31 protein-coding genes and 3 pseudogenes are annotated in these 41514 nt (G+C 57.2%); 12 read left to right on the top strand and 22 right to left on the bottom strand.

What is annotated here, in order from left to right:
* Positions 1–1215: 1215 nt before the first annotated feature.
* The 5 genes from GGD63_RS38590 (at position 1216) to GGD63_RS38575 (ending at position 2947) form a co-directional block, all read left to right on the top strand.
* Positions 1216–1407, top strand: a complete 192-nt coding sequence (locus GGD63_RS38590) for an MBL fold metallo-hydrolase (protein ID WP_183250396.1) — start codon at positions 1216–1218, stop codon at positions 1405–1407.
* On the top strand, positions 1374–1925 hold the full coding sequence (locus GGD63_RS38585) for an MBL fold metallo-hydrolase (protein WP_183250394.1): 552 nt from the start codon (positions 1374–1376) through the stop codon (positions 1923–1925). The genes GGD63_RS38590 and GGD63_RS38585 overlap by 34 nt, the downstream gene beginning before the upstream one ends.
* Positions 1856–2488, top strand: a complete 633-nt coding sequence (locus GGD63_RS38580; RefSeq protein ID WP_409334117.1) for an MBL fold metallo-hydrolase — start codon at positions 1856–1858, stop codon at positions 2486–2488. Before GGD63_RS38585 ends, GGD63_RS38580 begins: the two co-directional genes overlap by 70 nt.
* Positions 2488–2613, top strand: coding sequence for a hypothetical protein (locus tag GGD63_RS40700; RefSeq protein ID WP_283812025.1), 126 nt, complete (start codon positions 2488–2490; stop codon positions 2611–2613). The genes GGD63_RS38580 and GGD63_RS40700 overlap by 1 nt, the downstream gene beginning before the upstream one ends.
* Positions 2614–2689: 76 nt before the next feature.
* Positions 2690–2947 carry a hypothetical protein gene (locus GGD63_RS38575; RefSeq protein WP_183250390.1) on the top strand — a complete coding sequence of 86 codons (258 nt, stop codon included), beginning with the start codon at positions 2690–2692 and terminating at the stop codon, positions 2945–2947.
* A gap of 815 nt (positions 2948–3762) precedes the next feature.
* Here GGD63_RS38575 and bioB read toward each other — a convergent pair.
* From bioB to GGD63_RS38560, 3 genes and pseudogenes are all read right to left on the bottom strand, one after another.
* Positions 3763–4758: a biotin synthase BioB gene (bioB, locus tag GGD63_RS38570; RefSeq protein WP_183250388.1), complete on the bottom strand. Its 996-nt coding sequence runs from the start codon at positions 4756–4758 to the stop codon at positions 3763–3765.
* 448 nt (positions 4759–5206) lie between these two features.
* Positions 5207–7606: a CoA transferase gene (locus GGD63_RS38565; RefSeq protein WP_183250386.1), complete on the bottom strand. Its 2400-nt coding sequence runs from the start codon at positions 7604–7606 to the stop codon at positions 5207–5209.
* A 1012-nt stretch (positions 7607–8618) separates the two neighbouring features.
* A pseudogene (locus GGD63_RS38560) lies at positions 8619–8811 on the bottom strand (transposase domain-containing protein); the annotation flags it as partial.
* Positions 8812–9885: 1074 nt separating this feature from the next.
* Between GGD63_RS38560 and GGD63_RS38555 the strand changes: the two are divergent.
* Positions 9886–11568: an MFS transporter gene (locus GGD63_RS38555; protein ID WP_183250384.1), complete on the top strand. Its 1683-nt coding sequence runs from the start codon at positions 9886–9888 to the stop codon at positions 11566–11568.
* Positions 11569–11740: 172 nt separating this feature from the next.
* On the opposite strand, the gene GGD63_RS38550 is transcribed toward GGD63_RS38555, so the two are convergent.
* The 3 genes from GGD63_RS38550 to GGD63_RS38540 form a co-directional block, all read right to left on the bottom strand.
* Positions 11741–12523, bottom strand: coding sequence for a carnitinyl-CoA dehydratase (locus GGD63_RS38550; protein ID WP_183250382.1), 783 nt, complete (start codon positions 12521–12523; stop codon positions 11741–11743).
* Between the two features lie 462 nt (positions 12524–12985).
* Entirely contained in the window at positions 12986–14452 is a 1467-nt protein-coding gene (locus tag GGD63_RS38545) for a 3-hydroxyacyl-CoA dehydrogenase NAD-binding domain-containing protein (RefSeq protein ID WP_183250380.1), read from the bottom strand.
* 13 nt (positions 14453–14465) lie between these two features.
* Positions 14466–15356 (bottom strand): 3-keto-5-aminohexanoate cleavage protein, encoded by an 891-nt coding sequence (locus tag GGD63_RS38540; protein WP_183250378.1) that lies wholly within the window; start codon positions 15354–15356, stop codon positions 14466–14468.
* A gap of 505 nt (positions 15357–15861) precedes the next feature.
* Between GGD63_RS38540 and GGD63_RS38535 the strand changes: the two genes are divergently transcribed.
* Positions 15862–16914 carry an extracellular solute-binding protein gene (locus GGD63_RS38535; RefSeq protein WP_183250376.1) on the top strand — a complete coding sequence of 351 codons (1053 nt, stop codon included), beginning with the start codon at positions 15862–15864 and terminating at the stop codon, positions 16912–16914.
* A gap of 488 nt (positions 16915–17402) precedes the next feature.
* Here GGD63_RS38535 and GGD63_RS38530 read toward each other — a convergent pair whose 3' ends face one another.
* The 9 genes from GGD63_RS38530 to GGD63_RS38490 form a co-directional block, all read right to left on the bottom strand.
* Positions 17403–18590 carry an acetyl-CoA C-acyltransferase gene (locus GGD63_RS38530; RefSeq protein ID WP_183250374.1) on the bottom strand — a complete coding sequence of 396 codons (1188 nt, stop codon included), beginning with the start codon at positions 18588–18590 and terminating at the stop codon, positions 17403–17405.
* Positions 18591–19116: 526 nt separating this feature from the next.
* Positions 19117–20259, bottom strand: a complete 1143-nt coding sequence (locus GGD63_RS38525; RefSeq protein ID WP_183250372.1) for a CaiB/BaiF CoA-transferase family protein — start codon at positions 20257–20259, stop codon at positions 19117–19119.
* 151 nt (positions 20260–20410) lie between these two features.
* Complete coding sequence (locus GGD63_RS38520) at positions 20411–21088, bottom strand: aspartate/glutamate racemase family protein (RefSeq protein WP_183250370.1); 678 nt, start codon at positions 21086–21088, stop codon at positions 20411–20413.
* A gap of 26 nt (positions 21089–21114) precedes the next feature.
* Positions 21115–22539: a M20 family metallopeptidase gene (locus GGD63_RS38515; RefSeq protein WP_183250368.1), complete on the bottom strand. Its 1425-nt coding sequence runs from the start codon at positions 22537–22539 to the stop codon at positions 21115–21117.
* Positions 22540–22923: 384 nt separating this feature from the next.
* Complete coding sequence (locus tag GGD63_RS38510) at positions 22924–24018, bottom strand: ABC transporter ATP-binding protein (RefSeq protein ID WP_183250366.1); 1095 nt, start codon at positions 24016–24018, stop codon at positions 22924–22926.
* 11 nt (positions 24019–24029) lie between these two features.
* Positions 24030–24830 (bottom strand): ABC transporter permease, encoded by an 801-nt coding sequence (locus GGD63_RS38505; protein ID WP_183250364.1) that lies wholly within the window; start codon positions 24828–24830, stop codon positions 24030–24032.
* Positions 24820–25701: an ABC transporter permease gene (locus GGD63_RS38500; RefSeq protein ID WP_183250362.1), complete on the bottom strand. Its 882-nt coding sequence runs from the start codon at positions 25699–25701 to the stop codon at positions 24820–24822. Before GGD63_RS38500 ends, GGD63_RS38505 begins: the two co-directional genes overlap by 11 nt.
* A gap of 91 nt (positions 25702–25792) precedes the next feature.
* The gene (locus GGD63_RS38495; protein WP_183250360.1) at positions 25793–26845 is read right to left on the bottom strand and encodes an extracellular solute-binding protein; all 1053 of its coding nucleotides are present in this window, start codon (positions 26843–26845) and stop codon (positions 25793–25795) included.
* A gap of 780 nt (positions 26846–27625) precedes the next feature.
* Positions 27626–28804, bottom strand: coding sequence for a Xaa-Pro peptidase family protein (locus GGD63_RS38490; RefSeq protein ID WP_183250358.1), 1179 nt, complete (start codon positions 28802–28804; stop codon positions 27626–27628).
* A gap of 1247 nt (positions 28805–30051) precedes the next feature.
* On the opposite strand from GGD63_RS38490, the gene GGD63_RS38485 reads away from it, so the two are divergent.
* Positions 30052–30528, top strand: a complete 477-nt coding sequence (locus GGD63_RS38485; RefSeq protein ID WP_183250356.1) for an Lrp/AsnC family transcriptional regulator — start codon at positions 30052–30054, stop codon at positions 30526–30528.
* Positions 30529–30775: 247 nt separating this feature from the next.
* Here the strand turns inward: GGD63_RS38485 and GGD63_RS38480 are convergent, their stop codons facing one another.
* On the bottom strand, positions 30776–31633 hold the full coding sequence (locus tag GGD63_RS38480; protein WP_183250354.1) for an acyl-CoA thioesterase II: 858 nt from the start codon (positions 31631–31633) through the stop codon (positions 30776–30778).
* Between the two features lie 1152 nt (positions 31634–32785).
* On the opposite strand from GGD63_RS38480, the gene GGD63_RS38475 reads away from it, so the two are divergent.
* A complete protein-coding gene (locus GGD63_RS38475) occupies positions 32786–32968 on the top strand; it encodes a hypothetical protein (RefSeq protein ID WP_183250400.1) in 183 nt (60 codons plus the stop codon).
* Between the two features lie 31 nt (positions 32969–32999).
* Here the strand turns inward: GGD63_RS38475 and GGD63_RS38470 are convergent.
* The 5 genes and pseudogenes from GGD63_RS38470 to GGD63_RS41050 form a co-directional block, all read right to left on the bottom strand.
* Positions 33000–33917, bottom strand: a pseudogene (locus tag GGD63_RS38470) (IS630 family transposase); the annotation flags it as partial.
* Positions 33918–34754: 837 nt separating this feature from the next.
* Positions 34755–34901, bottom strand: a complete 147-nt coding sequence (locus GGD63_RS38465; RefSeq protein ID WP_409334116.1) for a transposase — start codon at positions 34899–34901, stop codon at positions 34755–34757.
* Between the two features lie 64 nt (positions 34902–34965).
* Positions 34966–35253 carry a hypothetical protein gene (locus GGD63_RS38460; RefSeq protein ID WP_183250352.1) on the bottom strand — a complete coding sequence of 96 codons (288 nt, stop codon included), beginning with the start codon at positions 35251–35253 and terminating at the stop codon, positions 34966–34968.
* A gap of 72 nt (positions 35254–35325) precedes the next feature.
* The gene (locus GGD63_RS38455) at positions 35326–35469 is read right to left on the bottom strand and encodes a hypothetical protein (protein WP_183250350.1); all 144 of its coding nucleotides are present in this window, start codon (positions 35467–35469) and stop codon (positions 35326–35328) included.
* A gap of 139 nt (positions 35470–35608) precedes the next feature.
* Complete coding sequence (locus GGD63_RS41050; protein WP_409334118.1) at positions 35609–35890, bottom strand: extracellular solute-binding protein; 282 nt, start codon at positions 35888–35890, stop codon at positions 35609–35611.
* A gap of 1253 nt (positions 35891–37143) precedes the next feature.
* On the opposite strand from GGD63_RS41050, the gene GGD63_RS38445 reads away from it, so the two are divergent.
* The 3 genes from GGD63_RS38445 (at position 37144) to GGD63_RS41045 (ending at position 40394) form a co-directional block, all read left to right on the top strand.
* Positions 37144–38079 (top strand): NAD(P)-dependent oxidoreductase, encoded by a 936-nt coding sequence (locus tag GGD63_RS38445; protein WP_183250347.1) that lies wholly within the window; start codon positions 37144–37146, stop codon positions 38077–38079.
* 11 nt (positions 38080–38090) lie between these two features.
* Positions 38091–39428, top strand: a complete 1338-nt coding sequence (locus GGD63_RS38440) for an NAD(P)/FAD-dependent oxidoreductase (RefSeq protein WP_183250345.1) — start codon at positions 38091–38093, stop codon at positions 39426–39428.
* 573 nt (positions 39429–40001) lie between these two features.
* The gene (locus GGD63_RS41045; RefSeq protein ID WP_183250342.1) at positions 40002–40394 is read left to right on the top strand and encodes a GtrA family protein; all 393 of its coding nucleotides are present in this window, start codon (positions 40002–40004) and stop codon (positions 40392–40394) included.
* 580 nt (positions 40395–40974) lie between these two features.
* Here the strand turns inward: GGD63_RS41045 and GGD63_RS38430 are convergent.
* Positions 40975–41439, bottom strand: a pseudogene (locus tag GGD63_RS38430) (transposase); the annotation flags it as partial.
* Between the last annotated feature and the right edge of the window lie 75 nt (positions 41440–41514).

The raw sequence follows: 41514 nt of genomic DNA, 5'->3' as shown, positions 1-41514 counted from the left end.
GCGGACCGTGTCGGATCGATGACAGTCGCCTCGGCAGCGAGCGCCGCAACGAGCGTGCCCTTGGTTTGGGCCGAGACCGTTACATTGAGCGCGAGCAGGCCAAATGCAGCCGCAAGAACACGCAGGACGACCATGCTTTCCTCCTTGATTGTCTTACAACCGTAAAGGGCTCCTCAAGTCTAAAGCCGCTAAAAACGCGCTGACAATTAGATAAATTGCGCAGGAACCAACATTCGCCGCAGCTTAAATGCGGAGCAGAAGGTCGCGAACCTCGGTCGCGGGCTGGCGCCATGCAGTCGAGACGGTGCGTCGGTGCTGCGACACCGACGCCGCTCCCGTCCTATCACCTCAATGGCCGTGCGCGGGCCAGATGAGATAATCGCATCATAGCTAGTCAAATGACTGCTCGACTCCCCAGCGGGCGGTCGGTAACAGGATGGGCACCATCCAAGGCCGCGAGTTGTGGCAAGTTGAAATAAAGGTTCTGTCTCCGCAAGGAGACCGAGCCTAGGCAACATCGCCGGCCATTTGCGTACCGTGTCCGCGGCGACCGCGAGCCGAACAGATCAGTTGCCATGGCATTTCTCTCCCGCGGGCCGGCATCCAGCCGGGCGGAACGTGGAGCGCCTTGGTCCTCGCCGACTGCCGGCAGATCTGGAGCCGGCGGGGTCTCATCGTCATAGCTGATCTACGGGTGGCTTGGTCATCTTCTCGCTGGTGATCTGCGCATCGAGGCGACGTGAGTGCACCGAAGCCGCAATCCGGCGTCATCGCCGGATTTTTTTGCACCAAATCGACATCTGGTCAGCATACGAATATCGAGCACTAAGCTCCTTTTGCTATCGACCTTTTGGGCCAACAAAAAGCGATGACGCGTTTAAATCAACGTGGAGAGCCATTTCCGCCGCTCCTCCGCTTGGGCACGGATACTGCTGCGCGAGAGTTTCCCGGTCCGAAAGCGCCGCCCGCGTCGCCCAGAAAATTTAGCATTCGTGACCAGAGTGGAGACGCGCGACGGCTTCACTTGGATTGGCCCGAATCGCCGCCTGGGCAAGCGCGACAAGGCTGGGAAGTAGAGCACACGTCAGGATAAGGAAATGAAATGGCTCTGATCCAGAGCTCCGAACACCTCTGGTATTTTCGGGATACTTGTAACGTTTACGTTCTGAAAAGCGGCACCGAGTGCCTGCTGATCGATACGGATCCGGCGGCGTCATGCAGCATCTTGCCGCTTTAGGTATCGAGCGGGTGGACTGGGTTCTGCATACGCATCACCACAGGGATCAGTGCTGGGGTACGCCTATTGTTCAGAATGCGGGCGCAAAGATTGCCGTGCCGGAATACGAACGCCACCTGTTCGATAACGTCGAGGCTTGCTGGCAGGCTCGGGGCATCTACGACAACTAAACAACACCTTTTTCTCGCTAGGGGAAAATCTTCCGGTAGACGCTGTACTTGAAGACTATGGCACCTTCGTCTGGAAGGAGTACAAGTTCCGCGTACTGCCGGCCAAGGGGCACACTTACGGCATGATCTGTTTGATCGCGGAAGTGGACGGCAGAAACGTTGCCTTTACCGGCGATTTGATGACGACCGGCGGGAAGCTCTATCAACTGCATGCCATGGAATACAGCTACGGCGATCTGGTGGGTATCGAGTTTACAATGCAGTCGATCCTGGCGCTCAAAAAGGAAAATATTGAAGCCGCCTTTCCCTCGCATGGCGAGCCCATCAACGAGGTCAACGCCGATATTGGCAGACTTGAATCGCGCCTCGAGAAACTGGCCGGCATAGGACGGCTCTCGACTTCAGGCCGCAACGCTTTCCCGGAGGTGGAGACCCTTCGTGAGAGCAGTTGCAGAGAATTACCGAACATCTGCTATGGGCAGGACCGTATACCTGCTCCAATTTCTATATTGTTCTGAGCGGAAGCGGCCACGCCATGCTGATCGACTATGGGTTGGTTTCTCCCGGTCATCTGCATTTCGGCAACGATCACGATGGCATGCGGGCGCTGCGTTTCGTCGAACATCATATCGATCAACTACGCGACGATTACGGGGTTCGGGATATCGAACTCGCCGTTCCCACCCACATTCATGACGATCATGTCTGCGGAATACCGTTCCTGCAAAAGCATTTCGGTACGCAGTGCTGGGCTCTCGATTGCATTGCGCCAGTGATTTTCGATCCTGCGGCATGGGCCAGCACGCCGTGCTGCTTTCACAAGCCGATCGAAGTGCACCGGATTCTGTACGATGGCGAGGCATTTCAGTGCAGAGGGTTCGACTTCGAGATTTATTACGCCCCGGGCCAGACGGAATACCACGCGTTCATACTCGGTAAAATCGACGGCAAGCGGATCGTTTTCGGGGGAGACAATCTGCTCAATCCTCAGGCCGGGGGAATTGCCAGCGTAATAGCGATCCACTCGACCGTCATGCGCAACAGCTTCCATTTGGAGATGCACGCCGCCGCGCGAAGGTGATGCAGGCGATCAAGCCCGATCTCGTGTGCCCCGGACACGGCGAGCTGATCCCCATGGATGCGTTGCGAATTGCCGAATATACGGATTACATCCAACGTAAGGAAGCGGCCTTCCGTTGTCGATGAACCCGCGAACCATTTCATTGATCTGTTCTGGGTTAGAATGCTGCCATATTTGTCGGAAAGCCGTCCGAACAGTGAAATGACGTTCACGATGAAGGTTCGCAACAATTTGGAACGCACAGCCGTCTACAGCGCGCGTCTGCTCCCATCGTTTGGCTGGGCTTCGCAGGGAAAGGCCGAAGGAGTCACGCTTCAGCCGGGACAGCAAGGCGAGATATCGCTAAAGGCGCTCGCGCCGTCCGAAGTTGACCGCCGGCGACGGCTGATGACCGCCGAAATTCTGATCGACGGTGTATCGCAGGGACCGATCTGCGAAGCGCTAGTCTCAACTTGTTAGCTTGAGAGACCGATTGGAACGGGAAGCGGTCGACGTTCACAGAGGTCCTGAGCGCGATGACTTCAGGTTGAATCATCATCGCGCTCTAGCTTTCTGTTTAAGCGTGATCTCTTCGGAACACCGCTGCACACTTTTCCGGATCATGCGCTAGCGGTTTGCGACATGTGATGTCGGCTTCCACCGCTTGCGCGCGTTCCCGCCCCTCCGATGGGCGAATGGTCCGGTGAGCATCGCTATGGAGCTCTCGTGTGACCTGACGGGGGCAAAGATCGCGGCTTGAGCCTGGAGAGAAACCGCATGTCTGCCTCTGCCGATGAGGTGGCTCGCCATACACTGCGCGTCCGAGCTCTGCTGGCGGTCTGCCCCTATTCTCATCACAAGATCGGCGAACCATGAGACGCAGAATTGATGTCGTGAAATTGAGAAACGCCATTGGGCTTGTGGACAAAGGCAGGCAATGAGAGGTTTCGCGTATTCCGTTGAGGTCGACGCGTGAGCGACAAACATGCGCCGGGGCCATTTAACGGACCGCCACCCAGTTCAGCCGAAACATTCGGATACGACGTCGCTTCGGCGGGCTATGTCTTCATCGCAAGCGATTCGATTAAATCAAACTTCACAAAGCTCTTGTGCCACGGACCGCATGAAAGCCAAGTAGCAATGCGAGTTTTCCTCTGCGCCGAGCGGCCAAGGTGAGACGCGCGGTCCACCGCCAAACAGGTGAACGCCTTCGTGCTCCAGCACGAGACCTATCCCGACTTGCATGTTTCAGCCAACCTGAGGGTTGTCGGCACTGTGCTTGTTGATGCGTTTCGTCAGGCGAGCCCAGAGGTGATGCCGAGCCGGTTCAGCAAACTCGCGTCGCGCGCACACTGTGGATTCTCGGTCGTCAACAGCACATCGCCAATGAAGATCGAATTCGCGCCGGCCAAGAAGCACATCGCCTGAAGTTCATCGCTCATATATTGCCGCCCGGCGGACAACCGCACCACGCTCTTCGGCAACATGATCCGAGCCGTCGCGAGCAGGCGCACCAGCGCGATCGGATCCGGACGCTCCGCCGTCTCATTGACAGGGACGCCTTTGACCTCGTTCCACAGATTTATCGGAACGCTTTCCGGATGGCTGGGGAGATTGGCCAGCAGCACGAGCATGGCGAGGCGATCCTCGACATCTTCGCCCATCCCGAGGATGCCGCCGCAACAGACCTTGATGCCAGCCCTCCGAACACATTCAAGAGTGTCGATGCGATCCTGAAGAGTACGCGTGCTGATGATTTTCCCGTAGAAATCTGGCGAAGTATCGACGTTATGATTGTAGAAGTCGAGCCCGGCCTCGGCGAGTCGAGTGGCCCGCTTAGGTGTCAGCATGCCGAGCGTGGCACAGGTTTCCATGCCAAGAGCTTTTACCGCTGTGATCATGTCGCAGACCTGATCAAGGTCGCGGTCCTTTGGGTTGCGCCAAGCCGCGGCCATGCAAAAACGGCCCGCGCCAGCGTCCTTGGCGCGCTGCGCAGTGGCGATGACATCGGCGCGATCCATCAGGCGAGTGGCTTTCAAGCCGGTGTCGTGATGCGCGCTCTGCGAGCAGTAGCCGCAGTCCTCTGGACAGCCGCCTGTCTTGATGCTGAGCAGGCTTGCGGTCTCGATGTGGTTTGGATCGAAGTTCGCGCGATGAACGCTCTGCGCCTGAAACATCAAGTCGGCAAATGGCAGGCCATAGAGCGCTTCGGCCTCGGCGCGCTCCCAGTCACTACGGACCGGCGTCCCGTTGCCGCTGCCGTCCCTTTCAACTTTCACTGCAGGGATCATTCCACTTATTCCTGTGACAACAGTGTTGTATGTGTGGGCAGCGGGAGCTAGCTGACTGCCGGCAAAAGCATAAGGTCGCACCACTGGCTAAAGTCAGCGGAAATCCGCCCGGATTGCAGAAAATCTGCAAAATCAGCGGCGCCTTCTGCCGACATCGGCTTCAAGGCCGACCTGAAAGCAGCAACTCCGTGGCGCAACCATCAGGGGATTGTTGGCCATGGCGCCGAGGTGTAGCCATTCGGCGTCAACGGCATGAACAAGGCTGTCGACGCGACTGAGGATGCTTCGTCCAATCTCGACTCGCTTCTAGATCGGGGACCGCTCCAGTACCGGAGCGGTCCAGAGCAGACCGGGACGGCGCCGGCAGCCGGTGTGCTGGTACGCGCATTCATGGCGCCCCCTGTCGGATCGCAGCGATGGTGAACTCGTTCAGAAGGCAGTTGGTTTCCTACGTTGTCTTTGCGGTCCTCGTGTCAGCCAGTGATGAACTCCTTCGAAGGGATGTTGGAGCGAAGGTGATGACGCCGTCATTCACCAGCGCCTCATAAGCCGCGCGCTCGATCCCAACATGTCGTTCGAGGATCGGCCAGCTGTGCTCGCCGAGTCGCGGCGCCGGCGCGTGAGCTCCGAGTCGTTTGCCGTCTTGCATAATCGCAACGCCGGCTTGGCGCTGGGGTCCTGAGAATTCGCGAACGAGGTCGATAAAGAAGCCCGCCTCGATGAGATGCGGGTTTTGAACGATCTCTTCGGTGTGCAAGACGGGCGCCGCCGCGATACCAGCCTTTTGGAGTATAGCAGCCGCTTGGTGCGGCTCCTGCTTTGTCGTCCAGGCTGAGATGGCCGCATCGATCTGATCGTGGCGCCGCCTTCGTGATTCAGCCGAGTCGAATGCGGCGTCGCCGATCCATTCGCTGCGCCCAATTACGCGCGCGAGGCTAGCGAACATCTCCGTGCTGTCGATTGCCATGGCCAGCCAACGGTCCTCCCCTGCGCATTGGTAGATAGCGTGCGGGGCAAAGAGCGGATGCCGGTTCCCCCAGCGTAGCGGAGCAGCGGGATCGGCTTGATATTGCAGCAACGCCGGCGTCGTGAACTGCAGCATGGATTCAACCATGCTGACGTTGACGTATTGCCCCTCGCCAGTATGGCGCTTGTAAGCAAGCGCTGTAAGAAGCGATGCACAGCCGTAGAGCCCACCGACCGGATCGCCGTAGGCGAGATGCGCCATCGTCGGTGGCGTACCGGGGTTGCCCATGAAATGGACCAGTCCAGATCCTTGTTCCAATGTTGAGCCGTATGCACGCGTGTCTGACCAGGCGTTGCCAGTTCCGAAAGCCGACATTGATGTCATGACGATATTGGGATTCACCGTGACGAGATCGCCGTACCCGAGGCCTAGCCTGTCCATTACGCCAGCAGCTTGGTTGTCGATCACAGCGTCGGCCTTGGCGACAAGTGCAAGCGCGAGCTTCTTGCCCGCAGCGTTCGTGAGATCGAGGCTGATACCACGCTTGCCGCGATTGAGCGCGCAGTAGTGCTTAGCCTCCTCATATTGCTTCGCCGCGATATATTCCGGCGTCCAGTTCACGCCTCGCCACCAATCGGGATAGCGCCCGGCCTCGATCTTCAGAACCTCGGCGCCAAGGTCGGCTAGCAACCGGCTTGCCAACGGTCCGGCCCAGCCCATTGTGAAATCGACGACCGTGAGGCCGGATAAGGGCAAGTCATTCTCAGCTGCTTCGCCTTGTGGTGAAGAAGCGTAGGGCCCGGGGTGAGCAAATTGCTCGCCGTCCGCTGCATTGAGCCTTTTGCTCGTCGGCGTCTTGCTGAGACCGAAGGGTGTGCGCGGCACCTTGAACTGGCCGCTGCGTGCGGAAAGCACTGCAAGCGACTCCCGCGCCGCAAAGATCGGGTGGCTCAGAATTCCAGCCGCGTCGGGCACCACCACGATTGGAACCCGATGGCGGCGGCCAACTTCGGCCCACTGCTCAGCGGTGCCCGCGCCTAGGGCGCGAATCATTGCCTGCTCGACTTCGTCGAGCCGTTCAAACCGCAGCTCTCGTGTCGCGAGCTTCTCGTCGGCGCCTTCCTTTTCCATCTGCAGGGCGGCGCAGAGCGATTTCCATTGATCGGGCGTCGTCGCAGTGATGCCAACCCAGCCGCCCTTGCAAGGATAGATGCCAACCGGGCCGTGGGGGGAGAAGCGGTTGATCCCGTGCCTCTCTAGCGACGCGCCTCCTTCCGCATAATGGATGTCCATTTCGCTGAGCACAAGGTTTGCCTCCAGGATGCTAAGCTCGAAACGGCGCGTAACTTGGGTCGGCTTGGCCAGCATTGCTGCCATTGCAGCGATATAGGCAGTGACCCCGCCGATCATCGTCGCGTGACGGTCGCCTGCGTGCAGAGGCGGCCCCTCCACAGGTCCGACGCGATGTGGCATCGCGGTCAGGGCCTCAACGACAAGATCACTTCCCCTCCACGTCTTATAGGGTCCCTTGCGGCCGAACCAGGTTAGATCGATAGTTGCTCTTTTGGGACTGACGTCGAGGGCGCAGAAACTGGAGTCTTCGCCGACCAACGTGACATCGGCCGCTCGGCACAGACGTTGAATCGACTCCAACTTGAGTGGCTGGTCGGGCACGGACTTATCGGCAGACAGGTAGGCAGAGATAGCCAGCTCCCGGTTCGTCCGCTCACGTACGATGGCGCGCGCATCGCCAATCATTCTGACGGCCGTCACGGATGCTCCGGCGTCGGCGAGCAGCCTGCCGCAGTATGCGCTCGCTGCTCCGCCACCAATCTCGGTCACCGTCATGCCCGCTAAGGCGCGCTGACTTTCGAACTGCATATTTCCCAAGCCTCTAGTGAATGACGTCCCTTGGACGAGGATCTAGGATGTCGCGAAGCGCGTCGCCGATTTATTTGGCCGCAAATACGAGCAAAAAGATCGCCAGCTCTGGCGCGATCGACATCAATAGTTGGCGCTCCTGGAATCGAAACGCCTGCTGAAGCATGTTGCCCCTCGCCGGGCCGGCGACTGCACGCTGACGCCGATAAAGCCAAGTCCCGCTTCCACGGGCACCGCGTAGCTCATGCCGAGCGACGCTTGCACGATAACCTCCGGAGCAGCGAGCCAGCATTAGCTTCGTCCCGCATGTGCGCAGCCCACGACATCCCAATTGTATGCTCACTCCGTTCAGTGCCCGGGGGCGGCTTGGAGATCGTCGTCATCTAACAGAGCTCAATGCAAATCTAGAGACGGTTGAAGCTAAAATATCGTGAAGATCACCCCAAGATTGCAGAAATCCTGCAAAATGAAGACCGCTTGTTTCCAAGGTCGACGCAATCCGCGTATGGGCGGTCGCGCTCCGTAGACCGCCGACGGAACCGCGAACGTCGCTCTCATGGTAGATCATCCGCCATAGCGGAGTGCCAGATACGCGGAGTAAAGAATCCCTGCGCATTCAATTTCGTCGACGCCCCATTCGAGCGGAGGAATCACGGGCTGCAAGGCTTGGCCACGTTAAATCGATGAGCCGCTATCGCGGGAGGCTGTTGGCATCGCAGAGCACAAACTCCATAGGAACGTGGATTTGAGGGGACTCCGGCTGAGCGCTGCCGACGCCGCTTCTCGGCTAAAGTGAAGCCAGCAAACGCGATAGTGCAATAAACGCCAAGCATGCCGGCTCCAATGCGATCAATGAAATACGAAGCGACGCCAGATTGGCGCCCCGCATTCAATAAAGAATGTCCAGACGCCCTGACGCTTTGAGGACATGAGCGACCATGTCGCGATTTCCGCTCGCAGTAGCGAGATCAGCGTGGAAGACATCCTTAGAGATCGCTTCTGCCGGGATCAATCAGGGCAGAAGCTCGTCGAGCCGATGAGCCGGATGGGCGGCGCTGCGAGCCAGAACATCCGCGAGCCAGCCTTGCGGATCGGGGCCGTTCACTTAGCCATGACGATCCAGCTGCACATAGCCACGACCTTCTACCCCGATCGGCTGCGCAGAACAGTCAGGATTTTCGTCCAAGGGCCATGCCTACCAAGCCTGTTTGGAGAGACACACTCGATGGCTGTCTGCGCGTTGTATCCTGCGGTTCAGCTCACGAGAAAGCGCTCGATCGCTTACCGCATCTCTGGCAGAGCTACTGGCATTCCTCTTTTCATCTCAGTGCCTACTTGCCTCATCGCCTCTGGCTCACGCGTTCAGGAGCAATTCCCAGGCAGCGCGGGGGCCGAGCTAGCGTACGCTGGCGCCATTGCCCGAAAGCTCGGTCATTTTCTGCGTCTAACACTTGTGGATGTGAACGCGACGACCTGAAGCTTCACTTTTGGCGATCAAACGCAGAATTTCTACTAGGCGACGCCCATTTTTAGTCAAGTTGACGTCCGCCGCCTTGTAATGTCGTTCGTGACTCAGGCAGGCTCTCCCAGCAACTTGGCTAGACGCGAGCAGGCCTCACGACATATCGGAAGATGTAGTGGACCATATCTGATGCAGGCATTTCGGACGTCGCATCCGCGCTCACTTAAACTGCTGAACTGCCGCCGCTTGTAAGCGGCTTCGGCGCGGCGTGCGGACGAACTTGCAGAAACACCTCGAAGCGACGCGAAAGTCTAGTTCATTGCCGAGATATAGCGACGGACTCCGTAATGATTACGAGTAGTGTCGATTGCCCGCCTGATCTATACCGGGCTGATCGAGCCTGCATCGTCGATCGCCTTAAGGCATCGAGGAGATGAAGGCCTCACATTTTCTCACAATCGGACGGCTTCTTCCCCGATTCGGCCAATGCAGCGTGCACGTTGTTTCATCTTGCATGCAGCTGGCAGCCAACTACCTCGTGTTTGGTCGTTGCTGCGACCGATCGGACAAGTGGTGCGGCTGTCGGGTACCCCTTAGAGCCCGTCTTCCCACTGGTCGGCGCGAAAGGTCCGACTCGCTGTCGATTGCATTTGCAGCGGCAATCGCGCTGACCCGCGCACGATGCAGCAGTGCTACCCGAAAGCGCCTGCGAAGACGCATGTCGCCGACATCTGGCGGCACAATCGGCTTAGCGATCAAAGCCCCGGTCGCGAAGCGAAAACGGCAGCCTTGCCATTCAGCATAACGCGATCCCCACATGACGGACAAGCCCAAGTCTAACCCTAACCCCAATGGCATCATCGCGCCGCTCCGGCAGGCCACCTTTCGGCGAATCTGGTTGGCAAGTCTGCTCTCCAATTTGGGGGCGCTGATTAGGAGCGTAGGCGCGGCCTGGGCGATGACGCAGATGACATCCGCGGCGGACATGGTCGCACTGGTGCAGACTGCGCTGATGCTGCCAGTTATGCTGATCTCGATGCCAGCCGGCGCGATCGCTGACATGTATGACCGTCGCGTCGTATGCCTGGTTTCGCTAGGCATCTCGCTCGTAGGCGCAACTGCGCTGGCAACGCTCGCGTGGTTCGGCTTGGTTACGCCAAACGTGCTGCTGGCGCTGTGCTTTGTCGTCGGCAGCGGCGCCGCGTTAATGGACCCTGCCTGGCAATCTTCTGTGAGCGACCAGGTTCCGTCGGAAGCTCTGCCAGCGGCAGTCGCGCTGAACAGCATTAGCTGGAATATAGCGCGCAGCGCGGGCCCCGCGATCGGCGGACTCGTCGTTGCAATTGCCGGCGCAGTGGCTGCATTCGCGCTCAACGCGCTGCTATATCTGCCGCTGATGCTCGCCCTTTTTTTATGGAAACGCGTCACACAACCTTCGCGCTTGCCGCCCGAAAACCTCCATCGCGCCATCGTTTCAGGTGTGCGCTACATAATCAATTCGCCATCGATTATGATCGTATTGAGCCGCGCGTTGATTTTTGGCGTGATCGGCGGCGCCGTTATAGCGCTGACGCCGCTAGTTGCGCGCGATCTGCTGCATGGAGGCGCCGAAACTTATGGCATGATGCTCAGCGCCTTTGGCATTGGCGCCGTCATTGGGGCGCTTAACTTCACTCGAGTACGAAAGCGGATGAGCGGCGAGGCAGCAATCCGCGTTTGTTCCCTCTCCATGGCCGGCGCGATTGCTGCGCTGGCCCTGAGTCAGGTGCCGATCCTTACGGCTGCAGCGCTGGCCTTGGCGGGGGCCGTCTGGATGATGTCTTGGGTGCTGTTCAGTCTCGCCGTGCAGCTGTCCGCGCCCAGATGGGTTGCGGGACGATCGCTTGCTGCCTATCAGGCAGCAAGTTCGGGTGGTGCTGCGATCGGTAGCTGGGGCTGGGGTCGCCTTACCGATTTCGCTGGGGTCGACACGGCGCTTTTAGCCGCGGCCGCTTTAATGCTCGTCTCCCCTCTCCTCGGGCTTTGGTTGCCCATGCCGCCAGTCAATGAACTTGATGACGAACCTGAAAAGCTCGCGGACCCCAAAGTGAGACTGTCCCTGACTGGACGCAGCGGACCCGTCGTGGTGGAGATCGAGTATCGGGTCGCGCAGGAGAACGCGCGCGCTTTCTACAATTTGATGCAGGACGTCCAACTCTTTCGCCAACGTAGTGGCGCGTATGGCTGGTCGGTTGCCCGCGACATTGCCGATCCCGAATTGTGGACCGAGCGTTATCATTGCCCGACATGGCTCGACTACCTACGCCAGCGCAACCGCGCGACACAATCGGAGCGCGCGCTAGATCGGCAGGCCACCGCTTTCCACACAGGTCCCGCGCCCGTGCGTGTCAGGCGTATGCTAGAGCGTCCATTCGGGTCGGTTCGCTGGACAGAAGCTGTGCCCAACCGCACCGCAGACGACGCGCTCCGCAGTAGTTCCAAGTATCTTGGAGAGCAGTAGCTGTCGTTCGCTTAGATTGAGCATTTAGCTTCTGCTGGCCCACGTCGCAGATCGCTTCCAGAGAAACGCTTCGGTGGATGCAAGCCGCAGCATGTCTGAGCAGCCAATCGCTCGCGCTAGGGAAACTTACCGTGCAATGCAGCCATCTCCTGAAACGTTATGGCATTACCCGCTATCTTCCCTTCCAAATTGGACTACGCTTTTCTGCAAAGGCGCGCGGCCCCTCGAGTCTGTCTTCTGAGCGGCTGTAGGCCTCGGCTGTGGCAAGCTGGCGTCGTGCCACGCGATTCATGGCGTCCTGAAAGGTGAGCGTTTCGGCCACGCGCGCCGTCTCCTTGATGGCGGCAAGGACCAGCGGCGGCCCACTGGCGAGCACCTGCGCGATTTCCCAGACACGCTCCTCAAGTTTGTCTTTGGGGAGGACCTCATTGACCAGGCCCCAGCGATGCGCTTCGGCGACGTCCATACGGCGACCGGTGAGGAGCAATTCCATGGCGACGTGATAAGGGATGCGTTTCGGCAGCCTGATAGTTGCCGCGTCGGCCAGCACTCCGGCGCGAATCTCCGGTAGCGCAAAAGAGGAATGATCAGATGCGTAGATCAGATCGCAGGATAGTGCCAGCTCGAAGCCGCCGCCGAATGCCATGCCATTGACGCAAGCAAGCACTGGCTTATTTAGATCGCGCAGTTCTTGCAGCCCACCAAATCCGCCCACGCCATAGTCAAGGTTGGTAGAACCCACGGTCGCCGCTGCCTTGAGGTCCCAGCCAGCGCAGAAGAACTTGTCGCCGGCGGTTTTCAAGATGGCGACGTGTAGGTTCGAGTCGTCGCGGAACGCCTTAAATGTTTCCCCCATCCGCTGCGACGTCTCTAAATCGATAGCATTGGCTTTCGGCCGATCTAGCGTGACTTCGAGGATCGGGCCTTCCCGGCGAACGGTTATGATCTCAGCCATTTTTTCTCCTAGCGCAAGCAACGGCGCGCCGATCAAGTTGCCCCTGCTCGGCGCAGACACTCAGGGACACTCTCAAGTCTGCCAAGTGCAACCATTCGGAGGATTGCGTACCTGATGGGGGCGAATCCCGCCCCCAACGCGGGCTTTTGGCCTTGCGGTGCGCTGCCTCGATGTTTGGCAGGCAACCTTAGGAAGCAGGCCGAATGCGGTGAGGCGATTCCATCCCGAACGGCTCAGCAACGCCGAGGAGTACCGCAGCGAGGATCTTCGATCCGGCTTGCCGGATCGCTTGATACCGCTATGATGGCACGGTTGCTGTTGCGACAGGCGACCACCGGTACCATGTGGGATCTAAAGAAGACTCTAGGAGACCCAGCACGAGATCATCAGCCATCGGCACGTCGAGTTGATTTGGAAACCCTCATACAATCGAATCCACTGAACCCTTTTGGGGTTCTCTCCTCAGCGTAGCCGAATGCTTGCGCCCGCGCGTTCTGGACGGGGTAGCTCCGCGTGCACCCGCGCCAACTCCAGTACGCGCTTCCGTACATTGCCCTGCGCGGGTCCGCTACGTCCCGCACCAGCCTTGACGTGAATCAACATCTGCTCACCGGTTGCCACCGGTGCCTCGTCACCCTCGCGTGCGAGCACGTGGAAAAGGTGAAGGCGTTTATCGTCGGCGTCCAGGACCTGTGTAAGCACCTGGATGCGATCGCCGGCATACAGTTCGCGGATGTGGGACAGGTGTGTCTCAAGCGTAAAGTAGCTACCGCATTCTGAGCGGTACTCGTCGTCGATGCCGATGTAGCGGAGAACGTTCTCGGTGCCGTAGCCGCAGAGTTCAAGGTAGCGCTTTTCTGTGACGTGGCCATTGTAGTCAAGCCAATCAGACGGCATCTCTATAGTTGGCATCCGCAGTGGCCCCGGACCGCCAGTCGGCTGGGGAATGCGGTGACGCAGATTCTGTTCCCAGCGCGCAAGCGTCTCGCCGGCGCCATAGGTCTGTGAGCGCAATCCCTGCAGCACAGCCACCAGGCAGTCGTCGCGCTTCTGCTCAAGCTCCGGTCCCGTCGGGTTCTCGCCTCGTGCGTCGGTTTGCTTAACGAGTTTGTCTACGAATGCATCAGTGAGTTCGGGGACGTCGGTGAGCTTCGTCCATGGCCACTTCAGTCCGGGTCCCCATTTCTCCAGGAACTGACGCATGCCAGTTCCACCACCGCCAACGCGGAAGGGTCCTACGACCGCTCTGCGCAGTCCGAAGGAGTACCGGATCGCATCGTCAACCTCCTGGACGGTCGCAACATCGTCGTGCACCAGCCAAAGCGCCTCGCGCCACATCGCCTCCTGCAGCCGGTTTGCGACGAACCCGTCCATCTCTTTGCGCACTACGATGGGGTGCATCCCCACCGCGCGATAGATCTCTGCCGCCCGCGCCAAAGACGACGCAGATGCGTTGCCCTCTCCAGCGCATAGTTCAACCAGCGGCAGAAGGTATACCGGGTTGAACGGGTGTGCGACGAGCAGGCGATCGCGGTGTTTCATCCGCGCTTGCAGCAACGATGGCCGCAACCCGGAAGTCGAGGAGCAGATCAGGACCTCGGGCGGAGTCTCCCGATCGGCCGCCGCAAGCAACTCCTGCTTGAGCTCCAGGCGCTCGGGCGCGGACTCCTGCACCAGTTCGGCACCATGCACCGCTTCTGCAACCGTTTCCACAACGGTCAGCGCCCCTTCGGGGGGCAGCGGCAACGGGGGCAGCCGTCGATAGGCCCGACGCGCATTTGTCAGCATCTTCTGCACATACTCGACCGCACCGGGTGACGGGTCATACAGACGGACGTTAACTCCATTGAGGAGAAACCGAGCGGCCCAGCCGCCGCCGATCACTCCGCCTCCCAGCAACCCAACCAATCTCGGCATCGTTTCGGACATGAGCTCTGAAACCTCACCCATGGGTCCGCAGCGCGAGCTTCTCACGAACTTCATCCGGGCTCATCACCCGCACCCCCATCCGGTCAAGGATCTGCACCGCCCGCTCCACGAGCTCGGCATTGGTCGCTAGCCGCCCGCGGGAAAGGTACAGATTGTCCTCCAATCCTACCCGAACGTTCGCCCCCACCAGCGGCGCCATAGCCACGTACGGAAGCTGCATCCGCCCGACTGAAAAGGCCGAGTAAATCGCGCGCGGGGGCAGTCGGTGCACCAGGGCCATTAGCGTGGTCGGATCGTCCGGCGCACCGTAGCGAATTCCCATGCACAGCTGGATCAGCGGCGGATCATCGATGAGCCCAGCTTCAATTAGATCGCGCACCATCACAAGATGACCGGCATCGAACACCTCGAGCTCAGGACGAACACCGAGCTCCTTCACGCGCGCAGCCATCGCACGCAGAGCCCCGGGAGTGTTGGCCATGATGTACTCGTTGCGGGTGGCAAAGTTCATGGACCCACAATCCAACGTGCAGATCTCGGGCCGCAGTTCCTCCACGTGGACCAAACGCTCCAGCGCCCCCACCATGTCGGTCCCCGGGTCCAACGGCAGGGGAGACTCCGCCCCACCCAGCACAATGTCGCCGCCCATTCCCGCCGTGAGGTTGATCACTGGGTTCACGTCCGACGCCCGAATGCGGCGCACGACGTCACGAAACAGCGCCGGATCACGCGAGCCCCGCCCGGTCTCGGGATTCCGCACATGAATATGCACAACCGCAGCTCCGGCACGCGTCGCCTCAATGGCCGAGTTGGCGATCTGCTCCGGCGTGACCGGCACATGTGGGCTCCCCACCGAAACTCCGCCGCCCGTAACCGCACAAGTGATGAACACCTCAGAGATCATCCCCTACCCTCTCAATTTCCTGAAGGCTCAACCGTCGCAAGGGCAAGCCCGATCCACGATAGTTTCACGTTGCATGATTACTACCGGCCCGAGGAATTTGAATTTGGTCATTATCCCCGCAGGGAAGCAGTAATTCTGCGCTCAAAGGTCGAATCTCGGATTTTTGCTTCATCAACCTCGCGGCACACGTAAAGCAACCAGAAATGCCCAATCGATAATCACTCCGGCCCCTTCGCAGGGTCATAACTTCGGTTTTTCGTCAGCGAAAGTAGTTCGAGCCGGCAGCGAGTACGTTGGCTAACCTCTGAAACGAATGCTTCACCTTTTGCCCTGAGACGCAGCATTTCTGCTAAGCGAGGACGACTTTTAGTCAATCCCAGTGCGCGAGAACTGCAACGTTTGTTCCAGCTCGATGGGAGGCGGCGGGCCTAACAGCAGGAAGGTAGTTCGACGCGCCAAGGAGCACGTCGGTGCTATCCTTGCCGAGAGAAACAAGGGGGCGGAAATGAAAAGGCGAACATTTCTAAGGATCACGAGCGCGGCCGCAGCCAGCGCTTTGGCTGCACCCTATGTTCATGCTCAATCTAAGAAATTTTCTGGTATTACATTGCGCATAAACGGATTCGGCGGCGGTTGGGACGAGGGTCTTACAAAGACAGTGGCCGCGCCGCTCGAAGAGAAGTATGGGCTGAAAGTGCAGTTCGTCCCCGGCACTCAGTCAGCGGACATCATTAAGTTGATCGCGAACAAGGACGATCCACCATTCGATCTGTTTCAGGCCGACAGTCCTTACATGGTCGAACTTCTCAAGGCAGGCCGCATAGAGGAGATCAAGGAGTCGGACGTTCCGAACGTAAAGCGGATCCGTCCCGGGTTCCGCGAATTCCGCGATTACGGTGTGCCATTCGCCGTTGCATCCGTGGTTCCTGTTTACAACTCAAGATATATCCGAACGCCGCTTACGTCGTACTCGGATATTGCGCGACCTGATCTCAAGGAGCGCGCAGTTATTCCGGCTCCAACCCTCGACACCAGCAGTCTGTATCTTCTTGGCCTGGCCGAGGAAAATGGTGGCTCGATTTCGGATATGGAACCGGCGTTCAAGATGCTGACTGCCGCGAAGCCTAATATTGTTGCGCTCGCACAGACAAGCGTCGCTGAATTACAGATGTTTCAGAGCGAAGAAGTCTATGCAGGCATGTTCTGGGCGGGGAGTGCCTACAGACTTCGCACTGCGGGCACTCCCATCGAAACTGTTGTCCCGTCGAAAGGCGTTTATGCGGTCACCAGTTTTATGAACATTGTCAAAGGAATGAAGTATCCGGAAGCAGGGCATGCGTTCGCAGACCAGTTGCTCTCCGATCAAGGGATCCTCGGAATACCCTACGCAATGCGGTATGAAGTACCGACCGACGTAAACGTCCCAGACGAGCTTCGCAAAGACCTCCTGTTCACCTCCCCTGAGCGCGCTGGCTTAATAAAGAAAGTTGATTGGCAAAGGTGGATTGCGGACCGCAGTTCACGAATTGAGCGCGTGAATAAAATTATTCGAAGTTGATTCGGTGACTAGCCTCGACAATTAGATCGTTCGAGTCTGAATTGCATTTATGCTGCTGATCGCTTTTGGTACCGCATCTTCCACGGACTCTGGTTCTCGATTCGTGCTGTCCGACCCGCTTTCGGGCCCGGCGCGATTCCGCTGTTTGAGACACACAGTCTTGCGCAGCCGAAAATGGTATCCAACGCGGTTGCGATGACGAGATCTGCGATCGCCCCTCGCGACCGAGATCTACTCGTCGACTCACCGAATACCGGCGGCGGGGTAAGGGAACGGCGCGAACAATGTTGAAGGCCTAGTCAGCCACTCCGGTGTCGCCTCCACTAGAGTGGAGATCTGAGGCCGTTGCTAGACCGCTCAGCAGCAAGTGGCGATTCTTTATGAGCCCGGCTTAAATCCGGGCACACACGGAGCGAACCCGGAGTCCAACGTTGCGTGCGCGCGATTCCGGGTCCATCGCGTTTCCGCGAATGCCTTCGACTAACACATTATTGGTTGACCTCGAACAGGCTAGCGGCTCCCATGCCGCCGCCAACGCACATGGTGACGACGGCGTACTTGGCCTTGCGGCGGCGGCCTTCGATCAAAGCGTGGCCGGTCAGCCGCGCGCCCGACATCCCGTAGGGATGGCCAACCGCGATCGCGCCGCCATCGACGTTAATCCTCTCCGGATCAATGCCGAGCTTGTCGCGGCAGTAAAGCACCTGCACCGCGAACGCCTCGTTCAATTCCCAGAGGCCGATGTCGTCAACCTTAAGGCCATGGCGCTTGAGAAGCCGCGGCACCGCAAACACCGGGCCAATGCCCATCTCGTCCGGCTCGCAGCCCGCGGAGACGAAGCCACGGAAGATACCGAGCGGCTTGAGGCCGCGCTTGGCGGCTTCCGTGTCGCTCATGATGACACACGCCGAGGCGCCGTCCGAGAGCTGGCTGGCATTGCCAGCGGTGATGCTAAAGCCTTCGCCGCGCACCGGCTTGAGGCCGGCGAGGCCTTCGGCCGTGGTTTCGGGGCGCGGGCCCTCGTCCTGCGACAGTGTGACATCCTTGAGCGAGACTTCGCCGGTGGTCTTGTCCGTCACAGCCATCTTGGTCGTGATCGGCGCGAGCTCGTCCTTGAATTTGCCGGCTTGTTTGGCCGCCGCTGTGCGGCGCTGGCTCTCCAGCGCATACTCGTCTTGCTTCTCGCGCGAGATGTTGTAGCGCTTTGCCACGATCTCGGCAGTGTCGATCATGGGCATGTAGACGTCTCTTTTGAGCTCCAGCAGCGCCGGATCCTGGGCGTGGAACGCGTTCATCTTGTCGTTCTGCACGAGAGAGATCGATTCGCCGCCGCCACCGACGGCGATCTCAACGCCATCGAAGATCACCGAACGCGCCGCGAGCGCGATAGCCTGAAGGCCCGAAGCACACTGGCGATCGATCGTCGTTCCCGCGACACTTACGGGGAGCCGCGCGCGCAGCAACGCGGTACGCGCGATGTTGTAGCCGGTTGCGCCCTGCTGCATAGCCACGCCCATTACGACATCCTCAACCTCGCTCGGATCGACTTTGGCGCGGGCAACGGCCTCGCGGATCGCATGCCCGAGGAGAGTTGAGCCCCCGGTTGTGTTGAGGGCGCCACGATAAGCCTTGCCGATTGGAGTGCGGGCGGTGGAAACAATGACGGCGTCGATCACTTAACGAACTCCTGTTGCGACGTGCTGTGTTAGGTCCGCTGATGGATTTGGCGGGAGCTGACATCGGCGGATGGTTGCATTCCCCATCCTTCAGCGGTGAAGTCCCGAGGTGCATGCCTCCTTAGATTTTCATCGCTGAAGTTATCATCCTTGCCAGGCCATGGCTGCGTCACGCGCCCTTTGCAAGGTCAGGAGCACCAAACCCGGATAGACGTTTTCTCCGATGTCGGTGGCCAATGGCGAAAAACCGGATCAAGTTTAGTCTACATCGCAAACATTGCACCAGATCCCACGCGTATTCGAGCAACGAGCGTGCTTTGAAGCCTAAGTTCTGCACTCCAGCCCACTTTTCGACGGAATTAATCAGACTGTTGTCTCTGCTATGTCCACATCCGACGGGGCGCCCATAGATCCATGTCCGCTCAGCAGGGGCACGAGTCTCACTCCGAGCGAGCTACAGCTGCGCTAGCCCGCGTTCTCGCTCAGCTTGCACCAACAACACAAAGTGTAGGTCCGTGAGCGACCTCTATGCACGCTGTGGAGGCCTGCCAAACTCTCTCCGCAATAATTCTGTATGGGCTCCACGAGCAGGCACAGGTCGCAACGCGGGGGCCTTCTCTTCCGCAACAATCGCAGCTGGCGCTATTACGTGGACGTCGCCTTCCGGGGTACAAACCGATACCCGTCGGAGATGGGGATGCTGGCAGACGTCCTCTATCTGGTTGAGCCTCCCATAGGCCAAGCCAGCAGCCTCCAACTGTCTCATCGCTTCGTCGCCGGACATTTGCGCGAAACGATCAACGACGATTTCATCCAAAGCGCCCCGGTTCCGGATTCGCTCCATATTGTCGGCAAAACCGGACTGGCGAACAAGTTCTGGTCGCTTGAGGAATTTGCTGCAGAAACTCACCCACTCGCGATCATTTTGAACGGAGAAGATGATTTGCTTGCCGTCGGCGCAGCGGTAGGCGCCATATGGCGCTAGCGACGGGTGATTCACGCCCGCTCGCACGGTGTGATAGCCGCTATAATCGAACTGGAGGACCGGAACATTCATCCAATCCGCGATCGCATCGAAAAGAGATACCTGAATAGTCGTTCCTTCCCCAGTGCGTTCGCGCAGGAGCAGCGCTTGCAAAATTGCGCTTAACGCAGTCATACCGGCCGATATATCGCACACCGAAACGCCGACACGCGACGGACCATCCGTTGTCCCAGTGATAGCACATAGCCCGGTCTCGCCCTGCACAATCAGATCATATGCCTTCAAATGCGACAGGGCACCGCCACTGCCGAATCCGGAAATGTCACACGTTATTAAGCGAGGAAACCGCTTGCGAAGATCTGCGGAGCCGAAGCCAAGCTTGCTGATGCTGCCAGGCTTTAGATTCTGAATGAAAACGTCCGCTTTCGTGATCATAGCATCGAGAACTGAGCGATCTTGCTCAACTGTGAGATCAAGGCAGATCGATTCCTTGCCGCGGTTCAACCAAACGAAATACGCGCTCTGGCCATTTACGAGGTTATCGTAATTTCGCGCGAAGTCCCCCTCGGGTCGTTCAACCTTGATGACACGAGCACCGGCATCCGCGAGACGGGAGGAAGCATAGGGCGCAGCGACCGCTTGTTCCACCGCAACAACGGTAATTCCTTGAAGGGCCTGTCTCATGCAAATGCAACCTTGATATTCGGAATGGAGGTGTGGGAAGGTCTGCTACTCGGAAACGAACAATCCGATCGGCTAACATCTCTGATCGACGCGTACGGCCCCATCTGGCCTCAATGGAGCCGCTCTGCCACGAGCTTCGAAGCCGGTACTTCTATGAACTCATTTCGATCAGCATCTTTGCCAAGCCGACGCAATCGGCCACGCGCAAACCAGTTTCGCGCCGAACCGCTTCCGATGCGATTGGAAAGCCAGTGCACTCAAATACGAACGCCGCTATACTAGGTTCGGCCTTCAAGAGCGCCTTCACCGTATTCATTACATCCTTGATAAGTTCAGTCGGCTCGATGTCAGGGACAGGCTCGAGCAACCGCCGCCATGAGTCGCTGCCTTCAATTCCCGCTACGGAGATATCGATGTCGGTGGATGACCATCCCGCAGCCTCAAAGTGATCTTCTGTTAGCTTGCTGGCATCGTAGGTGAGAATACCAACCTTACGGCCTAGTGGCACGGTTTGAGCGACAAACGGCACAAACAAGAGGCTTGAGAGGGCAACTGGTATCGACACGGCGGCGGATACTTCGGCCTGAAATACCCCGGCGAAGCCACAATTCGCGATGATCGCAGAGACCCCTTCGCTTTCCAATTGGCGAGCGCACTTGATGTACTCGTGCTTGACCGATTTGTCGCCCTCGGTGACCTTTCGTGCCGTTGCGCCCAGAACCTTTACGCGCTTGACAGGAAAACGAAATGTTCCAGGGCCCGCGAGAAACCCGGGATGCTTAACCGGCTCATTCTCGAGCTCAAGAATGCCCAATGTTTTTTCAGCCATTATAGGTCACTCTCAAATTTAGAGCGCTAACGAGGAGCCGACATTGTGAGGGGCGGCTCCTCGTTCATTCCAATTGGATTTCTGAAGCTATTTTGATCGCGAAACTGCTTGAGCGCGTCCTTTGCCGCGGACAGCAGGTCCAAATCGCAAAGGACGTCGGCAGCGACACCTGCCATGGCTTTAGCCGCGAGCGCTACCCCCTTATGCGCGGCTGGCGATTTCCCCTGCGCAACGAGCTGCCACGTATGGTATGGTGTTCCGACTGCAAAACACGCGACCCGGCACTGCACCGTAGGGACAACCCAGCTCACAGTCCCTACGTCAGTCGATGCGATGACCTCGGTTGAGACGCCAGGCAGCTCGTAAATTTGTTCGCACAGCGGTTCGGAGCCGAGCGGCAATCCGAAGCGCTCGTAGGAAGAACGAATTTCTTCCGCTGCCAGGGTTTTCTGAATCTGTTCCGCAAACTCCCTGTCTGTCCGATCAAATCCGGGGTTTCCCAACTGAACGAGGTTTGCGTGCATCCTTTCTTCCAGCGGCTTATTCGCCACCAAGTTCGCTTCTCCGGACAGCTGTTTTATTTCTACTTTCGTCTCGGTCATAAGAGCCGCGCCCTCAGCAATTTTCTTGACCCGTTCCAGTAAGTCCCACATGTCGTCGAGTTTGCGTGCTCTAATAGCGTAGCGCACAACCGCCCGCGCCTGAACTACGTTTGGCGCGAAGCCTCCCCCGTCGACGAGCGCGTAATGGACGCGCGCCGAAGATGGCATGTGCTCGCGCATATAATTTACGCCGACATTCATAAGCTCCACCGCGTCAAGCGCGCTCCGGCCAAGATGAGGCACCGCGGCCGCATGCGCTGCACGACCACGGAACGTGAATTCCATCTCGACACACGCCAAAGAAACGGGAAGCGAAACTCCGGTAAAGGCGGCAGGATGCCAGCAAATTGCCACATCAACGTCGTCGAAAGCGCCAGCACGGACCAGATAACTTTTTGCGGATCCCCCCTCTTCCGCAGGGCAACCGTAATAGCGTACGCGGCCAGGTAACCCGGCCTCATTCAACCAATCCTTGACCGCGACAGCGGCTAGGAGAGAGGCCGCGCCTAGCATATTGTGGCCGCAGCCATGCCCTGAACCACCCGGAACGAGAGGTCGCTCTGAAGCGACACCAGACACCTGGCTCAGACCCGGCAACGCATCGTACTCGCCAAGTATTGCGATTACGGGCCCACCATTGCCTGCTTCGCCCATGACGGCCGTCGGAATCCCAGCTAACGCCTCCGTCACCGAAAACCCTTCTGAGGCGAGCGCCTGGCGGTGCTCGCTCAGGGCAAAGAACTCCTGGTAGTTCAGTTCAGGATGATCCCAGATGCGGTCGCTTAAATCGAAAAACGTCGACTGATGAGCCTCAACGTGCCCCCAGACGGGCTTCGTGTTCCTCAACATGATTAACTCCGATCGGATCAGGCGACCATCATTTGGGACAAACAGCTAACTGCTGATTGCAAGGCCCCGCAATGAGTATGGTGCATCGGGTGTCAGCTAGAGGCACATTAGTCGTTGTATGGGAACGCTGATCGTCAATCGCGGCCTAGCCAATGACGGATTTCTGCACTTGATCTGCTCCGACGCAGGAATTCGGCCCAATCCTACTATCGCGTTTATCACCAAACTAGATTTTTCGTGACCTGACATCCATTGCCACTCCACAAGGGGCCGATCACATCTATCCCCCGATCAAGAATTCCGCTGAGCGAGGGCGTTGAGATAGGGCTCAAGGCTGCCCGCCCCATAAGGCTCGAGTCGGACAGGACTCGCGGAAGAGGCAGTCTAGGATGGTGCGGCTGAAATCATGCGCATATCGTCGATGCAAATGGTGATGTTGAGGACGTCGCCAACTTTGGGGTGGCGTCCGAATGGGAATCGATCCTGCATCGTCAATTGCTCACCATTCACGTCGAGCAAGAGGCGGGTTGCACCGCCGTAGTAATGTGATTGCAGAACGCGCGCATTCTGCGCAACTCCCTTTGCCCCATGACTGAAAAGCCTGATTTGTTCGGGGCGGATAACCGCTGTGCCCGGACCAGGGCTCCAGTTACCCTTTAGGCACAGTCCGCCGCTTGACCTGAAGGTACCATCAGCATCCACGATTCCATCGAGCAGTGAGCACCAGCCGATGAATTTTGCTACGAACGATGTCGATGGCGCCTCGTAGATCTCACCCGGCGTACCGACCTGTTCAATCCGACCCGCATTCATCACGACAATGCGGTCGGACATTGTGAGCGCCTCCTCCTGGTCGTGTGTGACGAACAGGGTTGTAACGTCGACGCCTCGGATGACTTCGCGAAGCTCTTCCCGCATACGCACCCGAAGTTGAGCGTCGAGATTTGAGAACGGCTCGTCAAGCAGGAGCACGGAAGGCCGCATGGCTAGAGCGCGAGCCAACGCGATGCGTTGCTGCTGGCCGCCGGAAAGCTGACCTGGCAGTCGCTCTGCAAGGTGCGGCAGCTCGACCAGCCTGAGCATTTCCTTGACACGCTCTTCTCGCTCCGCGCGGGCCCATTTTAGGTTTTCAAGCCCGAATGCCACATTCTCTGCCACCGTCATATGCGGGAACAAAGCGTAGCTTTGAAACACCATCCCGGTATCCCGTCGATAGGGAGGCTGACGAGTCATGTCTATGTCATTGATGCTCACGGTGCCCGAAGTCGGCTCTACGAATCCGGCAACCATCCGCAACGTCGTCGTCTTTCCGCAGCCTGATGGGCCTAGCAAGCACAACAATTCGCCGCGACGCGCGCCCAACGAAACATTCGCGACAGCGATCGATTCCCCGTAGTGTTTCGAAACGGAGCGCAACTCGACCACGAACTCATTAGCATCTCGCACGGCTGTCTCTCGGTCCTTCGATAAATTCAGCATTCGCCACCTCGCTATGCTAGCCGTTCTGCGCCGATCAAACGCTCGATCGTCAGAATGACGGAAAGAGTCACCAGGATCATGATGCTCGATACGGCAGCAACGAGTGGATCATAGCTGGTATCTACATACGCAAAAATCTGCACCGGCAGGGTCACCTTGCCGCCGTAAGTAAGAAAGGCGGAAACCGTTACGTTTCCGAACGACGTCACAAAAGCGAAAATCGCCGCAGAGAGTAAGCCGGGCAGAATGAGCGGCAATGTGATGCGCCGAATGACCTGCAGTGGGGTGGCTCGGAGATTCATCGCGGCTTCTTCAAGAACCCGCTGTTGCAAGGCAAGACTCGCCAGGATCGTGCGCATGACGTAAGGAATCGCAAGGACGAGATGGCCGAGCAGTAGCGGGTAGATAGTTCGTGTGAGCCCCAATCCTGCGAAAAGTTGCAGTAGCCCGATGCCGAGTACGACAGCAGGGACAATCAATGGTGAGAACGCAAGTCCCTGGAGGAATGCTTTTCCCGGGAATGAAAACCGGTTGATGGCGAATGCGCTAGCAAAGCCGATTACCAGCGCAACGAGAGCGACGAGCACGGCGACATACGTGCTGGTCCAGAGCGCACTCATAAATAAGTCGTTTTCCCAAACCTTCTGATACCAACGCAGCGAAAATCCTGCTGGCGGAAAATTCATCGTCTCACCGCTGGTGAACGACGATACAATCACCAAAACTGCCGGTAGCGCGAGAATGGTGTATACGAGACAGCGGATGCACGCGCCGGACACCGCCATCGCATTGTCGATGAGATCAGAGCGCATATCGTCCCCGTCCGGTGATAATACGAGAGCCGGCCATAGCGTTGAGCGCTGCTGTAAAAGCCAGCCCACTTACAAAGAGGACGAAAGCCATTGCGGCGCCAGAGGGCCAATTCAGTTCCGACATGATGCGCTCATAGATGAGGCTTCCGAGCATAACAACGCGATTCCCGCCGATCAGACGAGGCGTGATGAACGCCGAAATCGACAGCACGAAGACAAGGTTGAAGCCAACGAGAATGCCGGGGACCGCGAGCGGGATGATAATTCTTCTAAAGGTCGTGAAGCGATTGGCGCGCAGGTTTGCAGCCGCCTGCTCAAGCACTGGATCAATTTGAGTAATGACACTCATAACAGACAGGATCATGAACGGAAGAAACTGCTGCACCAAAACGATCATCACAGCTGGACGAGTAAAGAGGAAGATTCGCGGTGAAGGGATGATGCCGAGCGTCACTAGCAGTGAATTGACGAAGCCGTTACGGCCAAGGATGATCAACCAGCCGAACACAACGACCACGAGACTGAGCGTCAGCGGCATGATGACGATGAGCGTCCGCCATCGTCGCGCCGATGGCGGAAGGCGAGCGAGCGAATATCCGGTAGGAAAGCCAATGACCAAACAGATTAGGCTAACGATGAACCCATCGATGAACGTCTCTACCAGCACTGACGTGTAATAGGAATCCGAAAAGAACCGGACATATTGGTCCAACGTGAACCCGCTTCCCTCGAGGAGATGACTACCGGGCAAGAAGCTCGATCGCAGCAATCCCAATAGCGGAACGACCAAACAGCCGATGAGAAGCAAGACCATTGGGGCGAGCAACAGAGTTGCGGCTATCATTCGGCGATCGAAGAGAGGTTCCTTCACGATGGATCTTTCGAAGCTTGCATGTGGGCATCCGTTGATGACGTTGTTACGCGCACCAAAAAGGTGCGCGCAAGGCGGTACGTCAGCGTTGTCAGGTGCGAGTAATCTTGTTGACCCGCTCGATCCGAGTACTGCGGTCTGCGATCCACCTTTCCCAATCAATTTTCTTTTTTAACGCAGTGCGCTCAGGCGAGTTGAACAGAAGGTCCTTGCGAAGGTCGTCCGGCAATTTGACATCGGTCGTCACGCCGTACCGGAGTGCCTCAGGAATTGCGAGCATACCGACATCGGAGAGCAATTGCTCAGCAAACGCGTGCGCAGCTTCCGGATACTTGGTGCGCTTGATAACGTTCATGTAAGCGCTGACTGAGTAAACTCCGTTAGGCGGCACCACGGTGACAATGGGAACGCCCTTCGTGCGCAGCTCGTGAGCGCGGCCGTCCCAGAAAATCCCTGCATAGACCTCTTCATTTTGGAACATCTGCATTTCAGCGACGGTTGCTTGCGCGAGCGCGACGATGTTCGGCTTCGCGGCCGCCAGCACCTTGAACGCCGGCTCCATGTTCGAAATCGATCCACCGTTTTCCTCGGCAAGCCCAAGAAGGTATAGCGTCGCAGTGTCAAGGGTCGGGGCAGGAATGACCACGCGAGCAGCCAGATCGGGGCGCGCAATATCTGAATAAGATGTGAGAGGTTGCTTGATGTATTTTGAATTGTAAACTGGAACGACTGACGAGACGGCGAATGGCACACCGAAGTCGCCGTACTCACGGAACCCTGGCAGGATCCGTTTGACGTTAGGAACGTCTGACTCTCTGATCTCCTCGACCACACCAGCCTTAAGGAGCTCGATCATGTACGGGCTATCGGCCATGAACAAGTCATAAGGAGGATCATCCTTGTTCGCGATCAGCTTGATGAGGTCCGCCGATGTGGAGCCCGCGGTGAATTGAACCTTTAGCCCGTATTTCTCCTCAAGTGGCGCCACGACACTCTTTCTGAGGGCCTCGTCCCAGGCGCCGCCGAAACCGTTTACACGTAATGTAACGCCCGCAAATTTTTTGGACTGAGCGCGGACACAGGGGGCAGCCAGAGCGCCAGCTGCGGCTGCCGTAGCGATTTTTAGGAATGTACGCCTCTGCATGTCGGGCTCTCCTCGCTTTTTTCGCAATCGATAAATCTGAAGTGACTCGCCTCGAGCTCGACAACTACCCGGCCGCACGCTCTTCTTCAGCGGCAAGCTCATCCTAGAAGAGCAGAATCCATATAAGCGCAGCGAAGCGCCGGGCAACGATCCTTTGAACTCGGCGCCGCGAACCACCGAACCCCATGAGACGCGCTCGGAATTTCGATGCAGGTTGCGAGCCACCGACATTTCGCGCCCCCCCGCGTCTGGGAACCCCTCACCTGCAGCATTCCTCTCTTACGATCAGATATTAACGCCCGCAGAAAACGCGTTTCATCAAAAATTCAGCAAATAACACAGAAAATATGCGCCAGGCATCTCGTCTGCGATGTTTTTAGTACCGATTTGCCTGGAGGATGCACAATCCACCGGCTCAATCAGCTGAGATCTAAGCCCGGCGCCAACGCTTACGCCGAGCCGCTAGGAGCAAGATAGCTGGTGCTGCCGGTCACTTGGGACCACCCGCGAAGCCACAGAGCCCTCGCAGGCTCAACCGGCGCCGATCGCAGCTCGCCATCGAATGCGATTCAACGGTGCTACTGCCTGCGGATGGCGGAGCTGGAGCGGACATTGTCGGCAGCGCGAGACACTGCAACGGAATAACAAAGGTCATCGTTACCTCGTCAGCCGCCGCCACATCGTCGCGCTTGGTCGGACACCCAAGTATCGAATGCCAGCTGCGGCAACGCGGCCGCAGCCTGCAACAATTAGCTAGGGCTGCGACCTATAACTGTTCCACTATTTGACGAATAGGACCCGCGGTGTCGAGGTCAAGGGCTCATAACCCTTGTCAGTGACGGCGAAGGGCTGAGTTATGGCGACACTTCGATCGTCCAGCCACAATCCAGGCATCATATGAAAACACATGCCGGGCTGAAGAACAGTTTCGTCTCCCTTTCGCAAATTCGCGGTGCGCTCTGCCACCGATGGCGGATAACCAATTCCGATGGGATAACCGAGCCTACCTTCTTTCTCGAGTCCATGGCGCGCGAGTACTCGTGCGAAAGCCTCCTGGACTTCAGAGCACGTGCGACCCGGACGTACACTTTCAAGGCCTGCATTCAAGGCCTCGACTGCAATCTCCGACAACTTTTGGTAGGCGACGGAGGGCTTCCCGAGACAAATCGTACGGGCAATATTGATCTGATATCGAAGTCGATTTCCGTGGACCTCGACATTGATTGTCGTAGACGCCGGAAGTGGCTTGTCGGTCCAGGCGGAGTGGGGTGCGAGAGCGCGTTCGCCAACGCAAAGATGTAGCGCTGAGGAGGCATAGCTACCTCCGAATTCCGGCGTACCTGAAATCTGCTGGTGATAGATGGCAGCCGCCAGGTCGCATTCGCGCATGCCGGGCTCAGCGGTGTCGACCGCCCGCTTAAGCATCGCATCTCCGATCTGACCAGCCTGGCGCATGAGAGACAGTTCGGCTGGACTTTTTGTGAGGCGGATCCAGTTGATTAGCAGGTCTGCGTCTACGAACTCGGCGCTGGGCAGCGCTTTAAGAAGATCAGCATGTGCACGTGCTGAATAGTAGAACCCTCCCATCTCTACGCCAATGCAGGCTCGTTCATCGCCAATTTCCTTTACGACCTCTGCCACGAAATCGTACGCGGATAAGGTGCGGGAGTTTACATACTCATCTGGAAAGGGCCTGATGTTATCTTCGGAGAGATAGGTCGTAAGTTTTGCCGAGATGCGATCCATAAAGCGTGTGATAAAGATGGGCTCGGCGTGATTAAGCGCCACGATTGCCATTTGTGGCGTATAGAACGAGTAGGCATCGTAGCCGGTCAGATAGTTCAGGTTGGGGGGCTCCGAAACGAGCAGAATATCGATCCCGCGCTTAGCCATCTCTTTTTTAACGGCCGCAACGCGCTCATCGAATTCGGCCCGTTCAAAGTGCAGTAGCTTTTCCATACTTTACGTAGCCTCCAAGTTCTGACTGAATTCGCGGTTGGATGCACTCTTTCAGGAAGGGCCAGCTCACGGCGCTCTATCGTGAGCTCCTCCACAAGCTTGCTTCCGATGCGCACCCTGAGCCAAGCTTACCCCATCATTACGTCCAATTCCTGCCTGGAAGAGCCGGTGCGCTCATAATTTCTGCGTTCTTTCGAAATGCGCGCTAAATTGTGCAACCTTAGAGACTCAAGTTGTCAGCCCCCTTACTTTGTAAGCATGCCTCTGCCTGCTCGATCATCTCTGGCTTGGAATAACCGGCGCACTAACCGCAAGCAGCCCTGCCTCGGCGCACAATCGCGCGCGGAAGCAAACTTTGAGAGGCCGATTTGCGTCCCTCAATTCTAACTTCGAATATGACAGCTTAACGAGGCCGGCACCGGTGCGACCCGATATTCTGCCAACTGTATCGGAAAACTAGATCCGAGTGCTTGGTCGTCACTTCATTGCTGTCACTCCTTTTCGAGTGGCGAACCCGTGCGCTCCGACGCTCAAGAGGCGAGAATATAAATCTCGCCGCCCCACGCATGGCCTCTAGGTTCGAGTGAGATCCTTTAGGGCGTCAGCGGCCCCTGCACAAGCATACGGAAGGACGCGCATTTTGCATCGCGCAGATCGATAGGCTTGCCGACGCCCACCTGAAGTCCCCCGCGAGGAACATCCGATCGTTCGGCCATTCTCGCTACCGCCAGAGCCGAGAGGGTTGGCAGCACGCTCCACTATGACATCCACGAGCAAGGACTGCGCACAATCGTGATAACTCCAAAATTTCCGGGGTTGACCGCCACGGCGATACCGACTGGCTGTGTCCTCAAGGAAAATGAGAACAAGTCTTACGAATGGTCGAGTCTCAACCGCGCCTAGCCGGCCGGTTCGTATCAACGACACTCTGCTACAAGCGAAGTCCCCGATATCAAGACGAGCCTCTCGTTCATCCGGACAGGTGCCGTCTCTGGGCGCAGCGCGCTCAAAGAAATCGCGACGACGCACGCTCTGTGATGACCTCTCACGAAACGGTTAAAGTGCGGACGGTCCTGCCGATACTTTGGGGCGCGTTAAGGGTCTCGGACGGTACTTTGTTGAAATTGCCGACACAATCAGGTTACCCTCCGCACAGATTCTTTTGCGTCGCTTTTCCGATCGAGCGGGAGGATTTTCTGCACCGCGTCCGGATTTGTCGGCGAAATTCATCATCGCTGGAGCCTCTTATGCAATATGACCGAATAGATGCCCGCATTCTCGAGATCGTGCAGAAGAATAATCGACTTACATCCGAGACAATCGGCGAATTGGCTGGTCTCTCTGCAACTGCGTGTCAGCGACGACTGAAGAGGCTTCGATCGGAAGGTATCATCGAGGCCGATGTCTCAATCGTCTCACCAAAGGCGGTTGGTAGGCCAATTCAAATGCTCGTACTAGTTACTTTGGAGCGAGAGCGTTCAGACATAATCGATAAGTTCAAGAAAGCGATCAGATCGTCCGCCGACGTGGTCAATGGATTTTACGTCACCGGTGACGCTGATTTTGTCCTATATGTCACAGCGCGCACCATGGAAGATTACGAGCATTTCACTAGGCGTTTCTTCTATGAGAACTCAGACATCAAAGGCTTCAAGACAATGGTCATAATGGACCGAGTGAAGGCGGGCTTTGGGATTCCAATCGATGCGCCGCCCGAAGACTGAAACGATTGCAAATGGCAACATACGTGCGAACGCATGGCTTCTCCTGTGAAGATGATTCCGCTTAGCTTCTCAGCGTCATCTCCAGGGTGGCGCCAGTCTACAAGCTTCGACTTGTCTCGGCGCGCCTTCTTCGAAGCCAATTGAGCTACGCCTTATTATATTGTGGTTGGAACATCCGCAATCCTGACAAGATGACCCTGGCGGCCAAAGTCGACCACGATCTCAATCCGGAAGCAAACTTCGTCGGTCAACGCCGCACGCGGATCGAGCCTTCCTGGGCAACCGAGGCCACCAGCGTACCGTCCTCCTTGAAGATCAACCCGCGCGTAAAACCCCGTCCTCCTTCCGCGCTCGGCGAGTCTTGGGCGAATAGCAACCAATCATCAGCCAGAAACGGTCGATGAAACCAAATTGAGTGATTGAGGCTCGCCGCCATCATACGCGCGTCGTAAAGCGTGCGTCCATAACGAGCCATCGCCGTGTCGAGCAACGACCAATCCGAAGCATAGGCTAGCGCACACATATGCAGCGCTGGGTCGTCGGGCAGCTTCGCGGCGGCCTTAATCCAAATGTGAATGCGACCCTCTCCGATCTCCTCACCGAGATATCGGGCGATCTCGACCGGGCGCAATCGAAAGGGACGATCGGGTTCGAGAGGGGGGACGCATTTCGGCATCTCGGGAAAGCTTGGCCGCTTGAGTAACTCATGACTGGTGAGCTTTTCCGGGCTTGGCACATCGGGCATTTTGTCCTGGTGGTCAAAGGCGCTCTGCTCTCCAGTGTGAAATGACACCAGCATCGAGAAAATCGCGTTGCCTTGCTGGCGCGCGCTGACGCGCCGGATCGAATAGCTCTTGCCATCGCGCAGGTTGGTGACCCTGTAAAGGATCGGCATTTGCGGGTTGCCACCCTGGATAAAATTTCCCTGCAACGAATTCGCCAGCCGGTGTTTGACCGTACGCGATGCCGCCATCATAGCTTGCCCGACGAGCTGGCCGCCGAACACCCGTTGCGAACTCGAGCTCGGACTATGTCCGCGAAAAACGTTCTCCTCGATCTGTTCGACATCGAGGATGACGCGCAGGTCAATTACGTCTTTGGACATTGATTCACTCTCAGTTTGCTCGACGTCTTCCGCACGCCTGAATCTTGAAATTCTCGAACAAACTTTTGCCAGCGATCCACGGATTGCGGTGTCACGCCCTACCTCCATACTTCTTCCCGTTTCGCCGCCACGGACGAAGGTAAGCGGCAGAACGAAAGGCAATTGTGCCGCGTCCGGCATAAGGCAAATAGATGAGCCGCGATTGCGTTACCTTCAGATTGAGATCAAAGCGCTCACCTGTCTTTCGCACATTTTACATTCGATGTGCAGGAACTGGGCCAGGACCTAAGGTCCGAATTGCAGCGGCTTTCTTCTCCACAATGTCGCTTTCGCAACAAGTTTAGTGACCTCAAACGAACCTTCGGTCGCATTGTAACGGAAGGCACATGGCGCATGTGCTGAACGACAAGCACGGATTAAGCAAACGCAGAGTGAGGCCAGTACAAGGGGCTTAGGACCTACTCGAATAGATATCGGCTGATCTGAGGGCGACAAACTGGAGCATTTTGAAGAGTTTTTCCCATCGAGTCTCCGGGTGGGAAGAGCGAAGAACGATGAAAACTTCGACGTTTTTGAGACGTCCAGAATTTTCTCGAGCAGGGCGACGACATCGTTACTGTGGCGGAGATCTGCTGCAAGGCCGAGATCAGTCAAGCGACCATTTCGACTTGAAGAAGAACTTCTACGGAGCTGCGGCCGACGAAGATACGATGGCTAAAACAGCTCGAGGAGGAGAACGACAAACTGAAGAAGCTGGTGGCGGGCCTTTCGATCGCTAAGGAGATGCTGCAGGACGTGAGCTGCCGAAACTATGACGCCTGCCGAACCGCAAGCCGGTCAACAAGATGTGGTGACTGGCAGGTGTCGATCTGCAGGGCCTGCGACGCTCTCGAGTTTGATCGCTCTGCCAGACTACAAGTCTCGTCCCTCCGGCCAGCTGCATGGAACAGAAGATCAAGGAGGTCCGTCCACCTCCGCATTGGCTGCGGCTATCGTGATCCTGTCTCACTCCGGCGCGCGCTTGGCGACATGGTCAAAACAAGGCGCGACGCGTCTACCGCGAGTTGGGTCACAATCGTGCAGCAAAACGCGGAGGCGCCAAGCTGCGCGATAACTGCAGGCCGACCACGCGCGCTCGAACGACACCTGGCGATGGACGTCGTCGATGACCAGCTGTCGACCGGACATAAGCTTTGCGTGCTCACGATGATCGATACATTCTCCCGCTTCTCGCCGACGCTGGCGCCATGGTTCACTTTCCGCGGTAGCAAGGTCATGGAGGCGTTGGGAGAGGTTGATAGCGCCGAGGATTGCCCGAGTCGGGCCCAAGCGTGATGGCATTAAGTTCGATGGCCTTAATTTTTAGGTAGCTGGCGCATTCGTGGGGTGGGAAGGCGTCGGGTGCCTTGCCAATTGCCGCGCAGACCGCATCAACGGTTCGCGCGGCGGCCTTTCTGAGCAGGTGCTTAAGCTTGGCAAAGACCTATTCGATGGGGTTCAGGTGTGGCGAGTATTTTGGCAGGAAGAAGAGTTTGGCGCCGACCGAACGGATGAGCTGTCGAACCACTTTGCTCCTGTGGCTACCGAGATTGTCCAAGACGACGATGTCACCGGGCTGACGGGCCGGCAGGAGAACTTTCTCGACATAGGTGCGGAAGCTTACGCCATCGATCGGCACCTCGATGAACCATGGCGCATCGATCCGGTCATGGCGCAGGGCCGCCAGGAAGGTCATGGTCTTCCAGGGACCATGGAGGCTTTTGTGTGAAGTCTGCTGCCGCGCGGCGCGCATCCCCGCAAGGAGGCCATATCGGTCCTAGTCCAAGCCTCGTCGATGAAGACCAGCCGTTCAGCTTTGACGCGATCAGGATACTTTGCCCACTGGGCTCGCCGCCGCGCGACCTCGGGACGATCGCGTTCGCCAGCCGCCATGCTTTTTTTGAAGCTGAGCTTCTCGGCATGCACGCATGCACGAAGTCCCATGCCGACTGATAATCGGCTTTCAGGCCGCGCCCGGCGAGCTCAGCAACGACACCGCGTATGGTGAAATCGCCGTCCTTGATCCGCTGCGACATCAAACTGCGTGCTCACCCGAAATTGGCTTCGGCTTGTAGCCGCCGATCTGGCCAGGCTCGACACTGCCGGTCTCATCAACCCGCTTCATCCAGCCGATGGCCGTGCTGATTGCCATCCCAAGCTGCTTGGGGGGCCTGATTGCGCGACACCCGCCCTCGATCGCGGCCACAACACGCTTGCGAAGATCAAGAGAGTACGGCTTGCCCATCCATGCTGGCCTCCGTCCAGCCAGCATGGTGCATCAGAAACCACTGATTTGGGAATCTTGAGGGTTTTGTGAGGTCGTGGGGCAGGCGTGAGCCGCACGCTGTGACGTGGTGGCAACCTCACAGAAGCCGGATCGCTGCCACGCCTGAGCAACGAGCGAGCTTCAACGCCGACGATCTTCGACGATAGCCAGGCTCAAACGCGTACACAACTTGTGTTGTATTGCACGGATGTTGCTCATGGGGAAGTAGGTTGTTGAGCGTATGTGCTGTCAACGGGTTAGGCGTGGCAGAAAAGCCACTTGTGACAACCCTGACGCAAGAGGCCCGGCAACGGCCTTCAACGACTGCGACGGGATGCAGAACGACGCCAAGGTCATCTTCCCTTGGATGTGTCGAGATGTTGTTGGTGCTAACATCGTTGATCCGACTGCATGGGGTCGATTCATTCGGCGCGCCACCTACCGAGGGCAAGAAGGTTGTTGGGACTCCCATGACAGCAACAAATTCAATGCAGCGTCAGCGGCTTCGTTCAATCCCAAATCGATTCAACCTAACTCCATCTTGCTTTGGACCGACTCCGCAGCGCGAAACCGTTCGGCGCTACCAGCCCGCCAATGTGTTCAGAGGCGCAAAACTCCAGTTCCAGCTGGTCCAAAGTTCGGTCTCGGCGCAAAAACCCGGGCACTAACCGCTGCTGGATGAAAATTCAGTGCAGGTCATTCCGGCAACAGACAACGGCCTGAGGTTACCACGACGTCGTTTTCGACTTGTGAAGAACCCAGTCGACCTGCTCGACACAGATAGTGGCAAGATGCGGCATAATAGCGCCGAATGCTCTATCGTCGCGACGTGTAGCGGCCGAGATAAGCCAGCACGTGTTCGGGCGCGCCGAATGGAGGCTTGGCGTTGACGACCCAGCAGTCCCGTCGAAGTTGAGCGAGGCGCTCTTTATGAGCCCATGCTGCTGCAGCAGCACAGTCCAAGCGCTAGTGCGAACTAGCAGCGAGGTCCAGAACAACAGCACGACCATGATCGCTCAGGACTGTTTCAGGCCCAACGCGAGAGCAGCGTACGCGCTTTCATCCGGTAACCCCTTCCGTCCGAGCTGCTGAGCTCTGCCATCGCGCGAGGCATGAGCCTCAGAAGCGTATCATCGTGAACAGCGCTAAATATCTTCCGACCATTCGGCAGAACGAGCGTGATCAGGATGCATAGCAGCAGCGGCAGGACGAGGGTTTGGGCCTTCAGCTTGCGCCGGCGCTCGGCCCGTTGCAGCTCGATCCGCATTGGCACGACACCGGCAGTGCCGGCGATTTCTGCGGCCATTGTCGCCATCGACTTCTCTCTCGGTCCTTCGTTGGAGGGGCGAGGAGAACCGAACGCCTCCCCGCCGTTTCCGTTCCTGGTCTACTTTGCAAGCCAAGCGGTTAGACGCTGTTGCAGTTCATCGCCATGTTCCACCGTGAACGGAGGATCAGGCGCCACAGCATTGGCCATATGATTGGGCGCGTTCGTCAGATCCGGCAGGATCGCCGGATCGAGCAACGCCATGGCGACCCTGTTGATGGGTCCGTAGGATTGCTAGCGCTAGAGTCGGCCTTCGGCTGGGGCGAACCGGCGAATGCGAGGAACTTGTAGACAGCGACAAGGTGCGGAGAGATCCCTTGGGTATCGCCCAGACACCTGCGATTCACAGTTGGGCTTCCCAAATGATCCCGAAATTCTTGCCAGAGTTCTTGTTGGCGGCGTTGATGCGGCCGTTCCGGGCCGAGCTCATGACGACCTGACCGCCAGCCAATAGCTGCGGCGCTTGGACGCTGGCCGTCCACCAGACGACATCCTTCTTGATCGTGTCGAGCTTCTCCGAGGCGCGGTCGCCGCCCTGGGAATACTGACAACCTTGTAGACGTCCTTGAGCCAGGGCGTCGGCGATCAGCGCCCATTCGAGATTACCGAACGAATTCTTGAACAGCCCACGCTTGCCAGGGAGTTTCTGCGTGTCGAACAGGTCCGCGATAACCTCGGACCGTTCGGCAGCTTGTTCTCGTCATAAGCAATGACCGGGCTGGAGATGGCCGTCGACACCCGCAGTCAAATTTGCCGGCGTCGCCGAATTTGGTCCGGTCGAGGCCCACCTTCTTCCAGTCAACCGCGGTCGCTGTTCCACTAAGCGGAAAAATGACTCGTGCATCACGCGCTTCTTACCCGGTCCCGATGACGAGCTGGCTCCACAAGAAAGCCGGCAATGAGACCATCATTCGCTCACTAGAGCATGTGCTGACCGAGAATATATCGGCTTTGTCGATGCCGAGATGCTAGAGCGACGACGTGAGGCCGAACGGAGGTGAAAAGGGCAAAGGTGGCAGCAGTCTGCCTGGAGTAACGGAAACGATAAGTGGCAGGTCGAATATAAACCTGGCGCGAAGGAAATGATGTTCACTCGCATCCGTTCTCTTGTGGCACGTGACGCGCAGAACGGCGATGGCTACGACAGGCCACCTTCTATATGATTTGGTAGCTGCCCAAGCGACGAGCCGCTGGCTAAGTTGGTTGAAGTGCGGCGGAAGCCAGCAAGCATTGTACGAAACGTTCAGTTCGGTCCGATTCGTCGAGCTGCGCTGTCGTGTCGACCGGTGCGACATCTTCGGTGCGTACTTGGAGAATGGATAATAGCTCCAGCAGCCGATCGTCGGTTCTTACGGCGCTAATCGTTCGAAGTATCGATTCCTGTAGGCAGCGTTGCGCGAGCGGCATTGATAGGCTCGCGTGGCGCGGCAGCTGAGATTCCAGTGCCTAAGCGAGGCTGGCGAAAATGGAACAACCATTGGAAGCTAATGGCATCTGTCGATCATCGAGGGCGATGGGGCACCCGCAACCAGTCTCCCCGTTCTTGTTTGCGGAGGACTTCGGTTTGGTGCCTCCTGTTAACGTAGGGTTCAAATGTTCGTCCCGCGAGCGAAGAATGACTGGTGGCCACGTGCGATTTCCCGTTGTCAATTCTTTTGTGAGTGTCGCGCTTCGTCCTTTCATGGACCTTGCTTCCCGGTTCGCTGTGCCCTCATTGATCGCGCAGACGTTCTATGGCGAGGTGGAACACTTCGCGCAGGAGGCTCATCGATTAGCGGTTGGGAATAGCTGTCGAAAGTATCCGGCAAGGCAATCGAGTTCTTATTAGTCATGGTTGGGTGTAGTTGGCTATCTTCGGCAGACTGAACATTTAGGGCAATGCTGGTGCGCAAGATCATAATAACTGGAGCAGCGGGCCTCGTGGGCCACAATCTCGTGGCACGACTAAAATCACGCAGCGATCTGCAAGTCGTTGGCATCGACAAACATAAGGCCAACACTCGCCTGTTTCGCGAAGTGCACCCTAACGTGCCAATCCTTGAGGCGGATCTTGCAAAGCCAGGAGCGTGGACTGACAGCTTTTCTGACGCAGATACCGTTGTCATCAACCAAGCTCAGATCGGGGGAGTGCGTTACCAAGAATTCGAAGCTAATAATGTCACGGCGACCTGGAACATCCTCGCTGCCATGCGGGTTCACTCGGTCCCATATTTCATCGGAGTATCTTCGTCCGTCGTAAATTCAAAGGCTGACGATTTCTACACGCGATCGAAGAAAGCCCAAGAGGAGCTCTTTGCCGCCAGTCCCTTACCGCATGTCACCCTTCGTCCGACCTTGATGTTCGGCTGGTTTGATCGCAAGCACCTTGGCTGGCTTCGGCACTTCATGGATCGCGCACCCGTTTTTCCAATCCCTGGCAACGGCGAGTTTGTCCGCCAGCCGCTCTACGTTGGGGATTTCGTGTCCGTGATCATGGCGGCCATCGAGCACAGGAAAACAGGCACCTTCGATATATCGGGACTTGAGAAGATATTCTATCGCGACTTGATCGTCATGCTTCATGAGATCGTAAAGCCGCGCGCGAGGATCATCCAAATCCCCTATGTCTTGTTCTGGGCGTTGCTTTGGCTCTACGCAATGCTCGACAGGAATCCACCGTTCACGACTAACCAGCTTGATGCCCTCGCTATACCGGAGACCTTTCCCATTATTGATTGGCCAAAGGAATTCGGAGTTAGAGCAACGCCCTTGGAGTGTGCGCTCGCGGAAACTTATCTCGATCCTGCATATTCCTCCCTCAGGCTGGCATTCTAGGATTTACGAGCGTGAGCCGAATCGCTGTGCTAGGGGCTGGACCAATGGGGCTTGCGGCCGCGCAACGCGCCGTTACACTCGGCCACAAAGTGGACCTGATCGAGGCGGACGGAAAACTCGGCGGTATGGCCGCGCATTTTGATTTTTCGGGACTCTCGATCGAACGGTTCTATCATTTCGTGTGTAAGGCGGATGGCCCCACGTTCGCGCTGATGCGCGACCTAGGTATTTCGAACAAAATGCGCTGGGTCGATACTTCGATGGGGTACTTTACGCACGGAAAGACTCATAAATGGGGCGATCCAGTTTCGCTGCTGCGATATCCGCATCTATCTGTGATCGAAAAACTACGCACCGGTCTCCAGATGTTTTTGGCGACCAAAGCAAGTGGTTTCAGCCGGATCGAACATTTAACGGCGCGAGAATGGATTGAACGTGGGTCAGGCAAGTCGGTGTACCAAAAACTGTGGAGACGACTTCAGGAATTGAAATTCCATGAATTTGCTGACGAAGTCTCAGCATCCTGGATTGCGTCCCGTATTAAACGCATCGGAAATTCGCGTGAGTCAATTTTAAAGGCGCAACTAGGTTATATCGAGGGCGGATCAGAAACGCTAATTGAGGCCATGGCCGATGATATTCGACGCAAAGGCGGCCGTATCTATCTTAACACGCCTGCAGAGCGCGTTGTCGTGAAAGACGGCCGCGTCAGTCTGGTGCAGGCGGGGGGCACGGGATTTGAAGCCCAGGCGGTTATCTCGACCGTGCCAATTCCTCTAGTCAATCACCTTGTGCCCGACTTGCCGCAAGAATGGAAGGACAAATACGCTGCAATCCGAAACATCGGAGTCGTGTGCCTAGTTTTCAAATTACGTAAGTCTGTAACGCCGCATTTTTGGGAGAACATCGTTGCGGAGGACATCGATATTCCAGGCCTGATCGAGTTTTCCAATCTCCGGCCGTTCGCTGACACGATAGTTTACGTTCCGTACTATATGCCCCTTACGCAACCAAAATGGCATTGGCAGGACGAGCAGTTCATTGACGAGGCTTTCAGTTATATTCGCCGCGTCAATCCGGCAATTCAGCCTGACGATCTGATGGATGCGAGGGTCAGTCGCCTTCACCACGCGCAGCCTGTGTGCGAACCTCACTTTCGTGACAAGCTGCCTTGTGTTCAGACTCCGATTAGAGGTCTGCAGATCGCAGACACCTGCTTCTATTATCCGGAAGATCGTGGTGTAGCCGAGAGCATCCGCTATGGCCGCATGATGGCGGAGGCGGTCTCTAGAAGACTCTCCGGGACGGTTTCTCACTGGACGGACGCTGATACTGGGTCTGAAAAATAGTCATGAGTGACATGTCGACTAGCTGCGCCCGAGAGTCTCAAAAATCGGCATTGATAAAGAGATGGCGGGTTACTTTGTGTACCCAAACGCGCGTGCCGCGCTCGATTGGCGTGTGGATGCTGCGAATTCATCAGCGAGATCGATCGTACCAAAATGGAAATCCTGACGCGCGATCGTTTTTGTCACGCCTATGCGTTGGTGTCTTACGTCAAACCTGTTGCGAGCACCCGCTCCAAAAAAAGCGGGGCCTATTACATTTTTGGAACAAACGCATCTTATCATGAAAACGGCGGAAAGATACGCGAACAAAATTCCGCAAGGACTTAATGACGCTGCTATTTACCATGTTTTTGCTCAGTAGGGCTGATGCTCGCGCGTTAGGAGCCGGAGGCGGCCATACATCGTTTTCTACTATACAGGATGAACAAGCGACTCGCACGGCAGATTGGCTGGTCGAATCTTATTTGCTTTGCGAATTTCTGATCACCTGGACCTCCTCGGCAAGAAATCCTTTGTTGTGGAAAAAAGTGACCTCGATCAGATCGCGGACGTACACCTATCTCTGGAGCTTCTGTGAAAAATCGGTTTGCACGGTTCTTGATTGTGGGCGTACTCACTGCGGCAGTAAACATGTTAGCTCGTGTCTTAATGTCTAGATTTGTACCATTCGAGTATGCCGTCGCCCTCGCCTTTCCCATCGCGCTAACGTTCGCTTTTGCGATGTCGAAAGTTTATGTCTTTCAGATGTCGGAAGTCGTCGCACGGCGACAGTATCTCCGTTTTTTGTTGGTGTATTCGGTGGCGCTCGTTCAAGTGTGGCTCGTGAGCGTTGGCATGAGGTATTGGATCCTGCCGGCTATCGGCTGGGCGTATCACCCTGAACTTGTCGCCCACACCGTAGCGGTCTGTAGTCCCGTCTTGATGACCTATTACGCCCACAAGGTTTTCACCTTTAGGCAGAGATAAAGAGACTAGTTCGATGATATTGCGTGTCAACGCCACCGATTACGCGGCGATGGAATCGCGGTCTGTTAACCTGCGGGGAAGGTTGCGTAGGTTGTGCTCATTGGTTCATTGCGCTGACAATGCGAGCCTGATTTGCTTTTTGAAAGGGGGCTAGGACCGGGACCTATTTGGCTGAATGGTGAACAGGGGAGCAGGTTAAGCCTCATTGGCCGGCGGATGTCTGTGAGCGTGGAGACCATGGCCGCGTCGTGAGTGGCGTCTTTATCATGTGCTGAAAAGTAGCTACAGTTGGTGATTGCCGAGCCGAATATGGTCCTCCGATGACGATCTACCATCGTGTGGTACGCTGGTGATAGTTCGAAGTAATTGAGGTGCGAGGTATGCAAGTCGGAATCGTTCATCGCCGGTGTCCGCAGCCAGCGTGGTGGCGTTACCTAGGTCCGATCGCCACCATGCCGCCTGCGAAACACAATGCATTTCTTCTTGTGGTGGACTGCTGCCGAATCGACAGCTCTAGATCCGCTCACCTGCTTAATTTTTCTTCAGCTCGTAATCCGCCCGGCCGCCGCCGCCAATGAACGATGATCTTGCGCAAACTGCGATGCAACGCCGCGACCGTATTGGTGGTGTCGATCATTTTGCGGATGCCCGGCGCAAACGCGAAGAACGGCACCAGGTGCTCCCACGCACTGCGCCAGATTTGGCCGATTGCGGGGTAGCGCTTGCCCCATTCCGCCTCGAACTCGGAAAGCCGCAGCGACGCCGCCTCGGCGCTCTCGGCCCGATAGATTGCCTTGATCGAGGGCAAGACCGCCTTGCGGTCCTTCCAGGAGACGAAGGCGAGGCTGTTGCGGATCAGGTGTACGATGCAGGTTTGCTCCAGCGTTTGCGGATAGACCGAGGTAATCGCTTCCGGGAAGCCCTTCAGTCCATCGACCACAGCGATCACAATGTCGCTGACGCCGCGTGTCTTGAGTTCGTTGACGGCGCGCAGCCAGAACTTGGCGCCTTCGGTCTGCTCAATCGTATCCCTCCGCCAAAGGCCGCCTTGTCTGACGAACGCAATCGCTGCAGGTCCTAGGGGTAATCCTAGGAGAAGCGCTATGACGATTTCGAGGGC

This window comes from Bradyrhizobium sp. cir1 (assembly GCF_014198245.1).
Taxonomy (GTDB): domain Bacteria; phylum Pseudomonadota; class Alphaproteobacteria; order Rhizobiales; family Xanthobacteraceae; genus Bradyrhizobium.
This window is presented reverse-complemented; position numbering and strand designations above follow the sequence as displayed.

Excerpts from the sequence above, each read along its gene's own strand:
- GGD63_RS38590 (WP_183250396.1), top strand. The coding sequence starts at position 1,216 with ATGCAGCATCTTGCCGCTTTAGGTATCGAGCGGGTGGACTGGGTTCTG.
- GGD63_RS40700 (WP_283812025.1), top strand. The coding sequence starts at position 2,488 with ATGCAGGCGATCAAGCCCGATCTCGTGTGCCCCGGACACGGCGAGCTG.
- GGD63_RS38575 (WP_183250390.1), top strand. The coding sequence starts at position 2,690 with ATGACGTTCACGATGAAGGTTCGCAACAATTTGGAACGCACAGCCGTC.
- bioB (WP_183250388.1), bottom strand. The coding sequence starts at position 4,758 with ATGATCCCTGCAGTGAAAGTTGAAAGGGACGGCAGCGGCAACGGGACG.
- GGD63_RS38565 (WP_183250386.1), bottom strand. The coding sequence starts at position 7,606 with ATGCAGTTCGAAAGTCAGCGCGCCTTAGCGGGCATGACGGTGACCGAG.
- GGD63_RS38555 (WP_183250384.1), top strand. The coding sequence starts at position 9,886 with ATGACGGACAAGCCCAAGTCTAACCCTAACCCCAATGGCATCATCGCG.
- GGD63_RS38550 (WP_183250382.1), bottom strand. The coding sequence starts at position 12,523 with ATGGCTGAGATCATAACCGTTCGCCGGGAAGGCCCGATCCTCGAAGTC.
- GGD63_RS38545 (WP_183250380.1), bottom strand. The coding sequence starts at position 14,452 with ATGTCCGAAACGATGCCGAGATTGGTTGGGTTGCTGGGAGGCGGAGTG.
- GGD63_RS38540 (WP_183250378.1), bottom strand. The coding sequence starts at position 15,356 with ATGATCTCTGAGGTGTTCATCACTTGTGCGGTTACGGGCGGCGGAGTT.
- GGD63_RS38535 (WP_183250376.1), top strand. The coding sequence starts at position 15,862 with ATGAAAAGGCGAACATTTCTAAGGATCACGAGCGCGGCCGCAGCCAGC.
- GGD63_RS38525 (WP_183250372.1), bottom strand. The coding sequence starts at position 20,259 with ATGAGACAGGCCCTTCAAGGAATTACCGTTGTTGCGGTGGAACAAGCG.
- GGD63_RS38520 (WP_183250370.1), bottom strand. The coding sequence starts at position 21,088 with ATGGCTGAAAAAACATTGGGCATTCTTGAGCTCGAGAATGAGCCGGTT.
- GGD63_RS38515 (WP_183250368.1), bottom strand. The coding sequence starts at position 22,539 with ATGTTGAGGAACACGAAGCCCGTCTGGGGGCACGTTGAGGCTCATCAG.
- GGD63_RS38510 (WP_183250366.1), bottom strand. The coding sequence starts at position 24,018 with ATGCTGAATTTATCGAAGGACCGAGAGACAGCCGTGCGAGATGCTAAT.
- GGD63_RS38505 (WP_183250364.1), bottom strand. The coding sequence starts at position 24,830 with ATGCGCTCTGATCTCATCGACAATGCGATGGCGGTGTCCGGCGCGTGC.
- GGD63_RS38495 (WP_183250360.1), bottom strand. The coding sequence starts at position 26,845 with ATGCAGAGGCGTACATTCCTAAAAATCGCTACGGCAGCCGCAGCTGGC.
- GGD63_RS38490 (WP_183250358.1), bottom strand. The coding sequence starts at position 28,804 with ATGGAAAAGCTACTGCACTTTGAACGGGCCGAATTCGATGAGCGCGTT.
- GGD63_RS38485 (WP_183250356.1), top strand. The coding sequence starts at position 30,052 with ATGCAATATGACCGAATAGATGCCCGCATTCTCGAGATCGTGCAGAAG.
- GGD63_RS38480 (WP_183250354.1), bottom strand. The coding sequence starts at position 31,633 with ATGTCCAAAGACGTAATTGACCTGCGCGTCATCCTCGATGTCGAACAG.
- GGD63_RS38475 (WP_183250400.1), top strand. The coding sequence starts at position 32,786 with ATGGACGTCGTCGATGACCAGCTGTCGACCGGACATAAGCTTTGCGTG.
- GGD63_RS38460 (WP_183250352.1), bottom strand. The coding sequence starts at position 35,253 with ATGGCGACAATGGCCGCAGAAATCGCCGGCACTGCCGGTGTCGTGCCA.
- GGD63_RS38455 (WP_183250350.1), bottom strand. The coding sequence starts at position 35,469 with ATGGCGTTGCTCGATCCGGCGATCCTGCCGGATCTGACGAACGCGCCC.
- GGD63_RS38445 (WP_183250347.1), top strand. The coding sequence starts at position 37,144 with ATGCTGGTGCGCAAGATCATAATAACTGGAGCAGCGGGCCTCGTGGGC.